The sequence below is a fragment of the Deltaproteobacteria bacterium HGW-Deltaproteobacteria-18 genome, assembly GCA_002841885.1.
Lineage (GTDB): Bacteria > Desulfobacterota > Desulfovibrionia > Desulfovibrionales > Desulfomicrobiaceae > Desulfomicrobium.
Genome location: PHBE01000024.1, coordinates 1 through 43,081 on the forward strand (window position 1 = coordinate 1; position 43,081 = coordinate 43,081).

Consider the following 43,081-nt stretch of genomic DNA (forward strand, 5'->3'; position numbering starts at 1 on the left):
TCTTCGTCATTCTCTGCTCCCTAATCATTTGCGTTTGAAGGGGTCGGGACTAGCAGAGTTCCCACCTAAAGGCTTGTGCAAATTTCTGGGGCCACTTCTATTTAGGCTGGTTCGGTTTTAACTTGTATATCCTTTTTGTCAGTTAAGCGGGTAGTGTGCGGGATCTTCAGCAAAAAGAAAGACCATGGCATATGTGGGTTGTACCACCAAACCACAACTCCCGGAGGAGTATGCCATGGTCAGGAAGAATTCTACCGTATCGGCGTCCGAACTAAAAGGGCTTCTTGAAGGCGATCAGGATGTTTTGAAGGAGCTTGTCCGCACGGTCGTCCAACAAACGCTGGAAGCCGAGATGGATGCCGCCCTTGGAGCGACCAAGGGAGAGCGCACAGATGGCCGTCTGGGCTATCGCAGCGGATATTATGGCCGCACGCTGATCACCCGCGTCGGCAAACTCGAACTCCGAGTTCCGCAGGACCGACAGGGGCAGTTTTCTACCCAGATATTTGAACGCTATCAGCGCAGCGAGAAGGCGTTGGTCTCAGCACTGGCGGAGATGTACATCCAGGGCGTGTCCACCCGGAAGGTCAAACAAATCACTGAAGAACTCTGTGGACACTCCTTCTCGGCCAGCTCCATCAGCGCCATCGTGGAGCGTCTGGACGATCAGCTAGCCCAGTTCGCCAGCCGGACTCTGGAGGAAGCCTATCCCTATCTGATTCTCGATGCACGCTACGAAAAAGTACGTGATTGCGGCGCAATACGCAGCAGGGCTGTGATGATCGCCATTGGCATCGACTGGGAAGGACGCCGACAAGTTTTGGCAGTGGAACTGGCCAACCGTGAAAGCGCAAGTTCATGGAAGGATTTCATTCTGGGCCTGAAGCAGCGCGGGCTCAAAGGGGTGGAAATGGCGGTCAGCGACGATCATGCCGGGCTGAAGAAGGCGCTGAGAGAAGCATTGCCCGAGGCGGTTTGGCAACGCTGCTACGTCCACTTCCTGCGCAATGCCCTCGATCATTTGCCGCGCAAGGCAGATGATGACTGTCTGCGAGAGCTGCGGTGGATCTACGACCGGCGGGACCTGGCCGAAGCCCGCAAGGACATGGCCGCTTGGCTTCTAAGGTGGCAGGAGAAATATCCCAAGCTGTGCTCATGGGTGGAAGACAATATCGAGGAAACCTTGTCCTTCTACAAGTTGCCCTTCGGACACCATAAGCATTTGAAGTCGACCAACATGCTGGAACGGCTCAATGAAGAGATCAAACGCCGAACCTTGGTCGTCAGGATATTTCCCAATGAAGAAAGCTGTCTACGTTTGATCAGAGCCCTTGCGGTCGAGACTCATGAGAACTGGATCGAGGCAAACAGATATCTGGATATGAGCCTGCTGACCGAGATGAAAAAGAAGGCTTTGATGGCGCTGGTTGCTTAATGGAAAACGCATCTGGCGACCTCCGACGAGCTCTGAGTAGGCCCATTCTCGGTCGCCAGCTGCTTGAACTTACCCGTTTGCCGTGGAAGAACTTGCAGAACTTGACGCACACAACTGTTAAGCGCCGCAGAACGCCTTCTATTCCTTGTTCCCGACAGGAAAAGCCCTGCGAAGCGTTTGTGCTACATCTTCAATGATCCAGGCGGGTGTCGATGCTCCTGCCGTCAAACCGATACGTTCAAACGCGGCAAGGTCATGCAGGGGAAGTTCTTTCGCCGTTTCGACATGGACTGAGAATATTCCTGATTCCTGCGCTATTTGAGCCAATCTTCTGGTGTTTCCACTGTTTTTTCCTCCAACGATGACCATTGCCTGAACCTTGCTGGACAGTTCGCGCACTTCTTCCTGCCTGTCCTTGGTTGCCATGCAGATCGTGTCGAGAATGGTCATGTTGGCATCGACAAACCTAGTCAAATATTCGCGCACGGCGTTGAAGGATTCCCTGTCCTGCGTGGTCTGCGCTGCCAGAAAATAGGTCTGTGCGGAGTCAATTCGGTGCGCCTGCAATTCTTCAAGACTCTCAAATACGCTGTGTCTTGCGGCATAGCTCACAAGCCCTTGCACTTCGGGGTGATCTCGTTCCCCGAAGAGAAGCAGATGCTTGTTCTGGTCGGCTTGTCGTTGGATGAGGATCTGTGCTTTTTTGACTTTGGGACAGGTTGCGTCAACGACAGTGACGTTATGGGTTTCCAGTTTAGCCTGAACGTGCCTTGGGATACCGTGAGCTCGAATGACCACGACATCTCCAGCGTTCAAGGGCTTTGAACCATCTGTCTGCAGAACCCCCATGTCTTTGTATCTGGCGAGTACCTGCGGATTGTGGATGATGGGCCCCAGCGTGTAGATGCTTGCATCTTGGGGCGGGAGGGCAACGGCATTGTCCAGTTTGTGCAATGCCATATCGACTCCCATGCAAAAGCCCGCCGTTTCCGCGATGATAAGTTTCATTTCAAATCTCTCCGGATTCAGTTTTGCCAGCCCCTAAAATCGTGAACACATCGTCCCACGACTTGCAGAACACGATGTCGCGACGAATTGCGCGCGCTCCGGGCAAGCCTTTCAGGAATCTGGGTACCAGGGTGCGCATTTTGAGGAGTCCGAGCTTTTCCATGCCGTGTTGCGGATAGAGTTCGCTGAGTCTTCTGACCATGGCCACCATATGCTGCCATGAATTTGCACCCGGTTCCTCTTTGCATCGCAACTGCAAATATTGTTTGAAAATTGATGGATCGTTAAGCGCCCCGCGCGCAAACATGATACTGTCCACTCCGGTTTGTTCGACGCATTGCAAGGCGTCTTTCGCCAGAAAGAGATCCCCACTGGCGATGACTGGCAGGCTCACGTTTTCTTTCAGCGTTTTTAGCTGGGACCAGTCTGCATGTCCGGTAAAGCCTTGTGCGCCGAAGCGCGGATGCATGGTCACCCAACCAGCGCCCAATTCTTCGAGTTTGGCAGCCACCTTCAGGAAGACGGGTTGCCCGACATACCACCCCAGACGAATCTTAAAACCCATACACCCAGGCTCCACCGCGTCGATCATTGATTTGGCAAGGCAAAGGAGTTTATCTGGTTCTTTGAGCAGAGCTGCTCCGCTGCCTGTTTTTACGACTTTGCGAACCGGACACCCGCAGTTCAGGTCAAAATAACGAAATCCCGCTTCCCGCAGGCGTTCGATGGACTGGACAAGAAACGGTTCTTCCGAACCGAAAAGCTGTACCACAAGAGGAGTATCCTCCTCGCAGGTTTGCAGAAGCTCCTTGGTGCCCGGGCTGTTGTAGATCAGGCCCTTGGCGCTGACCATTTCTGTCACGGCTGCGCTGCATCCATATTCATGACACAGGAGGCGAAAGGGGAGGTCGGAATATCCGGCAAGGGGTGCGAGCCAAGGTTTGTCGGGAGTTATGGGGAACAGATCGTTTTTCATGTGGTAAATATGCTCGGATTTTAGCGACTGGGCCAGCAGCCTAAAAGCTATGAATGGAAACGGGCCTGCTCACGCACCGCATCGAAATGGGCGGAAAGACATCAAATTGCGCGAAGGCGGTCCATGAGGCAGGCAAGGCTATCTGGCTTCAAATTTTGGGTTGGTCAAGGATGAGCTCCACTTCATCCACGCTCAGTCCCGTGGCCTGCGCCAGAGCTTCGGCCGACTGCCCACGTTTGAAACCACTCAAAATTGTCTGGCGTAGGAACTGGGGAGATTTTGTGAAATTTTCGGCCTGTTCGAGCAGGCGTCTCATTTCAAGGGCGCGGTAGTGCAGCTTCTCTTCAAGGGCGGTCAGTTCTTCCTGACGCTTGGTGAATGTGCCTATGATTTCGTTCTCGAGGCGGGCGTTCATGTCCAGTTTTTGCAGGAATTCCTCTTGTCTGTCCTGCAGCGAGCGCACAAGAAGTTCGGATTTCTTGAGCTTGCCATAGAAAAAAAAGGCGAGAACGATGAGCAGAATCTCCATCAAGGTTGATGCGGTGAGGATCCAGTTCGAAATATGAGGATTCATCTATACCTGCGTGTCTATCAGGTGCCCCTGATCTGATTCGAATTCGGGTTCACGGCGATGCGCTTTCCGTTCGCTTGTGTACTGTTCTGGAGCCGGCTCGTTGTGTCCCTCGGGATCGACCTCTGTTTCGGTGGAGCTGGCCTCGCCTTTGGCCACTTGGTCCTTTTCCCGACGCTGGCGTCGCTGAACCAATTCTTTTGCCAACGCCTGCTGAGCCTCCGGGTGCGCGATCTGCGTATGATGGATTTTTTGCGCCTCGGGTATTTGACTGATGAGTGTTGAAAGATTGAGGTTGTCCACCATTTATTTCACCACATATTCTTCCAGAAGAATTTCGGAGACTTGGCCGCTTTTCAAAATGTGATTGATGACTGTTGCCAGATCCGTCTTCAATTTTTCGGACTCTTGCGAAGTATCCAGCAATAAAAGGGGCGAGTTTTTGAGATACCTGTATATTCCATCGCGGATGAACAGCTTTTTGGCCTGGATTTCAGCCCGCATGATTTCGTTCGTGTCCGGTATTGAAAAGCGGCACGTCAGGAAACGGATCTTGCCGTCCTGATTGTATTCGATTTGAAATTGTTCGAGGGAGTAGGCTTCGATTTGTTCCGGTGGCGGGGTCTTGGCGCTTTCGGGAGAAGACCCTTCAACCGGAGCCGAACCTTGGTCCGCTTGCTGCTCAGGGGCGCTTTCGTGGCCCGTTGCAGTCTGATCTTCGAGAGCTGGTGGGCCGGATTTCATGAAATAGTAGGAGCCGCCGGCGCCAAGCAGCAGGCACAGACCTGCGGCAATTCCGAGGATCCATATTTTTTTTCGTTTTTTCTTGGCTGGTGCTTCGATCTGTTCCGAAGGCGGGACCGCCTCTTCGGGTTCGGGCAGGGATTCGAGAGGGGTGGCTTCGGCTTCTTCCTCCTTTTCCTCGAATTCAAGGAAAAGGGCGTCATCCAGATCGAGCTCAACTTTCTGCAGTCCCTTGGGAACGCTGTCCTGCAGGCGTTCATCATCCAGGGCGACGTTTTTGTCGCCTTCAGGGGAAATCTGGGCGAGAAGGATGAGCAGGATCATGGGACCTGAGCTGGCCGGCAACACGAGTGTACCGGCCAGAGTGGTTGTTATTCGAAGATCTTATTGATTTTTTGCCCCAGGGTCTCCGCGGTGAAGGGCTTGACGATATAGTTGGAAACTTTGGCCTGCACTGCCTCGATGATGTTTTCCTGCTGGGCTTCCGCCATGACCATGAGGAAGGGCAGGTCGCCAAATTCTTCACTGGCGCGGACTTTCCGCAGGAGTTCAATTCCGGTCATCTGCGGCATGTTCCAGTCGGAGATTATGAAATCAATCTGGTCCTTGGTCAGGACTTCCCAGGCCGCTGTACCGTCGTCAGCCTCGACGATGTTGTTGAAGCCGAGCTGACGAAGAATATTCTTGATGATCCGTCGCATGGTCGAAAAATCATCAACAATGAGCACCCGCATGTTCGTATTGACCGCCATGTATCCCTCCACATGAGCTTTTCGAGAAATTAATCAAAAATGTGTGATCAGTTGATATCGCCGTATTCGCGCACAAACATTTTCTTGAGCTTTCCAAGCGCCTGGGAGTGCAGCTGAGAGACCCGCCCTTCGGTAATGTCGAGGGCCAGAGCCACCTCTTTCATATTGAGTTCTTCAGTGTAATACAAACTTAAGACCAGCCTTTCCCGTTCATTGAGTCTATCGATGAGATGTCCGAGCTTGTCAATGATATCGTGGAAGGCCACAGCGGCAAAGGGCTCGCGGTGATTGCATCCATCCCCGGGCTGGTTCCATTGGTCCTGGATCGCATCGAGGCTGAGGATGATCTGGGAGTTGACCGCCTCCAGCGTCGCCTCCAGTTCATGGCGGTCCTGCCCGGTGAGTTCCAAAAGTTCGCTGCGTGAAGGGGAGTGCCCATTTTCCTGTTCAAAGCCTCTGATGACCTGTTCGAGCTTTTTGATGCGCTGGCGAAGCCCCCTGGAATACCAGTCCATGCGCCGCAACTCATCCAGCATGGCTCCGCGAATGCGACTGTCGGCGAATGTTTCGAAGCGGATGTTCAGCTCCGGCTGGAATTTGCCCAGCGCCTCCATGAGGCCCAGCGTGCCTGCGCTGATGAGGTCGGAAAGTTCGATATGGGCGGGGAGCTTGGCTTTGAGATGCAGGGCAATGATCTTGATGCGGGGGGCGAAGCCGCGAGCTATGCAATCCTTGTCCGCAGGACTCAAGGACGCGAAGGTGATCCCAGTCTGTTCCAGAACGGCCCAGACAGGTTCTGCGGGTTTATTCCGCAAAGAGGAGCTTCTTCCAGAAGAACTTGATGTTCCCATCGAGATGATCCTGCGGTGTCCATTGCAACAAGTTGCGGGCGATGCGCTGCACCGCCAGGGAGGCTTCGGCGTCGGGGCTCAGGCTGCAGAAGGGCTGTTGCTCGATGACGGCCTGGCGCACGGCCTTGTCCTGCGGGATGGCTCCGACGAAATTCAGGGAGACGCCGGTCAGGAAATGGTCGCAAGCATTGTACAGCTTGGCGAAGATGTCCTTGGCCGATTTTTCATTCTTGGCCATGTTTACCGCGATATGGAACTTGTCCACGCCATGCCTGAGTTTCAAGACCTTGATGAGGGCGTACGCGTCGGTGAGGGAGGTCGGCTCCGGGGTGACGACCACCAGGCGTTCCTGGGCCGCAAGGTTGAAATAGAGCACATTGTCGTTGATGCCCGCGCCGGTGTCCACAATCAGGAAGTCGATGCTGTCCTCCAGCACATCCATGGCTTCAAGGAGTTCGAGTTTTTGCCCCGTGGACAGGGACAGCATTTCGCTGACTCCGCTGGCCGCCGGCAGGATTGAGAATCCGTATTCAGTTGGACAGAGGATGTCGCCCAGGGACACTCCCTCGTGGAACACGTGGAAGAGGTTTCGCTCCGGAGTCAGGCCCAGCACGACATCCACGTTGGCCAGCCCGAGGTCCGCGTCAAGGATGACGCATCGTTTGCCAAGTTTGCTCAGGCACAGGGCGAGATTGACGGAAACGTTCGTTTTGCCGACGCCTCCCTTGCCGGAGGTGACCGAGAGTACAATGGGGAGAGAGGAGCTCATGCTGTGTCCGGGATAAAAAAAGTTTAGTTGGTTGCTTGAGGCAGTTCGTGCCGCAGCAGAAGTTTCCAGACATCCTGATCCTTGGGCTGGGCCAGGGAGTTTTTCAGATCCGGCCCCATGGAAAAAAGGGAAATCGGTAGGCCGGTATTGTTGGCCTGATTAATTATTTCTCCATAATTACAGGCTTCATCAAGCTTCGTCCAGATAATGCTGGCAGCGGAGGCTGAGTGGAACCTGGATACGAACGCATCCATCTGCGGGGGGGCGAAAAGTGGGCTGAGAACAAGGTGCACATGGCAGGCCGGAAGCTTCCCTCCGGAGACCTCATGCAGCCAGGAGTCAAGTTGCTGATGGGCGGGCAGTCCCGGCAGGTCGAGCAGGACCAGGTCATGAGATCTGGCGTCACGTTCCAGGCTTTCCCAATGGGAGGAGTTGTCAAGCTCCCTGTAGGACAGGCCCGAGAGTTCCGTGTAATGGCGCAGGTAGAGCCTTCCCTTGCCCTGGGAGCGATCGGCGTTGACCACCAGGATGCGCGCCTTGGGGCGCATTTTTTTCAGGGACAGGGCCAGACGCAGCGTGGTGCTGGTCTTGCCGCTGCCGAAGGGGCCGGTCAGCAGGTGGAACTTGTGCGCCCAGTCCGTGTCGAACCATGGACTGAGACTGACCAGTCCATTCATGACGGACAATGTGGGTGCATCGGGGGCGTGGCGGAATTTTTCCCACAGGTCGATCAGCACATCCTCCTTCACTCCTTCGCGCTCCAGATACTCGAAAACCAGTTGCTGGCGTGGAGTCAAGAGCTGCATGTCCATCTGCGGCTTTAAAACGGCCATGAGCTGTTTACGCAGCCTGGACCATTCCTCGCGCAGGCAGCTGGCGTCGTTCTGGGCCAGGGGCATGGCGGGCTCTGCCGATGCAGCCAGCTCCTGCGGCATGTCAAGGGCCGCCATGATCTCGTAGCAGGTGACACCTTTGCGGGTCTGCTTCTGGTTGCTCAGGATGATGGCATCGGGACCAAGTTCGCTCTTGATCCGGGCCATGATTTCCGAGGTGCTTCTTCCGCTGAATGTTTTGACCTGCATCTTAGATTTCCACCATGGCTACGGATTCGAGTCTGATGTCCGCCGGTATTTCCGCCTGCGAGATGACAGGCATGGTTGGCAAAAAACGGGCCAGAAGCTGGGAGAGGTGCTGGCGGATGAGCGGGGAGGTCAACAGCACGGGCTGTCCCTCGGCCACAATGCCTTTTTCCGCCGCCTTGTTGATGGCCTGGATGATCTTGTGCGCAAGTCCCGGTTCCATGGCCAGATAGGAGCCGTTGTCCGTGCGTTTGATGCTGTCCTGGAACGTGTTCTCGATTGTCGGTGACAGGGAGATGATAGGCAGCAGGTTGCCCGTCCCCAGGTACGGCTTGATGATGGTGCGGGACAGGCGCTGGCGTACGAACTCCGTCAACTGGTCGGCATCCTTCACGGAGTGGCCGTAGTCGGCCAGGCATTCCACGATGGACAGGAGGTCGCGGATGGAGACATTCTCGCGGACCAGGTTCTGCAAGACCTTCTGCAGAACGCCCAGTGACAGGACGCCCGGCACCAGCTCTTCCACAACCTTGGGCGCACGCTGGGACAGGTTGTCCAGCAGGGCCTGGACTTCCTGGCGGCCCAGGAATTCGTGCAGGTTCTGCTTGAAGACCTCGGTCAGGTGCGTGGCGATGACCGTGGACGGATCCACCACCGTGTACCCGGCCATGACGGCCTCGTCCTTTTTGGCGTCGGGAATCCACAGCGCCGGGAGGTTGAAGGCCGGCTCCAGGGTCTCGATGCCCTTGATGGCGTGCCGCGCATCGCCGGGATCCATGGCCAGGAAATGGTCTATCATGATTTCCGCCGAAGCCACCCGGTTGCCCTTGATCTGGACCACGTATTCGCCGGGCTTGAGCTGCAGGTTGTCGCGCAGATGCAGGGACGGTACGATGACGCCCATGTCGAGAGCGAACTGGCGGCGAATGGAGCGAATGCGGGCCAGAAGATTGCCGTTCTGGTCTTCGTCCACCAGCGGGATAAGGCCGTAGCCCACCTCCAGTTCCATGATGTCGAGCGGCAGCAGGGCCTGCACTTCTTCCGGACTGTCTGGCGTGCCGCCTTTTTTCTTTTTATCGGTCTCCGGCAGCTTGTTTTCGGCCTTGATGCGGTCGGCGAACAGGGCCACCATGAAGAGGACCAGGGAGAGGGTCATAAAGGCCACAGTAGGCATGCCCGGGACAATGGCGAAGAGCAGGAGTACGCCGGAGACCAGCCTGAGAGCTTTGGGATGGTTGGTCAGCTGACCGATGAATTCTTCGCCCATGCGCGCTTCGGCCGCAGCCCGGCTGACAATGAGGCCGGCCGCGGTGGAGGTGATCAGCGAAGGGATGGTGGAGACCAGGCCGTCGCCGATAGTCAACAGGGAAAAGGTCTGGGCCGCATCCATCCAGCTCATGTCTTTTTGCAGCACGCCGATGAAGATGCCGCCCACGATATTGATGAAGGTGATGAACATGCCCGCGTTGACGTCTCCGGAGACGAACTTGCCTGCGCCGTCCATGGCTCCGTAGAAGTCCGCTTCCCGGCGCAGGTTTTCGCGCTGCTTGATGGCCTGCTGCTCGTCGATGAGTCCGGCGTTCAGGTCGGCCTCGATGGCCATCTGCTTGCCGGGCATAGCGTCCAGGGTGAAGCGGGCCGCGACCTCGGCGATGCGGGTTGTACCGGCGACGATGACGGTCTTGTTCAGGATGAAGAGGATCAGGAAGATGACTGCGCCGATGGCAAAATTGCCTCCGACCACGAATTGTCCAAAAGCTTCGATGACCTTGCCTGCCGCCGAGGTGCCAGTGTCTCCATGGAGCAGGATGAGCCTGGTCGAGGCCACATTGAGGGCAAGGCGCAGGAGCGTGGTCACGAGCAGAACCGACGGAAATATCGAGAATTCCAGAGGCGAGGTCATGAACATCGAGGTGATGAGGATGACCAGGGAGAAGGAAATGGAAAAAGCCAGCAATATGTCAAGGATGATGGTCGGCAATGGCACCAGCATGACAAAGAGGGTCATGACAACGCCGCCGGCCAGCAGGATGTCCCCCTGGCGGGTAAAGCGTTTGTAATTGATGGTCATGGCCTCGGTGCGTGTAGCCATTATTTTGACGTCCTTGCCGCTGAGGTTCAGCGCGGGTGAAGTTTGGTTTTGTAAATCTGGGCCAGGATGGCGGCCACTGCCTGGTAGAATTCTTCTGGAATCGTGTCTCCGACTTCGATAACCTTATACAAGGCGCGTGCCAGGGGCTTGTTTTCGCGGATGGGCACATTGTTCTCCCGGGCAATGTCCTTGATGCGCTGGGCAACGGCCCCGGCGCCTTTGGCCAGGACCATGGGTGCCGGGGCTTCCATGGCGTTGTAGCGGATGGCGATGGCCAGATGGGTGGGGTTGGTGATGACAACGTCGGCCTTGGGCACGTCCTGCATCATGCGTCGCATCATCACCGCCATCATCTTCTGACGCTGCTTGCTCTTGATGGCCGGGTCGCCCTCGGCCTGCTTGCGTTCGTCCTTGACCTCGCTCTTGGTCATTTTCAGGTTTTCCTCGTAGTCCCAGCGGGTGTAGAGGAGATCCGCGATGCCGATTATGATCATGGGAGCGAGCGCGTAATAGAACATGGTCTGCCCGGCGTTGAGCACATATGCGGCGATGTTTTCTGCCGGCTGGTAAAAGAGCGGGATGACTTCCCCGAAAGCCTGCTTGAGAACGATGTAAGGTCCAATGGCCACAGCTGCCGCCATGAAAATACTTTTGGCCAGGCGCACGAAGGTCTGCTTGCTGATGAGGAGCTTCTTCAGGCCGGACAGTACGTTGAACATCTTAAACTTGGGTTTGAAAACCTTTGGAGCCCAGAGTTTTCCGACCTGCAGCCGGACAGTGATGAAGGCGGCGACCGCAATTACGATCATGATCGGCAGGACCATCACCGAGATGCTGTATAGGCAGGTTTGAAAAAGGGTATGGATCGATCCGGGGTTCAATTCGAAGGCGAACCCTTCCGTGAAGAACCATTTCATCAGATTTTCGATTTCAGTGCGGATGGTGCCGAGGTAGAGTTGCAGCATGAGCAGACCGAAGAGCAGGGTCAGGGGCTTGGGCAGCTCCTGGCTTTTTGGTACATTGCCCTCGCCTCGCGCCTTGTTGCGTCGTTTGGGGGTGGCGTTTTCGGTGCGACTCGGATCGTGCTGTGCCATGGTTGCCTAGCGCATCGCGCCGATGATTTGGGTGAAGAGCATCGGCATGCGGGACACAAAGCCCTCCATGTGCAGGCTGATGATCTCGAAGATGATGCTCATGAACAGGAATCCGACGCTGATCTTGATCGGGAATCCGATAATGAGCACGTTCATCTGTGGAGACGCGCGTGAAATCAGGGCCAGGGCCAAATCCACAAGGAGGATGGCGGCGATGACCGGCGCTCCGATCTGGATGGCCAGGACAAAAATCTGACCCGACAGGGCGAATATCTGATCCGTCAGCCGGGAGGTGATGAGAATGGAGCCTGGCGGGAGCAGCTCGAAACTTTTCATCAATCCGCTCAGCAAATACAGGTGCCCGTTGATGGACAGGAACGTCAGCAAACTGACCATGTACATGAAGTGGGCCGTGACCGCCTCGGAAACTCCGGAATCAGGGTCCACCACATTGACCATGGCAAAGCCCATCTGGAAGCCGATGAGCTGTCCGCCGGTCTGGATGGCTGCGAAGACGAAGCGGATGACCATCCCCAGGATGAGCCCCAGCAGGAGTTCCGCGCCCAGCATGACCGCCAGCGCAAAGGGGTGGCCCGGCATCTGGGCGCCCACCAGGGGAAGCTTTGGCCACAGGGCCAGGGTGAGGGTCAGGCAGAGCGCGGCCTTGACCGTGGCGGGCAGGACTGCGCCGCCGAAAAAAGGCATCAGGAAAAGAATGAGGCTTATGCGCATCAGCGCAAAGATGAAGGTCAGAACGACGGTGGGGTCGAGGGAGAAGAGATCCATGGAGAGGCCGAAGCAAAACGCGGACCAGAAAAAGTCCGCGCTCGGGTTCTGTCTGGGGCGATGCCTCCCGGCGCAAGGCCCGGAATATTTCAGATCATGCCGGGCCAGGACTCCATCTGCCAGCGGCGCAGAGCGTTGAACATGTTGGTGCGGATGCGCTTGTCGCCTTCGCACAGCGCCAGGGCCTGATTGAGGGTCTTGCTGCGGGAGGTCTTGTCCTTGGAGGGGCAGTCGTTTTCCCAGACCGGGAGCTTCCACTGCCTGCACGCCTGGGTGATGGTGGCCTTGTCCAGCAGGAGCAGGGGGCGGATGAGGGTCAGCCTGCCTCCGAAATAGCTCTCCTTGGGGACCAGTCCGTACACCTTGCCTGTTCTCAGCATGTTCATGAAGAAGGTGGAGACCAGATCGTCGGTGTTGTGGCCGAGAGCGAGGTGGGTCAGGTTGTATTGCCTGCAGATGTCAAAGAGGCGTTTGCGCCTGTGCCATGCGCAGAAGAAGCATGGTGATTTCTTGCGGTTCTCGGAAGAGTGCGCCCTGGGGCCGAAGTCCGTGGTCTCCAGATGTCCCGCCACGCCGTTTGCGCGCATCCATTCCGCCAGGGGGGCGTGGGTCATTCCGTCAAAGCCGGGGTTGAGGTGGATGACGAACAGTTCGACGGGAAAGGGAATGATGCGCTGACGCATGGTCATGACCTGAAGCATCACCCAGCTGTCAATGCCGCCGGAAACGGCCAGCCCGATGCGTGCCCCGGGCCATGCCATGCCCGCCTGCTGCATGATCTTGCCTGTCTGTCCGAGACAGAACTGCTGCGCGTATTTGAGTCTTCCCCACTGGGCCATGTTGTTTTTCCTCAAAGGTAGGAGTGTCGTGGGGGCAGGTCCGCACATAAGGATTTGACAGATCCGCTGCGGGTATTATGACCCCTTTGAAGCGCAGGTCAGTACAGAGCGCGGAGGGCCGTGTAAAGGGCCCCGGGAGCTTGCTTGCGAATTGCGTGTTGACAGGGCCCTGGGGTTATGCGTAGCGTGAAATGTTATTCCCGACTCGACTTTTTGGAGGCCGGGACTTTTTGTCGTTTATTCACACATTCATATACATTTTTTCGGAGGTGCGATGGCCAGAATTACCGTTGAAGATTGCTTGGAGAAGGTCAACAACAGATTTCTGATCGTGCAGATGGCCATTAAGCGGGTCAAGCAATATCATGAAGGATACGAGCCTCTTGTTGCCAGTAAGAACAAGGAGATCGTGACCGCCCTCAGGGAAATTGCCGAAGGAAAGGTTCTGCCCGACGTGGAGCGCGTCGAGGACTTGAGTTTTGAAGCTGACGATCAGGATGAATAATGGCTGACAAGCGTGATTATTACGAAGTGCTCGGTGTAGGCCGCGACGCCTCGGCGGACGTAATCAAGAGTGCCTACCGCAAGATGGCGTTGCAATTCCATCCGGACCGCAACCCCGACAATCCGGAGGCGGAAGACAAGTTCAAGGAAGCCGCGGAAGCATACGAAGTCTTGGGTGACGCGGGCAAGCGCGCCCAGTACGATCGTTTCGGGCATGCCGGCATGAATGGTCAGGGATTCGGGGATCATTTCCATTCTTCCGAAGACGTGTTCAGCGCTTTCGGTGACATCTTTGGTGATTTCTTCGGCTTCGGCGCTGCCGCCGGCGGCCGCAGGCGTCCGCGTGCCGGGGCTGATCTGCGCTACAACCTGACCGTTTCATTCCGTGATGCGGCCAAGGGTACGGAGGTTGACCTCAACATCCCCAAGAAGGAAGTCTGTTCCGATTGTTCCGGGTCGGGCTCCGCTCCCGGGCACACGGCCGAAACCTGCCAGCATTGTCGCGGCCAGGGTCAGGTGACCCAAAGCCAGGGCTTTTTCCGCATTTCCGTGCCGTGTCCGGTCTGTCGGGGCGAAGGCAAGGTCGTCACCCATCCCTGCGCCAAATGTCGCGGTCAGGGCATCGTGCAGGTCAACAAGAACCTCAAGGTGCGCATCCCCGGAGGCGTGGACAACGGCAGCCGCCTGCGTCTGCGCGGTGAGGGCGAGCCGGGTGATTTCGGCGGTCCGCACGGCGATCTGTATGTGGTCATCTATGTCGAGGAAGACAAAATCTTCACCCGCCGTGGCCAGGATCTGGTCATCGTGGCGGATATCACCATCGTGCAGGCCATACTTGGCGCCAAGATCGAGGTCCCGACTCTTGACGAACCCGTGACTCTGGAAATTCCCAAGGGCACGCAATCCGGCAAGATTCTGCGCATCAAGGGCATGGGCCTGCCGCATCTGGGCAGCACCCAGAAGGGCGATCTGTTGGTGGAGGTCTCTGTGCGCATCCCGACCAAGGTAACCAAGAAGCAGGAAGAATTGCTGCGCGAGTTCGACAAGCTCGAAGAGGGCCGTCCCCTGAACAAGGTCAAGGATTTCTTCAAGAAAGCCATGGGCGACTGATCTGCATACATGAACCGAGCAGGCCGGAAGCGCATGTTTCCGGCCTTTTCTTTTGGGGAGGGGAGCATGGACGAGAGGTTGACGCATATCGACGAGGCCGGAAACGTGGTCATGGTGGACGTGGGCGACAAGGCGGATACAAGACGCCGTGCGGTTGTGCGGACAAGGGTTCTGCTCAACGCGCGCACTTTCGACCTCTTGACCAGAAACGCCCTGCCCAAGGGTGACGTGCTGACCACGGCCAAGGTGGCCGGGATAATGGCCGCCAAGCGTACCTGGGAGCTTATCCCCATGTGCCATCCGATTCTGCTCTCCAAGGTCGACGTGAAGCTTACGCCAGTAGCTTCCGAGTTGGCCATAGAGATCGAAGCCGAGGCGCGGACCACCGGACCCACGGGCGTGGAGATGGAGGCGCTGATGGCCGCCCAGGTTGCGGCCATGACCATCTATGACATGTGCAAGGCCGTACAGCGTGACATTCTGATCACGGATTGCCGGCTTACGCACAAGAGCGGCGGGAAGAGCGGCGAGTTCAACGCCGACTGATAGACCAGAGTCAGGAAACGTAATTACGGCGCACCACGGTTCATCCCCGGTGCGCCTTTTCGCGGTTGGGGCGCAATGTGGCGACTGGGCCACGCAACATTTTGAAATAACGATTCAAGGATATACTCGTGACAACGGAAACCATCATCAAGGACACGTCCGCAAACCCGGCTCCCCTGGGCCTCATCGGGTTCGGCCTGACCACCATCCTGCTGAACATCCACAATGCGGGCGTTTATCCCGTCAATTCGATGATCATGGGCATGGGCATTTTTGTCGGCGGCATCGCCCAGATCTTCGCGGGCCTTCTCGAATCCAAAAAGAACAACACCTTCGGCCTGACAGCGTTCACGGCCTACGGTTCCTTCTGGCTGTCCCTGGTGGCCATCTGGATCCTGCCGGCCCTGGGACTGGCAGAGAAGAGCGACGAGACGGCCATGGGCCTCTATCTGGCCCTCTGGGGGCTCTTCACCTTCTGCATGTTCCTTGGCACCTTCCGCCTGAGCCGGGCCCTGCAGGTGGTCTTTGGCACCCTGGTGGCCCTGTTCTGGCTGCTGGCCATCGGCGACCTGACCCACATTGCCGCCTACAAGACCATCGGCGGATACGTAGGTATCCTGTGCGGTTTTTCGGCCTTCTACACGGCCATCGCGCAGATCCTGAACGAGGTTTACGGCCGCACTGTGCTGCCGCTGGGGCCGGTAGTACGTTCCTAGGTTCCGGGCGATGTTCGCGAAAAAAGGCTGAACGCAAGGTGTTCAGCCTTTTTTTGCGCCCCCGTCACGGGCGAGAGGCGGCTACAGGACCACGAGCGCCGGCCCGGTTCAAGGCGGAAGCTTGAGGGGCGTCTTGCCAGAGCATGAACTCTTGTCATACACGCCCTTCATGAATCCCGATCTTCCCAGCACGTTGCGAGAACAGTGTCATGCGCCCTGCGCCGGGATGAACGTCAATCCCCTTGCCTTGGCCGGACATGCTTGCCCGTCGTGCAGGAGTGAGGGGTCAGCATGAAAATTTTCAGCGCCGGCATTTCCCTTCGAACCGCGATCCCTGTGCTCCTGGGTTGCGTCATTCTTTTTTCCACCGCCTTTGTCAGCTGGATTTCATTCACCGGGAGTCGCGAAGCGGTCGGGGATGTGGCCTTGCAACTTCGCAAGGAGGTTTCCCATCGGATTACCTTGCATCTGCGGGACTTTCTTCGCCGGCCCCACGAAATAAATCGCAGTAACGCGCTGGCCTTGCAAAACGGCCTCGTACCCGCCGACGATCCCGGGCTGTTGATTGCGCGGTTTGCCGATCAGCTGGAGCTTTTTCCTTCCGTGTCGAGCATCTATTTCGGCAATGAGCAGGGCGGACTGGCCAACAGCGGCCGGGATCCGGAGCATGGCTCCAAGTATTCCATCCGCACGGACGATTTCAAGGCTGGGGTTTTTCGCAAATTTCCCCTGGATTCACGGGGGAACAAGGGCGAGGAGATGGCCCGCGTTACCAGCTTCGATTCACGGACTCGTCCATGGTATGCCAAGGCCTTGCTGGCGCAGGGGCCGATCTGGAGTGATATCTACGTACTTTTTACAGGCCAGGACATGGCCCTCGCTGCCAGCCGTCCGGTGTTCGACGATCGGGGCCGGATTCTTGGAGTGGTGTCCGTGGACGTTTTTTTGTCCCAGATCACCGCTTTTTTGCAGCGACTCCGTATCGGCAATGCCGGAAAGGCGTTCATTGTGGAGCGTTCGGGTCTGCTGGTCGCCGGTTTGGGCACGGAACCGCTCTTCATACCGGGCCGGGGCGGAAATCCGGGCCGACGCCTCATGGGGGCGCACAGTCGGGATCCTCTGGTGCAGGGCGCGATGCAAGCACTGACCTCAAAATTTGGCTCGCTTGACCGGATCAACGCGGAGCACCATCTCGATTTTACTGACCAGGGCCGGAAAATCCTGTTGACGGTATCTGCGCTGCACGATCCTCTAGGCATTGACTGGCTTATCGTCGTCGTGGTGCCGGAAGAGGACTTCATGGCAAAGGTCGGGGAAAACGCCCGCTTCAGCATGGTCCTGATTCCGGGCGTTCTCGTATTGGCGCTGCTGACCGGAGCGTTGCTGGCCCGCCGGATCGTCAAGCCCATCTCGCGGCTCGGTGCCGCCGCCGAAAGATTGGCCGGAGGAGAGGAGCTGGAAAGGATCAATGAGATCTCCCGGTTTTCCGAGGTTCAAAGTCTGACCCGTTCTTTCAATCAGATGGCCTTGCAACTGTCCGACACCATGTGGGCAATGCAACTGGAACTCGGCGAACGGCAGCGTGCCGAGGAGGCTCTCGGCGAGAGCGAAGCCCGGTACCGGACTCTGGTCGAGCTGGCCGTGGACGGGATTCTTCTCGGATCTCATGAAGGCGTGATCATCGGCGCCAACGAATGCATGTGCGATCTTCTTGGCCTGAAGCGTGAGGATATGCTCGGCAAGCATGTCCGCGATCTTCCGTTCAAGCCGGAGAGCCTGGCGAAATCGCCGCTGAGCTTCAATCTGCTGGAAAAGGGAGAGATAGTGCAAAAGGAACGCACTCTCCTGCGTGTGGACGGATCCGAACTTCATGTCGAGATGCGCAGCAAGATGATGCCGGATGGGACCTACCAGTCCATCTATCGCGATATCACAGCGCGCAAGCAGGCCGAAGAGGCCTTGCGGGAAAGCGAGGAGAGACTTCGTACGCTTAGTGACAATCTGCCCGGCGGACTCGTATACCAGATGGAGACCGATCTGGGCGGCGGGCGACGGCGATTCTCCTACGTCAGCGCAGGCGTTGAGCTTCTGCATGAGGTGAGCGTGCGGGAGGTGCTGGATGACGCTTCGCTCATCTACGCGCAGATCGAGCCCGATGATCGGGCGCTCTTGTTCGAGCGCGAGGCCAAGGCCGAATCGACCCGGTCGCTATTTCAGGCCGAAGTCCGGTTTCGCCTGCCGTCGGGAACGGTGCGCTGGAGCCATCTGGCCTCTGCTCCGCGCATGCTGTCCGCGGATCGGGTGGTCTGGGACGGGGTCGAAATTGACATCACCGAACGCAAACTGGCCGAGGCGGCCTTGCTGGAAGCCAAGGAGGCCGCCGAGGCCGCCAACAGGGTCAAGACCGAGTTTCTGGCCAACATGAGCCATGAAGTCCGCACGCCGCTCAACGGGATTCAAGGCATGATGCAGCTTTTGCGGCAGACCAGACTGGACGAGGAACAGGAACGGTATGTGGAGCTTTCCATCACGTCAGCCATGCGGCTGACGCGCCTGCTTGCCGACATTCTGGACATCTCCAGGATCGAGGCCGGCAAGATGAGCATCCTTGAGACTCTGTTCAGTGTAGCCGAACTGGTCGATTCGGTCGTGGAGCTGTTTACGATCCCCGCGCGTGAAAAGGGGCTTGCGCTCGACTGCGTCATTCATCCCGACCTGTCTGCGCACCTCGTCGGCGATGAGGCGCGGGTGCGTCAGATCCTCTTCAATCTGGTCGGCAATGCCTTGAAATATACGGATCAGGGCGGCGTGACCGTTGAATTGTCTCCATTGCATCCTGATCCATGCCTGTCGGAGGGAATCTGCATGCGCGTTGTCGATACGGGCGTAGGCATTCCCGAGCACATGCTTTCCGGTGTGTTTGAGCCCTTCATGCAGGTGGAGGGTTCCCATACCCGCAAATATGAAGGTGCCGGGCTTGGCCTGACCATTGTTCGCCGCTTGGTGGAACTCATGCATGGAACAATAGGGGTCGAGAGCGCCGCCGGAGCGGGAACGTCCGTGCGCGTAACGCTGCCCCTGCGTGCAGCCAGTGAATATTGCGCTCTTACAAAGACTGCTCCGGAAGTTCCGGACGAGGATGTCGGAAGGGCATTGCGCATTCTGCTGGCCGAGGACGAGGCCATCAACCAGCTTGCCATGCGCACTCTTCTGGAGCGGGCCGGGCATGTGGTCGCGCTTGCGCGCAATGGCCAGGAAGTTCTGGATTTGCTGCTGGCTGAAGATTTTGACTGCATTCTCATGGATGTGCAGATGCCGGTCATGAGCGGCATCGAAGCGACCAGGAATATTCGCGCCTGGTCCGGGCCCAAGAAAGACATTCCCATCATCGCCCTGACCGCCCACGCCATGAGCGGGGATCGCGAGTCCTTTCTGCAGGCGGGGATGGACGACTACCTGCCCAAGCCGGTCGGAATGGCCGATCTGGTTGAGGTCATCGCCAAGCGTGTGCGCGCTTCAACCGCAGAAAATGGATAGATATGCTTCCGGCGGATGCCAGAAGCACATGAGCACAACAAAAAAGCCCCCGCTTGAAAGGCGGGGGCTTTTTTGTTGTGGAGCACTCTTCCGGGTTACCAGATCCGGCGCACCTTGACCCCTTTTTCGGCCATGTAGTTCTTGAGGTCGGTGACGGTGTATTCGCCGTAATGCACGATGGAGGCGATGAGTGCGGCCGAAGCGCGGCCTTCGGTCACTGCGTCGACCATGTGCTGCGGATTGCCCGCCCCCCCCGAGGCGATGACCGGGATGCGCACGTTGTCCGTGATAAGTCTAGTCAGGGTCAGCTCGTAGCCGTCCTTGGTGCCGTCGGCGTCGATGGAGTTGATGCACAGTTCTCCCGCGCCCAGACGCTCGACCTCCTTGGCCCACCACAGGGCGTCGATGCCCATGTGCTTGCGGCCGCCGTGGATGACGATCTCGTAGCCCGAGGGGATGGCTTCGCTTTTCGGCACGCGCAGCACGTCCATGCCCACGACGATGCACTGGGACCCGAAGGCTGCCGCACCCTCGGAGATGATGTGGGGCGTCTTGACCGCCGCCGAGTTGACGGAGATCTTCTCCGCCCCGGCCAGGAGGACCTCGCGCATGTCGGCCACGGTGGAGATGCCGCCGCCCACGGAGAAGGGGATGAAGATCTGGGAGGCTACGTCCTCCACGACCTTGAGCATGATGCCCCGGCCCTCGTGGGAGGCGGTGATGTCGTAGAAGACGATCTCGTCCGCGCCTTCCTCGTAGTAGCGCCGGGCTGTCTCAACGGGGTCGCCGATGTCGATGTTGCCCTCGAATTTTATGCCCTTGGTCAGCTTGCCGTTCCGGACGTCGAGGCAGGGGATGATGCGTTTACTGAGCATTGGCCGCCTCCCTGCAATAGTCGAAAAAGTTCGAAAGCATCTTAAGGCCCGGGCGTCCGCTTTTTTCCGGGTGGAACTGGGCCGACCACAAACCGTCGCGGCCGTGCACGGAGCAGAACTCCCTGCCGTAGTAGGTCGTGGCGATGACGAATTCCGGAGCCGGGCTCGGGTAGTAGCTATGCACGAAATAGAACTCGCTCTCAGGGGAGATGCCGTTGAAGAGCGGACAGGGCTTTTTGGTGTTCACGGTGTTCCAGCCCATGTGCGGAATGTTGATGGGCGCGCCATCCTCTTCGGTCAGGTCCGGGGTGAAGATTTCGCAGCGTCCTGGGATGAGGCCAAGGGTCTGGGTGTCGTTTTCCGGGCTGTATTCGAGCAGGATCTGGCAGCCGAGGCAAATGCCCAGCAGCGGTTTGCCGGCCGCGATTTCCCGGGCCATGACGTTGCGCAGGCCGGACTGGTGCAGATTGGCCATGGCCGAACCGGCCGCGCCGACACCGGGGAAGATGAGCCCCTGGCAGCCTGCAATGGTTTGAGCATCGGCAGTGATGGTGCACGGGATGGAGAGATAATCGAGTGCGCGCTTGACACTGGTCAGATTGCCGGCCTTGTAGTCAAGGATGGCTAGCATGGGGAGCTCCTGTAGCATGGGGTGAAAAGAAGGCACTCTAGCCAAAGACCTCGCAAAAACCAAGGCCCGGTTGCCCGGCTTTTTTTGCACCGGCCGGGTCGTGGGCACCGTGAATTCCCGGTGTCTTGGTGCCGGGCATCTTGCCCCGGCAGGGGTTTCGGGCTAGGTGCGGGTGAAGAAGATTTGAAGGGGGATTTATGATCATCATTACCGGAGGCGCGGGCTTCATCGGCAGCGCCATGGTCTGGGAATTGAACCGGCAGGGATACAGGGACATCGTCGTGGTCGACAATCTTGCTTCCACGAACAAATGGCGCAATCTGGTCGGGCTGGCCTATCATCGGTATATCCAGAAAGACAAATTCCTGGAATTGCTCAACACCAGATACATGGAAGGCCGGATCGAGGCCGTGATTCACATGGGGGCTTGCTCCGCGACCACTGAAGCAGATTGCGATTATCTCATCCGCAACAATCTGGAATATTCCAAGGCCATGTGCCGTTTCGCCCAGGAGCGCAATGCGCGCTTCATTTACGCCAGTTCCGCCGCAACCTACGGCGACGGCAGCAGGGGCTTCGATGACTCGGATGATGCCATGGAGGGTCTGCATCCGCTCAACATGTACGGCTATTCCAAGCACCTCTTCGATCTCTGGCTCAAGGGAGACGGGCTGCTGGACAAAATGGCCGGGCTCAAGTTCTTCAATGTCTTCGGCCCCAACGAATACCACAAGGACGACATGCGCTCCGTGGTCTGCAAGGCTTTCACCCAGATCCGCCAGACCGGGAAACTCAAACTCTTCAAATCCTATCGCGAGGAATACGCAGACGGCGAGCAACGCCGGGATTTCGTCTACATCAAGGATTGCGTGAAGGTCATTGACTGGCTCATCAAGAATCCGGACGTGGGTGGCGTCTTCAATGTGGGTACAGGCCAGGCCCGGACCTGGAATGACCTCGCGAGAGGGGTGTTCACGGCCATGGGTCGGGAGCCGCAGATCGAATACGCGGACATGCCGGACAACCTGCGCGGCAAATACCAGTATTACACCTGCGCCGACCTGACCAAGCTCTCCAGTCGTGGCTGTGACGTGAACTTCAGATCCCTGGAGGACGGGGTGACCGATTATGTGCAGAATTATCTGATGCAGGCCTACGCTCACCTTACTTCGAGATACTGATTTTTTCAGGATGAAAAAAACAGAACGGGCGGCCGGGGATTTCCCTGGCCGCCCGTTCTGTTTCCGGGGCGATGTGTTCCGAGTCTGCAGCGCCCCTATTGAGGGGCGGCCTTGTTCCGGATTGGTCCAAGGCCTGTACCTGTTGCGGCCGGGCTTACAATTCCAGAAAAGGCCCCGTGACCGATCCGGGATTGTTCTTCAAGTCCTCTGGAGTGCCTTCGGCCACGATGAGGCCTCCGTTTTCACCTCCGCCGGGTCCAAGATCGATGACGTGGTCCGAAGCCGCGACCACATCGAGGTTGTGCTCGATGACAATGACCGAGGCTCCCTTGTCGACCAGGGTGTGCAACACGGCGATGAGCTTGCCGACTTCGTGCATGTGCAGGCCGGTGGTGGGTTCATCCAGGATGTACAGGGTTCCGGGCAGACTGCGTTTGCCCAGCTCGCGCGAGATCTTGATGCGCTGGGCCTCGCCTCCGGACAGGGTCGTGGCGGGCTGGCCCAGGCGGATGTATTCAAGGCCCACTTCCTCCAGCACGCCAAGCTTGCGTTCCAGGGCCGGATGGTTGGCGAAGAATTGCCGGGCCTGCCTGACGGTCATGTCCAGCACGTCGGCGATGGACTTGTCGCGGTACAGAATATCAAGGGTCTCGCGGTTGTAGCGCTTGCCCCCGCAGACCTCGCAGGTCACGAAGACATCGGGCAAAAAATGCATCTCGACCCGGATCTGGCCGTCGCCCTGGCAGGCCTCGCAACGGCCGCCGCGCACGTTGAAGCTGAATCTTCCGACGTTGTAGCCGCGCTTCTTGGCGTCCTTGCTGCCGGCGAAGATGGCCCGGATTTCGTCGAAGATCTTGGTGTAGGTGGCTGGGTTGGAGCGCGGCGTCCGGCCGATGGGGCTTTGATCGATGGAGATGATTTTTTCCACGGCCCCGGCACCCTCGATGCCTCCGATGGTGCCGGGGCTGTCGACCTTGAGGCCCTGGGCCAGGGCCAGGTGCTTGTACAGCGAGTCCATGACCAGCGAGCTCTTGCCCGAGCCGGAGACCCCGGTGATGCAGACCAGGGTGCTCAAGGGGAAACGGGCGTCGATACCGCGCAGGTTGTTGGTGGTCACGCCGCGCAGGATGATGGCCCGGTCCGAGGTTCTGCGCTTTGCGGGCCTTGCGATGCGCAGTTCCCCGCGCATGTATTTTCCGGTCAGACTCTTGGATTTGTTCACCAGATCCTCCGGGGAACCGGAAAAGACCAGCTCTCCGCCCAGGAAGCCCGAGCCGGGGCCAAGCTCCAGCACATGATCGGCCGCGCGGATGGTCGGTTCATCGTGTTCGACCACGAGCACCGTGTTGCCGCGTCCCTGAAGCTGCCGCAGGGTGTTGATCAGTCGCTGGTTGTCGCGCGGGTGCAGGCCGATGCTCGGTTCGTCCAGAACATAGGTCACGCCGACCAGGCCGGAGCCAAGCTGCCCGGCCAGGCGGATGCGCTGGGCTTCGCCGCCGGACAGGGTGGTCATGTTGCGGGCCAGGTTGATGTAGTCGAGCCCGACGTTGACCAGAAATTCAAGCCGGTGGCGGAGTTCCTTCAAAAGCGGGGTGCTGATCTCCACGTTTACGCCGGAGAAGCCCAGTCCTTGCAGCCAGGAGAGGGCCCGGGTGATGGGCAGCGAACAGAAATCGAATATGTTCAGACCTTCGATGCGCACCGCCAGGGATTCGGGCCGCAGGCGTGCGCCATGGCAGGACGGACAGTTCATGGTCTGGCGGTAGCGGGCCAGTTCGTCGCGCCAGATGTGGCCGAGCCCTCCTCCCTGTTCGAGAAAATGGATCACTCCAGGCCACTGGGCGTCGCCGTGGAACAGGGCCTTTCTTGCTTCGGAGCTGAGGTCCTGCAAGGGCGTGTCCAGGGTGAAGCGATGCCGGAGCCCCAATTCCTTCAGGTCATGGGCGTAGCGGTCGAAAGCCCGGCCCTTCCAGGGCAGGATCGCCCCCTGGCGCAGGGACTGTCCCCCATTGGGCGCGAGCAGCATGGGCTCGTAGTACTCGACGGCTCCCAGGCCCGAGCAGTGCGGGCAGGCACCCTGAGGACTGTTGAAGGAAAAAAGTTGGGGGCTCGGTTTGGGCAGGCTCAGGCTGCATTTGGGACAGACGGCGTCGGTGGAGAAGAAGATGTCCTCACCGCCGATGATGGATACGACGATCCGTCCCTCGCCGGACTTCAGGCCCAGTTCCACGGAGTCGGCCAGGCGTTTGCGCATGTCGGGTTTCAAGACCAGGCGGTCCACGACCAGATCGATGCTGTGCTTCAGGTTTTTGGCCAGTTCCGGAACCGGATCCAGGCTCGTCACCTCGCCGTTGATCCTGGCGCGGACAAAACCCTGGGTCTTGAGCTTCTTGAACAGATCCGCATGGGTGCCCTTTTTGTGATCGATCTGGGGCGCCAGAAGCATGAATTTTGTCCCTTCCGGCAGGCCGAGAATGCGTTCCATGATCTCGTCGCTGCTCTGGGCCGCGATGGGCACGCCGCAATCCGGGCAGCAGGGCGTGCCGAGGCGCGCATAGAAGACACGCAGAAAATCGTAGATTTCCGTGACCGTGGCCACGGTGGAACGCGGGTTCTTGGACAGGGTCTGCTGTTCCAGGGAGATGGCCGGAGTGAGGCCCTCGATGAGGTCGATGGCCGGCTTGTCCATTTGCGGCAGGAACTGGCGGGCGTAGGCGGACAGGGATTCAACATAGCGCCGCTGGCCTTCGGCGTAGACGATGTCGAAGGCCAGGGTGGACTTGCCCGAACCGGAAGGGCCGCAGACCACGACCAGCTTGTCCCGGGGGATGTCCAGGGTCAGGTTTTTGAGATTATGCTGACGCGCGCCGGCGATATGTATGACTTTGGTGTCCATGAAGTCTCTGTTGCGAACGGTTGAAGGATGACATTTGACTTGCGGGATGCTTCTTATAACTATATGAGAATGCCTGACAAGTGGCAGGAAAAATGCAAGATGAATACTGTTGTATTGCGGAGACGGTGATGAAAATTTCTCTTGGTGCGAAGACGCTGGCCCAGCCTGCGCCATTGTGGATTGTCGGGTCCTATGATGAAGATGGCAATGCCAACGCCATGGCTGCTGCCTGGGGCGGAATATGCTGTTCCAAGCCGCCTTGTATCACAGTCTCCTTGCGTGAAGATCGCCACAGCTACGCATCCATTATCGCACGTCGTGCGTTCACGATCAGCGTGCCTTCGGTCGCGTTCGCGGCTCAGGCCGATTATTTCGGCATCGCATCCGGAAAGGACGTGGACAAGTTCGCAGCCACGGGGCTGACTCCGGTGCGCTCGGAAGTCGTCGATGCTCCCTATGTGGGAGAGTTTCCTCTGGTGCTGGAGTGTACCTTGCTGCGCACCGTGGAGCTTGGCATGCACATCCAGTTCATTGGAGAGATCGTCGATGTCAAGGCGGAAGAGGATGTCCTCGACGAGAAGGGCTATCCTGACGCAGCCAAGGTCAGGCCGCTCATATTCACCCCCGTGACCAGAGCCTATCACACCGTGGGCGAGTATGTGGGCCAGGCGTTCGAGATCGGACGCTCTTTCGGGGAAAAGAGCTAGCAGTCAACAAAAACGGATCGAGTCATGAGCATGCAGCACGAAAATTTCTTTTGTTCGCACGATGTCGTAAATTCTCTCATCAAAGCGGGAGTGCCTTCCAATTCCAAGTGGGGCGCGCTCATCCTCTACATGCGCTCCATTTCGGAATACGATTTCCTTTCGGCCGACCAGAAACGCCAGATGCAGACCCTGGTCATGAACATCGTGCGGGACGGGGATTTTTCCGAGGCCAAATTCAAGGATGTCGTGCGTAGAAAGGAACAGATCCTCTACCAGCCTTGGAACAAAAAGCTGGAGGAGACTTTTCGCGAGACCGTGGTCCTCATCGAACATGTGCGCTCCCAGAACCTTATGCGGACCAAGGAGGTTCGCGATCTGCGGGAGACGACCATCCATACCGTGACGGAACAGAACGCCCTGGAAGACATTGTCCTTGGTATCAAGGCGGCCTTCGAGAAGGTACTCACGCACATGGAACAGGACACCCGCGACCTGGTCGAGATGAGTTACACGGACTCCCTGACCAAGCTCAGCAACCGCCGCGCCTTCGACCGCTATTACCAGACAACCCTGGTCGAATACATGGTCACGGGCAATCCCATGAGTCTCATTTTTCTCGACATCGATAATTTCAAGGACTTCAACGACTCCTACGGCCACCGCATCGGGGATCAGGCGCTGGTCACCGTAGCCAGCAAGCTGACGGGTTACGCGCAGAAATACGGCACCGTCCCGAACCGCAGCTTTTTTCCCGCCCGCTTCGGGGGAGAGGAGTTCGTGGTCGCCCTGCCCGGAGTCGGGCTTGGCGAGGCGGCGGAAGACGCGGAAAATTTGCGTAGCATCATCGAGGACTACAATTTCATCATCCGCGACCACAACGGCCAGGTGCTGCAGAAGGGAATCAAGATCACCGTGTCCCTTGGCGTGGCCGAACTGAAAAGAGAGTGGGCTGACCAGGCAGGGGCCAGGCTCCTCGACGAGGCGGACAAGGCCATGTACAGGGCCAAGGGACGAGGCAGAAACCGTGTCTGCACCATGAACGAGCGCTGATTGCTTCCACGCTTCTTTGCCGGCAAGCTCTCCGTGGGTGGAGGGCTTTTTTTTGGTTTTCGAGGCGTTTTTGCGTAGGATGGCAGGCCCGGTTTCCTAGGTTTGGGCAACTCTCTGGATGATGGTGCGCAGGCGGGAGACGTAGGAGTGTTCCGTCAGGATGAGCGATTGCCAGGCGCGGCGCAGTTCTTCCTTGCGTTCGGGATCGGCGGCCAGGCCGCGCAGGAGTTCCGTTGCCTTTTGCGGCGAGGAGAAGGTCACGGCCTGGGCCAGTTCCCGGGGGAAAATTTTCATGCCTGGCGTATCGTCCGTGAGCAGGAAGCCGCCGCAGGCCCAGACGTCGAAGTGGCGCTGGGTCAGGCCGTGGGGCAGGAGCAGGCTGGTCAGGTTCAGGGAAAAGGAGGCCTGGCGGTAAATTTCAGCCAGTCCCGCATAATAATCCACGGGGGGCAGGAGCCTTGTGTCCGGCAGCAGGTTGTGCCAGGCATCGTCGCCGACCACGGTCAGCCTGGTCTGTCTGGCCAGCGAGGAAAGGCAGCTCTGCCGCCAGGCCGCCGAGGCTGTCTCCGCGCCCAGGCCGATAAGCCGGACCTCGTTTCCCGGCCAGAGCGCATGATCGGGAAGCCGTTTGCTCCACCAGCCAAAATGGGCCTCCCGGCCGGGCAATCTCCCGGCCTCGTTGGCCAGCTCCTGCGGAATGCGGCAGGCCGCGAAGAAGCGGTCCCGGTCCGGGAAGGCCGAGCGGCCGACAAAGGTCAGATCGTCTCCGGCCGGACAGGGGTCGCCGGGAGCGAAGAAACGCCTGCTTGCGGCCAGGGGCAGGTGCATGGCGGCGGCTCCGAGGGCGCGCAGGGGCTCCACGAACCAGTCGTCGGTGACAAAGGTGGGCTGTTGTTTCCAGAGGTGGTTTTTCTGGCCTGTGAGCAGATGCAGGGGGTTGTCCACGCACCAGACGGCCACGGGAACTCCGGCCGCCTGCAGCCGGGCTTGGTTTTCGCCATACGGGTCCAGACCGTGGAAATTGACGCTCAGCAAGAGGCTTGGCCGCTCCTTGTTCAACATCCTGCCCAGATCCTGCGGCGAGAGGTTTGCGGGCAGACGCCGGGCATCCAGGCCCAGGTTTTGCGCCGCATCGGCCAGTTCCGGGATGACGAGGGCGTTTTGTGGCCCGGGCAGCCACAGGCTTTTGACCGAACCGCCCCTCTGGATCGGGCGGAGTCTGGCCAACAGGGGGGCGAAAATGGATGGAAAGAGACGGGTAGCCGGGGAATAGTGGAGCACGCTCACGCCGGGCAGAAGACCGAGCGCCTGTGCGAGGCTGACGTTTTCCCATGTTGAAGGCATGGCCGCATTCCAGGAGTTTGGCATCTGCCCGTCGATTTCCGGCACGCGCAGCAGAAAGATGCGGGCCGCTTTGCTGGCGTGCCGTGCGCAGAGTTCCGGTTCGGGGCCAGGGCAGGTGATGAGCAGATCCTCGCCTCCGCTGTGGAGATGAAGATATTGCTCTCCTGCGGGGAGCGATGTAGAAATCCCCAGTTCGTTTTTCAACTTTACACGTATGGGTCTGGCTGGCATGAAGGCGCTCGCTTGGGTGGTCGGGATGCTGCCCCGGTCATAAAAGCATGAAACAATACCGCGATTACTATTTCAAAAAGGCCAAGCAGGACAATTATCCTGCCCGCTCCGTATACAAGCTTCAGGAAATGGACAAGGCGAACAAGCTCTTGCGCCAAGGCCAGAAAGTGCTTGATCTCGGAGCCTGCCCCGGTTCCTGGACTCTCTACGCCGCCGAACGTGTCGGCGCGGGAGGACGGGTGCTGGGCATCGACCTGAACATGCCTGACACCCGCTTTCCGGAACAGGTGACCTTCCTGCAGGAAGACATCTTTGCCCGCACTCCTCTATTCCTTGGGCATCTGCAGGCGCTTGCCCCTTTCGACGTAGTCATGAGCGACATGGCCCCCAAGACGACGGGCTCCAAATTCACCGATCAGGCCCGCTCCATCCAGTTGGTGGAAGCGGCCTTCGGCGTAGCCGAGGAGTGGCTGGTTTCCGGAGGCACCTTCATCGCCAAGGTTTTTGAAGGACCGGACGTGCAGCCTTTTGTGCAGTCTCTTAAAGTCCGTTTCGCCAAGGTCGGCATGTTCAAGCCCAAAAGCAGCCGGGCGGAGAGCAAGGAAATATTCATCCTGGGTATGGGTTTTGTTCCCGCGGCCAGCGAGGCCCCGCCCGCATAACTTTTTTCGGAGGATTGTATGGCAGGACATAGTAAATGGAAGAATATCCAGCACCGCAAGGGACGGCAGGATCTCAAACGCGGCAAGATGTTTACCAAGGTCACCAAGGAGATCATTCTGGCGGCCAAGGGCGGCGGCGATCCGGACATGAACGCCCGCCTGCGCGCGGCCATTGATGCCGCCAAGGCCGTGAACCTGCCCAAGGACAAGATCGAGACGGCCATCAAGAAGGGCACGGGCGAACTGGCTTCCGAGGCGCTGGAAGAGATCATGTACGAAGGATACGCCCCGGGCGGCGTGGCCATCCTCATCGAGGCGGTCACGGACAACAAGAACCGCACCGTGGCCGAAGTGCGCCACATCTTGAGCAAGGGCGGCGGCTCCATGGGCGCGGCCGGTTGCGTGGCCTGGATGTTCGACACCAAGGGCGTGTTCGCCTTCGACAAGGAAAAGTACACCGAAGACCAGCTTCTGGAAGCCGGGCTCGAAGGCGGCGTCGAGGATGTGCTCGATGACGACGACTCCTGGCAGGTGCTCTGCGCGGCCGAAGACTTTCACAACGCCAGAAGCGCTTTCGAGGCCGCAGGCATCGAGATCATGAGCGCCGAACTCAATCGCATCCCGCAGAACACCGTGGCAGTGGATGTCGAGACCGGCCGCAAGGTCATGAAGCTCTATGACGCCCTGGACGACAACGATGACGTCCAGAACGTGTACGCCAATTTCGAGCTGCCGGCAGAACTCCTGGCTGAGATGTAGCCCGGCCGCATGGCAGCCGAGCGCATCATCCTGGGCGTGGACCCCGGGTCCCGCTGCATGGGCTACGGCCTTGTGCGGGAGCGGTCCGGGGTTTTGTCCCTGGTGGAGGCGGGCGTGGTGCGTCCCTCCGAAGAGGCCATGAGCACGCGCCTTGGCCTCATGTACACGCGCATCACTGAGTTGCTGGGCGTCCACACTCCCAGTGCCGTGGCCGTGGAGAATGTCTTCTTCGCCCGCAACTCCGCCTCGGCCCTGAAGCTTGGCCAGGCCCGGGGCGCGGTGCTGGCCGCTTGCGGCGTGCATGGGGTGGAGGTCTTCGGATACGAGCCCACCCTGGTCAAGAAGTCTCTGGTCGGCGCGGGGCGGGCGGAAAAAAGTCAGGTTTCCTTCATGGTCGGTCAGCTCCTGGGCGTTCGGCCGGACTGGGCCGAAGATGCGGGAGACGCCCTGGCCCTGGCCATCTGTCACTTGAACCATTTTCGGTTCATGGCCGCCGTCAATGCCGGTCAGGCCACTGGTCAAGACGGGGCAACTCGTCTATAGCTCCCACACATGATAGCCTACCTTGAAGGAACGATCCTGCGTCGCGATGAAGAGTCCTGCGTCCTGCTTACTGCAGGGGGCGTGGGCTATCAGGTCCATCTGACCACGCAGGGGGTGTCCACTCTGGGCCCTGGGGCCGAGGTGGCGCGGCTTTTCATCCACACCCTGGTCCGCGAGGATGCGCTCGTTCTCTATGGATTCACCACCTGGGAGGAGCGGCAGGCCTTTGTGACCCTCCTCGCCGCGCCCAAGCTCGGGCCCCGGACGGCTCTGGCCATGCTTGGCTGTTATGGCCCTGCGGAGCTGGCGGCCTGCATCGCCCGGGAGGATGTGGCGTCTCTGACCCGTGTGCCCGGCATCGGTGCCAAGACGGCCAAACGCCTGCTCCTTGATCTGAAGGACAAGCTCGTGGCCCAGCCGTCCCTGGCTTCAAGCCGTGTCGCACCAGTGGTCTCGGCCGCTTCGGACTGCGCGGCGGCCCTGGTCTCGCTGGGCTATGGGCGGCATGAAGTGGACGACGTGGTCAAGACTGTGTTCGAGAATGAGCCCGATCTGGATGCGGGCAGCGCCATCCGGCAGGCCTTGAAGATTTTTGCCGCCAAGTAGCATGATACAAAATCCCAGCGAAGAGCATATCCGGCCCCGCACCCTGGACGATTTCATCGGCCAGGAGGATGTACGCGGCAACCTGAAGATTTATCTGCAGGCGGCCAAGGAGCGTGGCCAGCATCTGGATCACTGCCTGCTCTATGGCAATCCGGGCCTTGGCAAGACCACCCTGGCCCAGATCATGGCCAGCGAACTGGGCGTGAACATGGTCTCCACCTCCGGTCCGGTGCTGGAGCGCAGCGGCGACCTGGCCGCCATCCTGACCAGCCTGAACCGGCACGACCTGCTTTTCATTGATGAAATCCACCGCATGCCGGCCGTGGTCGAGGAAATACTCTACCCCGGCATGGAGGATTTCAAGCTCGACCTCATCGTCGGCCAGGGCCCTGGGGCGCGCACGGTCAAGATCGAGCTTGAGCCGTTCACCCTGGTCGGGGCCACTACTCGCATCGGGCTTTTGACTTCACCCCTGCGTGACCGGTTCGGGGTCATTTGCCGGCTGGAATTTTACAATCCGCAAGAGCTGTCGCTGATCGTGACGCGCGCCGCGCGCATCCTCGGGCTTGAGATCAGCCCTGACGGAGCGCTTGAAATCGGCAAACGCTCAAGAGGCACGCCGCGCATCGCCAATCGTTTGCTGCGCCGAGTGGCCGATTACGCCCAGGTGGCCGGGAACGTGCTCATCGACGCGGAAGTGGCCGCCAAGGGCCTTGATATCATGGATGTTGATTCGCGGGGTCTGGACATGATGGATCGCAAGATCCTCGAGTGCATCATCGATCATTTCGGCGGCGGCCCCGTGGGCGTGAAAACCATCGCGGCGGCGTGTTCCGAAGAGGTCAGGACCATCGAGGACATCTACGAGCCGTATCTGATTCAGTGCGGTTTCCTGAAGCGTACCCCCCGAGGACGGGTGGTCACACCCAAGGCCTATCAGCACCTCGACGGCGGGCTCAAGCTGCGCGGTCAATAGTCCGGGATGCGTTTTTGCGGCGGCAGGGGAAACGCCCCCGCCGCCCGTCCTGTCCGGCATCTTTTTTCGACCTGTCTTCACCTAAGCCCAGAGAGGAGCCATGAAAGTCATCGATCCGAGTTTTTCATTCATGCACCTGCCCGACGGCGAGTTTGTTCTGAGTCACCTCGAACTGGCCGCGCGGACCTGTTACAAGTCCGAGGACAAGGCCAGTCCGGATTCGGCCCGCAAGCTTCTCTCCCGTATCGTGCGCCTCGGTCATGACAGTGTTCTGGAGCACATCAGCGTGACGGTGCGCATTGTCTGCGACCGTGGAGTAACCCACGAACTGGTCCGCCACCGCCTGTGCGCCTTTTCGCAGGAAAGCACCCGCTACGCCAACTACGCCCAGGACAAGTTCGGCAGCGAGATCACGGTCATCCGCCCGTTTTTCTGGCCCGAGGACGACGTTCGTTACGCTTTGTGGCTGTCCGCCATGCAGGCTTGCGAGGATGCCTATCTGCGCCTTGTCGACGCCGGAGCCACGGCCCAGGAGGCCAGGAGCGTCCTGCCCAACAGCCTCAAGACCGAGATCGTGACCACGGCCAACATCCGGGAGTGGCGGCACATATTCAAGCTGCGCTGTGACAAGGCCTCTCATCCGCAGATGCGTCAGGTCATGCTTCCGCTCATGGGAGCGTTTCAACAGCGTATCCCCCTGCTTTTCGACGATCTTAAGGATCGTTTTGCCGATGCCCTTGCGGAATTTGAATCCGAGGGTGCCGCCGCCCGCCTGTTCTGAAATTTTACACTGCTTGAGATAACTTAAGGGCATGTTCAAGAAACGTGCCCTTTTTTTGTTTTGGGATGTGAGGAAGTGCCTGGAAGATTCGTGTGGTGCCATGGAAACGAGGTCTAGGAACAGCTAATCCCCATTTTACCTTTCTGTTGCAGGAAATTCGGAGCGTTCGCGTCATCTTTTTTTTCCGGATCGAGATATTTTAGGAGACGGGGATAAAATGGCATTGTCGTGTAATTAAGATTTTATACTAATATTTAAGGATAGTATATTTCATAGTTCTCTGTAGACGTCGGAAGCATCGGAACTTCCAAGACTTTAATGTCAGAAAACAAAAAACGAAGAAAATAGCAGAAAATCGTAGATAATTTTATAGGGGATGTGAATAAGTTTTCATCATATGTTTATAATTAAGTGTTGACAACGCGGGAGGCCCGGTCTTTCGGGACAATGACAGCTTCGCGTCAGAGCCACAAAAGCAATGCATAACGAGGAAGTCGAATTATTCTAGCATTTTATCCTGTATAGAAAGAGTTGGGCCAAGTTGGGACTGGCTGGTTATACCGGAGTTGTCGCAGGGCTGTCGCTTGGCTAGGAACCTTTCCCATGATTGACGCATGGCATCACATTTCTCTTTCCCTTGAAAAGAACCTCACTCCGGGCCATTACCAGCTCTGGATCAAACCCCTGCAAGGATGTCTTGATAACGACACCCTGGTCCTCTGCGCGCCCAACTCCTTTGTGAGTACATGGGTCCGGGACCGTATGCTGGACAAGATCAGGGTTGCGGCCGCCGAGACTCTGGGTTTTGCGCCGAGCATCGAAGTCTGCGCCGTCCAGGCCGATGCGCCCGCACCCGTGCGTGTAAAGGCCGGACCAGCCAAAAAGATCGTCTCGCGCCAAATGGGCCTGCCCATGGCTCACGCGCTGCCTACGCAGACCGTGCAGAATTGGCGGCATCAGTTCGATGATTTCATTGTCGGCCCTTGCAACAATCTGGCATATGTCGCATCCCGCAGCTTCTGCCAGGACGCGCAAGGCTCGGATCAGCTTTTTCTGTGCTCCGCGCCGGGTCTGGGCAAGACCCACCTGGCCCAGGCCATCGGCAGCGAGATCGCCCGGCAGACCAACAGGCAGCATCTTCGGGTCTGCTATCTGAGCGGCGAGGAGTTTTCCTCGCAGCTGGTCATGGCCATCAAAGCCAAGGCCGTGGAGCAGTTCAAGGCCCGTTTCAGGTCCAACGTGGACCTGCTCCTGCTCGAAGACGTGCATTTTTTTCAGGGCAAGGAGAAAATGCAGGATGAGCTTCTGAACACCTTGAAATCCCTCCAGAACCAGGGACGCCGGGTGGTAATGACCAGCACATTTTTGCCCCGCGAGCTGTCCGACATCGACGCCAACCTGCTCTCCCGGTTCGCGCAGGGGTTCATGGCCGTCATCGACAAGCCCGACTACCAGACCCGCATGGGCATCATTCAGGCCAAGTCGCAGGCTTCGCAGGTCAGCATGCCGGGCAGCGTGGCCGAGCTTCTGGCCGACAGGATCAAGACCGATGTCCGCCAGCTTGAGAGTTGCCTGAAAAATATCATCCTGAAGGCCAAGCTTCTGAACATGGATATCACCATGGACCTGGCCTGGGAGATCCTGCAGAACTACAACCTCGACAGCGCCTCCATCGATCTCGACAAGATCATCAGCTTCGTCTGCCAGGCCTATGGGTTCGGCTTTGACGATCTGCGCTCCAAGAGCCGCAAGCGCGACCGTGTCATTGCCCGCAATACAGCCTTCTACCTTGCCCGCAAGCACACGGACCTGTCCCTGATGGATATCGGCCGGCGCTTCAACCGCAAGCATTCCACGGTCATCAAGGGCATCGCCTCCGTGGAGCAGGAAGTTACCCGCAAGACGTCTCTGGGCAACCAGCTGGCCCGTACGATCAATCAGCTCCACGCCTGATTTATAAGCAGCGAACACTTCGTCAAAATTCACACAAAAAAGGCCCATGCGTTTGAAGCGCATGGGCCTTTGTCTTTTCCGGCAGGGAGCTATTCGCCCGATTTTTCCAACAGCCTGTTACCGCGTGAGGTCTCAATGGCGGCGGCAAGGGCCTCGACGACGTGCCGATCGTAACTGTGTGCTGCCGAGCGTAGGGTTTCGAGAGCCTGCACGGTGCTCATGGCCGGCCTGTAGGCCCGGGGGCGGATCATGGCGCAGAAACTGTTGGTTACGCTCAGGACCCTGGCCAGGAGGCTGATCTCCTCGCCGTGCAGGCCCTGGGGGTAGCCGCTGCCGTCGAGACGTTCGTTCATTTGATAGACCGCCTCGAATACGGGAAGCTCGAAGTCTATCTGGCGCAGAATGTCCGCCGCATGGTCGACGTGCCTCTGAACCAGCTCTTTTTCCTGTTCAGTGAGTTGCTCGACCTTGGTCAGAATCGCCTTGTCGATGAAGATCTTGCCGATCTGGGACAGGTTGGAGGCGATCTCAATCGTGGATTTGTCCTCGGAGGAAAGACTCAGACTGTCCGCCAGCAGGGAGGAAACATCGCGCATCAGCAGGGAATGTCCGGCCAGATAGGGGTCCGTGAACTCGATGGCCTTGACCAGCGCTTCCACGGTCTGGGAGATGGCCTGACGCTTGCGGTCCTCGGCCTGCACCATGGCGGTGATGTCCCGGAACACGGAGACGATGCCCTGCGGGGTGTTCTGATCACCCTTCAAGGTGACCTTTGTGATCTGGAAATGGTGTTCCCGCGACTTGAGGAAGATGCGTTCGGTGACGGTCACGGGCGTTCCGGTCTGCAAGGTCTTGGCGTCGGACTGTTCCAGGCGTTTGCCGGTGTCGAAGCCGAACAGGGCAATATCGTCCAGGCCGAGGACCTCGTCTTCCGGTCGTCCCACGCTCTCGGCCAAAGCCGGGTTGGCGTAGGTGTAGTTGCCGCTCAGGTTCTTGACGGCGATGAAATCCGGGATCGAGTCGTTGATGGAATCCAGGAAGTTGCGTTGTTGCTCGAGTTCCTGGGCCAGGGTCTGAAACTTGCCGGCGATGCGCTTGTGGCTCTGGCCGATGGTGCGCCACCAGATGGCGCCGAAGAGGAGGCTTGTGACCATGGCGATGAGGCCCGCGATGAGCAGGGAAATTCGGGTGTATTCCTGCAAGCCTGCGGTTGCGCTCTGGGTATCCACTTCCTGGACGATCCACAGGTCAAGATCGGGAAGCTTCACGCCAAGCGAAAATACGGGTGTCTGGCCGCCCAGGCTGTTGCGTTTGGCAAAGCCGAGCCGCTGCCCCGAATCCAGTTCCGGCGGCGTCTGGATGGGGGCGATCCCGCCAGGGGTCCAGGGCACGATCTCCTGAAATCCGGCCTCGGTCATCTGCATGATCCGGGTTCTCTCTCCCCTGGTCGAGAGTGGGGTGTTGGAGAGCAGGGAGGTGATGGTCATGCCCGCGCTCTTGGTCAGCATGGCCACGGCCACGGCCTTTTTCTCACCATTTTCCTCGGCCGTGGAGTAGATCGGCACGCACATGTCGATGACCAGGCCGTTTTCTGTCTGACGCAGAGGCGAGAAGTGGGCCATGGGATAGGCGAAGGTCTTTTTGATCAGGGCAGTCTGACTCGGGGAGAGCGGGGTCACCCGCGAGTCGGAGCCGATGTAGGACTGCCCGCTGCGGTGTACGATACGCCCTGACAGAAAGCCCGCAAAGACGGTGAAATCGGCGAAAGTCTGGTGCATGAGGGGAAATTGGTCGGTCAGCTGGGCCATCTGATTATAGGCCTCCCCTTCGGGGATGATGCCCGTGATGAGAAAGCTGGGATCAGCGTCGATTAGGTCCATGTCCGTGGCATAAAGCCGAAACAGGTCCGAGGAAATGAGCTTGTCGGTCTGCTCGACCAGGCCCGAAAGCCACGCCGAGAGGACTTCGGTGCGGCTGGTGCCCAGCAATTCGAGCCGACTGCTGATCTGGTCTTGCAGTTCTCCCTGCTTGGCACGGACGCTCCAGCCTACCCACGCCAAAAGAGCCACGATGATCAGGGAGATGATGGCCACCCCCATGACCAGCTCCGACCTGTTCCTGCCCATGGCGGGTAGAGCTGCTTTGCTGCTTGATGCTGTCATATTCCCCTCTCCGTTAAGTTTAGTTCGCTACAGGGATGTGTGACCACCGATGCTCCTCGTTCAAGGAGTATTGCGGGAGGTAATGTCTGTATTTGCCGTGCGTGAAAATTGCGTCGGAGATGTTGTTCAGGATGTAGGCATCCCCGTGCGTGAATACTGCCAGAACAGCGTGCCCGATGCCCCTTATGCGATCCTTGAGGACGACGATGCGCAACTCGTCCTGCGAAAAGCCCAACTCCCGCAGGGCAAAGTATTTGATGATGGCGTAGTCCTCGCAATCTCCGGATATCTTGAGGAATTCCTGCGGCGTGGCCCACCAGTCCGAGACTCCGTAGGCGTCCTGGTCCAGGCGATAGGGCCATTTGTTGAAAAAGGCATTGATCATCCGCAGCTGTTCCATGCGTTCTTTGCCCCTGGCCTGCTTGATGATGCGCTGCCAACTGGTTGCACCGGGCGGGCAGGCCTTGGCCGAGGTGCAGCTGTTCAGCGTCTGGATCTGTCCCTTGACTTTGGAAAGAACCCGCTTCCATTTGGGCAGGGCATTGAAATTGCCGCGAAAGGCCGCGCTCTGAAAAAGCCGCACCGGCTGGTTGCCGGAATCTGTCTGCGCGCCCGGAGCCGGCTCCGAAGGAGTGGGGGCTGGCGTCCGGGTGTCCTGGCGCCATATGGGCAGGGGCGCTGTCGTTGTGGACGGATTGCGATCCTGCTCTGCCTTGGCAACCGTCTGCACGTTTGACTCCCGGTCCTGCGCCGTAGCCTCCGCAGCCTGCTTCAAGGGCTCCTCTGTCAGCGTTCCGGGGTCCTCGGTCTGTTTCTGCGGGACCACCGCAGCGGTTTCCATTTCCCGATTCGTGTTCGGCCGGGCACCTTCTTGTGTTTTCAGCGGGCTGTCCGGCAAAGGAGACTCGATCTCCTGCCGCAGCTCCGTCCGGGCGGGTTCTCCCGTTGCGGCATCCGCGTTTTCCTGTCTTTGCTCCGTCTGCTCCGACTGGTTGTGAATCGGTGCGTCTCCAGTCCCCATTGCCGCAAAATCGCTGGGAAAGCACAGGGCCGCCGCCAGCAGCAAAAGGTAAGTGGAGATGTGCCATCTCAACAGGTCAACGCTCCCTCAAGGCGTTCTCCTTGGCCTTGAGAATGGGTTTCAAAAGGTAGTCGAGCACGCTCTTCTTGCCCGTCAGAATGTCCACGCTGGCAGTCATGCCCGGGATGATCGGGAGCTTTTCTCCACGATAGACGATGGCCGATGCCTGGGTGCGCAGCTTGACCTTGTAAAAGCTCTCGCCCTTCTGGTCTTCGATGGTGTCGCCGCTGATCTGCTCGACGGAACCTTCAAGCCCTCCGTAGATGGAGAAGTCGTAGGCAGTGATCTTGATCATGGCCTTTTGGCCCGGATGCAGAAACGCGATGTCGGCAGGCTTGATGTTGGCTTCGATGAGCAGGGTGTCGTCCAGGGGGATGATTTCAAGAATCGGTTCGCCTGGTTTGACCACGCCGCCCACGGTGTTCAGGATGACCTGCTTGACGGTGCCGCGCACAGGGCTGCGCACGTCGGTGCGCGTGACCCGGTCCTGTCCGGCGGACAGGGCATGCAGCTTGGAGTTCAGCTCAACCTGATGCTGGTTCATCTCCTGCAAGGCCGTAGCCTTGAACTCGGCCATGCGTTGGGCCTGGCGATCCTTGATTTCCTGCGCCGCCTGCTGCGTGCGCGGGATGGCCACGCTCAGGCTCTGCAGATCACCGCTCAGGGAACTGACGGCGCGCTCCAGGGAGAGGTAGTCGACCCTCGGGTAGACGTTTTTTTCCATGAGGGGTTTGGCGATATTCCGTTGCTCCTGGGCCAGCTTCAGGTCCTGGGCTGTCTGGTTGCGCCGGATGGTCATCTCGCGGGCTTCCTGCAGACGCTGCGTGTACTGGCTGCGCAGAATGTTCATCTCCTGGTTCAGTTGGTCCATGCGCGCCCGATAAATGGCCATCTGGTCATTTACCGCCTTGGAGGCCTTGGTTTTAAGGTCTTCGGAAAAAACCGGCTCCGTGCCCGACGATTCGGCCTTGAGGCGGGCGATGGCGGCCTGATGCTCCAGGGCCTGGCTGGCCGTGTCCTTCAGGGTGCTCTGCGCCAGTTCGTTGCTGATGCGGACCAGGATGTCGCCTTTCTCCACGAGCTGGTTTTCCCGCACCAGGGTTTCTTCAAGAATGCCGCCTTCCAGGTTCTGGATGATCTGTACCCGCTGGGACGGGATGACTTGGCCCATGCCGCGCGTGACTTCGTCCAGAATGGCGAAATGGGTCCAGACCAGCAGGGAGCCCAGGAGCAGGCAGATGGTCGCGGAGAGCGCGTAGGCCCAGCGGTGGCCCCGGCGGTACATGGCCGCGTCGACCACGCTCATGTATTCGAGATCGGATTCGGAGTAGACGGGATTACGCATTTTTGGCTCCGTTGCCGCGTTTTTGCAGTTCGGCCAGAACTTCGTTGCGCGGTCCGTCGGCTATGATTGATCCGCCTTCGATGGCGATGACCCGTGTGGCCAGGGACAACAGGCTCGGCCGGTGAGTGATGAGAACGAGGGTTTTGCCTTTCAGGGCCGAGGAGAGACGAAGCTTGAGCACGGCCTCCACCCCCACGTCCATGGAGCTGCTGGGTTCGTCCAGGATGACGATGTCCGGGTCCAGGAGCAGGGTGCGGGCGATGGTGATGGCCTGCCGCTGTCCTCCGGAGAGGGCCAGCCCACGTTCCCCTACCTGCAGGTTGAAGCCGGCGGGGTTGTTTTTGATGAAGTCCGTGACTCCGGCGATGGTCGCGGCCCGCAGCAGCGCCTGGTCGCTGACGTGGGGCGCACCGAGAGTGATGTTTTCGCGCACGGTGCCATGGAACAGGAAATTGTCCTGGGCCATGTAGCCGATTTTGGCCCGCAATTCGGCCGGGTCGATCTGGCGGATGTCGAGCCCCCCGATTTTCACCGCCCCTTTTTGCGGTTCGTAGAGGCCATTGATGAGCTTGCCAAGCGTGGTCTTGCCCGAGCCCATCTTGCCGATGATCGCCACGCGTTCGCCCTGCGCGATGTGCAGGTCGACGTGGGACAGGGCGTTGGTCAAGGCGTTCGGGTATTTGAAGCTGACGTCCTCGAAGGTGATGCTGGCGCGCAGGTCCTGATGTTCGGGATGCTGGACGTCATCGGGGCGCTCGCTCGGGATCTGCATGAGGAGATCCAGATTCTTGAGAGCCATGCGGCTCTGCTGCAGGCGGGTCAGCATGGCCGCCACCGCGCCCAGCGGAGCCATGGCCCGGCCGACAAGGATGGAGCAGGCGATGAGTCCGCCCATGGTCATCAGGCCTTCGGAGATGCGGTACACGCCCCAGATGATGACGCCGCAGTAAACGATTTGAGAAGCGAACTGGGTGAAGCTCAGTGAAAAGGTGCTGAGCGACTTGGAGCGGATGGCCGATTTCGCGCCCATGCCGACGATGTTCTCCCAGCGACCGAGCATGGAGCCTTCGGCCCGGCTGGTCTTGATGGTCTCAAGGCCGCTCACGGTCTCCACCAGCAGCGCGTTTTTCTGGGTGGACTCCTTGTAGCCGCCTTCGATGGCGCGTTTCAAGGGCCCCTGCAGGATGATGCCGACCAGGATGACTATTGGCGCGATCACGGCCGGAACAACGGCGACGGGGCCGCCAATGTAGAAGATGATGGTAATGAACAGGATCAAAAAGGGCAGATCCACCAGGGCGAGCAACGTGGTGGAACTGAAGAACTCACGCAGGGAATCGAACTCGCGCATGTTGTTGACGAGCGCCCCTGTGGATTCGGGCTTGTGGTCGAGGCGGATGGACAGAATGTGGCTCATGAGCTTGCTGGCCACCAGAATGTCGGAGTTGCGGCCGGCCACGTCCACGAAATAGCCGCGCAGATTTCTGAGCGCGAAGTCGAAGAAGAAGGCGATGCCGACACCCACGGCCAGCACCCACAAGGTCTCGAGGGCGTTGTTGGGCACGACCCGGTCGTACACGTTCATGGTGAACAGCGGCGAGGCGATGGCCAGCAGATTGATGAAGATCGTGGCCAGGATGACATGTCGGTAAATGGGCAGAAAGTGGAAAATGGTGCCCCAGAACCATTTTTTGGTGTTGAAGATCTTGAGGCCTTCGGTCCTGCCGTCCAGGCTGGCCTTAGGGCGGGCGAAGACGGCGTGCCCGGAGTAGGTCTCCTTGAGCTTCTCGACAGGGGTGTCGAAGGGCGCGTCGGGGGTCTCGGGCATGATGACGCGGGCCGTGCCGGACGCCACGCTGACCAGCACGCAGGCCGATCCGTCCTGCATGAGCAGGATGCAGGGCAGGTTCAAGGGGGAGATTTTGTCGATGACGGGCTTGTGCGTGATCTGGGCGTCTATCCCTTCACGCCTTGCGGCGCGGATCACCGCGTAGGGCGTCATGCCCTCCTGGGTGCGCGGCAGGCCCGCTTCCAGGGCCGTGGAACTGACGGGCCGGCCCTGCAGGCGGGATATCACGGCCAAACATCCTACCAGCGGCGGGGTAAAATAGACCTGTGAAGGGTTGAGCTGGGCGGTGACTGCTGGCCGCGTTTTGGCGGCGGCCTGTGGAGCCGGTATGGGGATGGCAACCTTGGGATCATTCATGCGTGCTTGGCCTCGATGATATTGATATGTTGCCGGAAACTAAGTCCTGCCCCGTCATCTTGCAAGGGAAATTCGGTTTTTTCCTCTCACCCTTAAGTATGAGAAAAACTGCTCCAGTCTTCTCCCCGCCGCTCATACTTTTCCTGCGTATGACATTTTGTCCCACATATTTCAGCCCATTGTCGTTCCCCTCAAAGCGCTGGAAAAATCATACCTGACTTAATTTTCTTTCATGCTTGACCCTGCAAACATAGATTCCCATTAGAAGTATAAGAAAAATTATAAAAGCATACAGAATGTATTTTTATTTTATGTGCGAGTATTGATAAAAATTTTGTAGCGCATAATTTGTGAAACTATAAAAATGGCGAGGTGGGATGGTGGTTTTTAAATGGGCCAAACTATCTAGCAAAAATGAATATAATGCGTGTGAAACATAATGGAGGTTATCATGGCTGAAACAACACAAGGAACCAAACTGTCAGTCAGGGCTCCCGAAGCCGGGCAGTCCGTAATCGTCAGTGCGATCCCGGGACAGGATATCGTGCTTGACTCCGCCTTTGACCAGGCAGAGCCGAAAATGTCTGACAACAACGTTGTCTTCGAGTTCGCAGATGGCGGGCAGGTGGTCATCGAGTTCAGTGATATACCGGATGGCCAAGTCCCGAACATCATCTTGGCGGACGGCACGGTCCTCAATTTGCAGGAATTTCTAGCCTCTCTTGGCGAGGGAGACGTGGAGCCCGCAGCAGGCCCTGAAGGCGGCGCCACCGGAAGCGGCGGTGTTGGCGAGTACAGGGACGACGCGGGCAATCTCATTGATGGCGTGGACAAGCTGGGCGGTTTGGATCCGCGTGATTTCACCGCCATCACGGTGGAGGCCCTTGAAGCCACGGACGAACTCAATCCGTTGCCTTCGGCAGGGCTGGCTTTTGGAGCCGCCGACGAAGACGGGCTCCGTATCAGCGAGCTGACCATGACTCCTTTTGACGGCAACGACGACGGGGCCGACGGGGATCATCCCGCTCAGTTTGCGTATGCCGAAGGGGGGCTCAATTATGACTTCGGCGGAGACGGACCTTCCGCAACGACTCCGTTCGTTTGGAGTCTGGCGGGTCTTGTGACCCTGGGAGTGGAATCCCGTGGGAATGCGCTTCAGTATGAAGTCGTGGACGGTGGAACAACCTTGAACGCGTTCTATATTACTGAATATCCAAACGGGGAATACGATTACAGAACAGAGTCCCAGGGACCCGTCAGAGTGGATGTGTTCAGCCTGCAGGTTACGGATCTGGCCGCCGGAACATACAGATTCGAGTTGTATCAGCCCCTCGATCATTCCGTGTCCGGCACGGAAGACGACATCCTCTACAATTTTTCCTTCACCCTGACCGATGGCTCTGGAGATTCCGTCGTTGGCGGGCTGAACATGATAGTTGACGATGATTCGCCAGTTGTTGCGGCGAATGCTTCCGAGCTGCCTGAGTTGATCCTCGACGAATCGCCCGTAGGCGCTGGCGAGGGCTCGGGCATTGTCGAAAGCCCGCAAGATACGGGCAATTACAGCCTTGCAACGGCCATCAGCCTTGATGGACATTTCACGTTGGGTGTCAATCCTGATGTCGCAGATTCAGAAACCGTGCCCTTTGTATCCATCCATGCCGTCGGCAACGGCCAGCCGGA

38 protein-coding genes are annotated in these 43,081 nt (G+C 58.6%); 17 read left to right on the top strand and 21 right to left on the bottom strand.

Translation table 11 applies throughout. From position 1 onward, the window contains the following. The first annotated feature begins 235 nt into the window (after positions 1 to 235). Complete coding sequence (locus CVU60_16970; GenBank protein PKN40202.1) at positions 236 to 1,435, top strand: IS256 family transposase; 1,200 nt, start codon at positions 236 to 238, stop codon at positions 1,433 to 1,435. A gap of 138 nt (positions 1,436 to 1,573) precedes the next feature. Here CVU60_16970 and ispH read toward each other — a convergent pair whose 3' ends face one another. The 13 genes from ispH to CVU60_17035 form a co-directional block, all read right to left on the bottom strand. Further along, positions 1,574 to 2,443, bottom strand: coding sequence for a 4-hydroxy-3-methylbut-2-enyl diphosphate reductase (gene ispH / locus CVU60_16975; protein PKN40167.1), 870 nt, complete (start codon positions 2,441 to 2,443; stop codon positions 1,574 to 1,576). Position 2,444: 1 nt separating this feature from the next. Then, complete coding sequence (locus CVU60_16980; protein ID PKN40168.1) at positions 2,445 to 3,419, bottom strand: dihydrouridine synthase; 975 nt, start codon at positions 3,417 to 3,419, stop codon at positions 2,445 to 2,447. 148 nt (positions 3,420 to 3,567) lie between these two features. Beyond that, positions 3,568 to 3,993 (bottom strand): hypothetical protein, encoded by a 426-nt coding sequence (locus CVU60_16985; protein ID PKN40169.1) that lies wholly within the window; start codon positions 3,991 to 3,993, stop codon positions 3,568 to 3,570. After that, positions 3,994 to 4,296, bottom strand: a complete 303-nt coding sequence (locus CVU60_16990) for a hypothetical protein (protein PKN40170.1) — start codon at positions 4,294 to 4,296, stop codon at positions 3,994 to 3,996. Continuing rightward, positions 4,297 to 5,058 carry a hypothetical protein gene (locus tag CVU60_16995; GenBank protein PKN40171.1) on the bottom strand — a complete coding sequence of 254 codons (762 nt, stop codon included), beginning with the start codon at positions 5,056 to 5,058 and terminating at the stop codon, positions 4,297 to 4,299. Positions 5,059 to 5,105: 47 nt separating this feature from the next. After that, on the bottom strand, positions 5,106 to 5,486 hold the full coding sequence (locus CVU60_17000; protein PKN40172.1) for a response regulator: 381 nt from the start codon (positions 5,484 to 5,486) through the stop codon (positions 5,106 to 5,108). Between the two features lie 47 nt (positions 5,487 to 5,533). Then, complete coding sequence (locus tag CVU60_17005) at positions 5,534 to 6,337, bottom strand: FliA/WhiG family RNA polymerase sigma factor (protein ID PKN40173.1); 804 nt, start codon at positions 6,335 to 6,337, stop codon at positions 5,534 to 5,536. Continuing rightward, on the bottom strand, positions 6,291 to 7,106 hold the full coding sequence (locus CVU60_17010; protein PKN40174.1) for a flagellar synthesis regulator FleN: 816 nt from the start codon (positions 7,104 to 7,106) through the stop codon (positions 6,291 to 6,293). The genes CVU60_17005 and CVU60_17010 overlap by 47 nt, the downstream gene beginning before the upstream one ends. Positions 7,107 to 7,129: 23 nt before the next feature. Further along, the gene (locus tag CVU60_17015) at positions 7,130 to 8,188 is read right to left on the bottom strand and encodes a flagellar biosynthesis protein FlhF (GenBank protein PKN40175.1); all 1,059 of its coding nucleotides are present in this window, start codon (positions 8,186 to 8,188) and stop codon (positions 7,130 to 7,132) included. A 1-nt stretch (position 8,189) separates the two neighbouring features. Beyond that, positions 8,190 to 10,277: a flagellar biosynthesis protein FlhA gene (flhA, locus tag CVU60_17020; protein ID PKN40176.1), complete on the bottom strand. Its 2,088-nt coding sequence runs from the start codon at positions 10,275 to 10,277 to the stop codon at positions 8,190 to 8,192. Positions 10,278 to 10,303: 26 nt separating this feature from the next. Then, positions 10,304 to 11,371 (bottom strand): flagellar biosynthesis protein FlhB, encoded by a 1,068-nt coding sequence (gene flhB, locus CVU60_17025; protein ID PKN40177.1) that lies wholly within the window; start codon positions 11,369 to 11,371, stop codon positions 10,304 to 10,306. 6 nt (positions 11,372 to 11,377) lie between these two features. Then, positions 11,378 to 12,157, bottom strand: coding sequence for a flagellar biosynthetic protein FliR (gene fliR, locus CVU60_17030; GenBank protein PKN40178.1), 780 nt, complete (start codon positions 12,155 to 12,157; stop codon positions 11,378 to 11,380). An 89-nt stretch (positions 12,158 to 12,246) separates the two neighbouring features. Continuing rightward, positions 12,247 to 12,996 carry a tRNA 2-thiocytidine biosynthesis protein TtcA gene (locus CVU60_17035; GenBank protein PKN40179.1) on the bottom strand — a complete coding sequence of 250 codons (750 nt, stop codon included), beginning with the start codon at positions 12,994 to 12,996 and terminating at the stop codon, positions 12,247 to 12,249. 274 nt (positions 12,997 to 13,270) lie between these two features. Here CVU60_17035 and CVU60_17040 point away from each other — a divergent pair, with 274 nt between their 5' ends. The 5 genes from CVU60_17040 to CVU60_17060 all read left to right on the top strand — a co-directional run bounded on the left by CVU60_17040 (position 13,271) and on the right by CVU60_17060 (position 19,409). Then, the gene (locus CVU60_17040; GenBank protein ID PKN40180.1) at positions 13,271 to 13,501 is read left to right on the top strand and encodes a DNA-directed RNA polymerase subunit omega; all 231 of its coding nucleotides are present in this window, start codon (positions 13,271 to 13,273) and stop codon (positions 13,499 to 13,501) included. Then, the gene (dnaJ, locus tag CVU60_17045) at positions 13,501 to 14,610 is read left to right on the top strand and encodes a molecular chaperone DnaJ (GenBank protein ID PKN40181.1); all 1,110 of its coding nucleotides are present in this window, start codon (positions 13,501 to 13,503) and stop codon (positions 14,608 to 14,610) included. Before CVU60_17040 ends, dnaJ begins: the two co-directional genes overlap by 1 nt. Before the next feature lie 66 nt (positions 14,611 to 14,676). After that, complete coding sequence (gene moaC / locus CVU60_17050; protein PKN40203.1) at positions 14,677 to 15,156, top strand: cyclic pyranopterin monophosphate synthase MoaC; 480 nt, start codon at positions 14,677 to 14,679, stop codon at positions 15,154 to 15,156. Positions 15,157 to 15,299: 143 nt separating this feature from the next. After that, a complete protein-coding gene (locus tag CVU60_17055) occupies positions 15,300 to 15,872 on the top strand; it encodes a hypothetical protein (GenBank protein ID PKN40204.1) in 573 nt (190 codons plus the stop codon). A gap of 291 nt (positions 15,873 to 16,163) precedes the next feature. Beyond that, positions 16,164 to 19,409, top strand: a complete 3,246-nt coding sequence (locus CVU60_17060; GenBank protein ID PKN40182.1) for a hypothetical protein — start codon at positions 16,164 to 16,166, stop codon at positions 19,407 to 19,409. 95 nt (positions 19,410 to 19,504) lie between these two features. Here the strand turns inward: CVU60_17060 and CVU60_17065 are convergent, their stop codons facing one another. Together CVU60_17065 and CVU60_17070 are read right to left on the bottom strand one after the other, a co-directional pair. Next, positions 19,505 to 20,284, bottom strand: a complete 780-nt coding sequence (locus tag CVU60_17065) for an imidazole glycerol phosphate synthase subunit HisF (GenBank protein PKN40183.1) — start codon at positions 20,282 to 20,284, stop codon at positions 19,505 to 19,507. Continuing rightward, positions 20,274 to 20,915 carry an imidazole glycerol phosphate synthase subunit HisH gene (locus CVU60_17070; GenBank protein ID PKN40184.1) on the bottom strand — a complete coding sequence of 214 codons (642 nt, stop codon included), beginning with the start codon at positions 20,913 to 20,915 and terminating at the stop codon, positions 20,274 to 20,276. The genes CVU60_17065 and CVU60_17070 overlap by 11 nt, the downstream gene beginning before the upstream one ends. A 197-nt stretch (positions 20,916 to 21,112) precedes the next feature. On the opposite strand from CVU60_17070, the gene rfaD reads away from it, so the two are divergent. Further along, positions 21,113 to 22,096 (top strand): ADP-glyceromanno-heptose 6-epimerase, encoded by a 984-nt coding sequence (gene rfaD, locus CVU60_17075; protein ID PKN40185.1) that lies wholly within the window; start codon positions 21,113 to 21,115, stop codon positions 22,094 to 22,096. Positions 22,097 to 22,250: 154 nt separating this feature from the next. Here rfaD and CVU60_17080 read toward each other — a convergent pair whose 3' ends face one another. Continuing rightward, a complete protein-coding gene (locus CVU60_17080; GenBank protein ID PKN40186.1) occupies positions 22,251 to 24,992 on the bottom strand; it encodes an excinuclease ABC subunit A in 2,742 nt (913 codons plus the stop codon). Positions 24,993 to 25,120: 128 nt separating this feature from the next. Between CVU60_17080 and CVU60_17085 the strand changes: the two genes are divergently transcribed. Both CVU60_17085 and CVU60_17090 read left to right on the top strand, forming a co-directional pair. Next, on the top strand, positions 25,121 to 25,699 hold the full coding sequence (locus CVU60_17085; protein PKN40187.1) for a flavoredoxin: 579 nt from the start codon (positions 25,121 to 25,123) through the stop codon (positions 25,697 to 25,699). A 24-nt stretch (positions 25,700 to 25,723) separates the two neighbouring features. Further along, the gene (locus tag CVU60_17090) at positions 25,724 to 26,749 is read left to right on the top strand and encodes a GGDEF domain-containing protein (GenBank protein ID PKN40188.1); all 1,026 of its coding nucleotides are present in this window, start codon (positions 25,724 to 25,726) and stop codon (positions 26,747 to 26,749) included. A 96-nt stretch (positions 26,750 to 26,845) separates the two neighbouring features. Here the strand turns inward: CVU60_17090 and CVU60_17095 are convergent, their stop codons facing one another. Beyond that, a complete protein-coding gene (locus CVU60_17095) occupies positions 26,846 to 28,324 on the bottom strand; it encodes a glycosyl transferase family 1 (protein ID PKN40189.1) in 1,479 nt (492 codons plus the stop codon). Between the two features lie 47 nt (positions 28,325 to 28,371). Here CVU60_17095 and CVU60_17100 point away from each other — a divergent pair, with 47 nt between their 5' ends. The 7 genes from CVU60_17100 (at position 28,372) to dnaA (ending at position 34,604) form a co-directional block, all read left to right on the top strand. Next, positions 28,372 to 28,986: a 50S rRNA methyltransferase gene (locus CVU60_17100; protein ID PKN40190.1), complete on the top strand. Its 615-nt coding sequence runs from the start codon at positions 28,372 to 28,374 to the stop codon at positions 28,984 to 28,986. Between the two features lie 18 nt (positions 28,987 to 29,004). Next, positions 29,005 to 29,745: a YebC/PmpR family DNA-binding transcriptional regulator gene (locus CVU60_17105; GenBank protein PKN40191.1), complete on the top strand. Its 741-nt coding sequence runs from the start codon at positions 29,005 to 29,007 to the stop codon at positions 29,743 to 29,745. A 9-nt stretch (positions 29,746 to 29,754) separates the two neighbouring features. Then, positions 29,755 to 30,288 carry a crossover junction endodeoxyribonuclease RuvC gene (locus CVU60_17110; protein PKN40192.1) on the top strand — a complete coding sequence of 178 codons (534 nt, stop codon included), beginning with the start codon at positions 29,755 to 29,757 and terminating at the stop codon, positions 30,286 to 30,288. 9 nt (positions 30,289 to 30,297) lie between these two features. After that, the gene (locus CVU60_17115; protein ID PKN40193.1) at positions 30,298 to 30,894 is read left to right on the top strand and encodes a Holliday junction branch migration protein RuvA; all 597 of its coding nucleotides are present in this window, start codon (positions 30,298 to 30,300) and stop codon (positions 30,892 to 30,894) included. 1 nt (position 30,895) lies between these two features. Then, positions 30,896 to 31,870, top strand: a complete 975-nt coding sequence (locus CVU60_17120; GenBank protein ID PKN40194.1) for a Holliday junction branch migration DNA helicase RuvB — start codon at positions 30,896 to 30,898, stop codon at positions 31,868 to 31,870. A 100-nt stretch (positions 31,871 to 31,970) separates the two neighbouring features. After that, positions 31,971 to 32,651: a thymidylate synthase (FAD) gene (gene thyX / locus CVU60_17125; protein PKN40195.1), complete on the top strand. Its 681-nt coding sequence runs from the start codon at positions 31,971 to 31,973 to the stop codon at positions 32,649 to 32,651. A 603-nt stretch (positions 32,652 to 33,254) separates the two neighbouring features. Continuing rightward, a complete protein-coding gene (gene dnaA / locus CVU60_17130) occupies positions 33,255 to 34,604 on the top strand; it encodes a chromosomal replication initiator protein DnaA (protein PKN40196.1) in 1,350 nt (449 codons plus the stop codon). Positions 34,605 to 34,693: 89 nt separating this feature from the next. Here the strand turns inward: dnaA and CVU60_17135 are convergent, their stop codons facing one another. The 4 genes from CVU60_17135 to CVU60_17150 are packed head-to-tail and all read right to left on the bottom strand — an operon-like array spanning position 34,694 to position 41,398. Next, on the bottom strand, positions 34,694 to 36,766 hold the full coding sequence (locus CVU60_17135; GenBank protein ID PKN40197.1) for a histidine kinase: 2,073 nt from the start codon (positions 36,764 to 36,766) through the stop codon (positions 34,694 to 34,696). A gap of 19 nt (positions 36,767 to 36,785) precedes the next feature. Continuing rightward, on the bottom strand, positions 36,786 to 37,859 hold the full coding sequence (locus CVU60_17140; protein PKN40198.1) for a hypothetical protein: 1,074 nt from the start codon (positions 37,857 to 37,859) through the stop codon (positions 36,786 to 36,788). 4 nt (positions 37,860 to 37,863) lie between these two features. Next, positions 37,864 to 39,192, bottom strand: a complete 1,329-nt coding sequence (locus CVU60_17145) for an HlyD family type I secretion periplasmic adaptor subunit (GenBank protein ID PKN40199.1) — start codon at positions 39,190 to 39,192, stop codon at positions 37,864 to 37,866. Then, complete coding sequence (locus CVU60_17150) at positions 39,185 to 41,398, bottom strand: type I secretion system permease/ATPase (GenBank protein PKN40200.1); 2,214 nt, start codon at positions 41,396 to 41,398, stop codon at positions 39,185 to 39,187. Before CVU60_17150 ends, CVU60_17145 begins: the two co-directional genes overlap by 8 nt. A 451-nt stretch (positions 41,399 to 41,849) precedes the next feature. On the opposite strand from CVU60_17150, the gene CVU60_17155 reads away from it, so the two are divergent. Then, positions 41,850 to 43,081: hypothetical protein (locus CVU60_17155; GenBank protein PKN40201.1), on the top strand; the 1,232-nt coding region annotated here is incomplete at its 3' end.

What these genes read in the sequence shown, in the direction of transcription:
- CVU60_16970 (PKN40202.1), top strand. Translation starts at nt 236, where the DNA reads ATGGTCAGGAAGAATTCTACCGTATCGGCGTCCGAACTAAAAGGGCTT.
- ispH (PKN40167.1), bottom strand. Translation starts at nt 2,443, where the DNA reads ATGAAACTTATCATCGCGGAAACGGCGGGCTTTTGCATGGGAGTCGAT.
- CVU60_16980 (PKN40168.1), bottom strand. Translation starts at nt 3,419, where the DNA reads ATGAAAAACGATCTGTTCCCCATAACTCCCGACAAACCTTGGCTCGCA.
- CVU60_16985 (PKN40169.1), bottom strand. Translation starts at nt 3,993, where the DNA reads ATGAATCCTCATATTTCGAACTGGATCCTCACCGCATCAACCTTGATG.
- CVU60_16990 (PKN40170.1), bottom strand. Translation starts at nt 4,296, where the DNA reads ATGGTGGACAACCTCAATCTTTCAACACTCATCAGTCAAATACCCGAG.
- CVU60_16995 (PKN40171.1), bottom strand. Translation starts at nt 5,058, where the DNA reads ATGATCCTGCTCATCCTTCTCGCCCAGATTTCCCCTGAAGGCGACAAA.
- CVU60_17000 (PKN40172.1), bottom strand. Translation starts at nt 5,486, where the DNA reads ATGGCGGTCAATACGAACATGCGGGTGCTCATTGTTGATGATTTTTCG.
- CVU60_17005 (PKN40173.1), bottom strand. Translation starts at nt 6,337, where the DNA reads ATGGGAACATCAAGTTCTTCTGGAAGAAGCTCCTCTTTGCGGAATAAA.
- CVU60_17010 (PKN40174.1), bottom strand. Translation starts at nt 7,106, where the DNA reads ATGAGCTCCTCTCTCCCCATTGTACTCTCGGTCACCTCCGGCAAGGGA.
- CVU60_17015 (PKN40175.1), bottom strand. Translation starts at nt 8,188, where the DNA reads ATGCAGGTCAAAACATTCAGCGGAAGAAGCACCTCGGAAATCATGGCC.
- flhA (PKN40176.1), bottom strand. Translation starts at nt 10,277, where the DNA reads ATGGCTACACGCACCGAGGCCATGACCATCAATTACAAACGCTTTACC.
- flhB (PKN40177.1), bottom strand. Translation starts at nt 11,371, where the DNA reads ATGGCACAGCACGATCCGAGTCGCACCGAAAACGCCACCCCCAAACGA.
- fliR (PKN40178.1), bottom strand. Translation starts at nt 12,157, where the DNA reads ATGGATCTCTTCTCCCTCGACCCCACCGTCGTTCTGACCTTCATCTTT.
- CVU60_17035 (PKN40179.1), bottom strand. Translation starts at nt 12,996, where the DNA reads ATGGCCCAGTGGGGAAGACTCAAATACGCGCAGCAGTTCTGTCTCGGA.
- CVU60_17040 (PKN40180.1), top strand. Translation starts at nt 13,271, where the DNA reads ATGGCCAGAATTACCGTTGAAGATTGCTTGGAGAAGGTCAACAACAGA.
- dnaJ (PKN40181.1), top strand. Translation starts at nt 13,501, where the DNA reads ATGGCTGACAAGCGTGATTATTACGAAGTGCTCGGTGTAGGCCGCGAC.
- moaC (PKN40203.1), top strand. Translation starts at nt 14,677, where the DNA reads ATGGACGAGAGGTTGACGCATATCGACGAGGCCGGAAACGTGGTCATG.
- CVU60_17060 (PKN40182.1), top strand. Translation starts at nt 16,164, where the DNA reads ATGAAAATTTTCAGCGCCGGCATTTCCCTTCGAACCGCGATCCCTGTG.
- CVU60_17065 (PKN40183.1), bottom strand. Translation starts at nt 20,284, where the DNA reads ATGCTCAGTAAACGCATCATCCCCTGCCTCGACGTCCGGAACGGCAAG.
- CVU60_17070 (PKN40184.1), bottom strand. Translation starts at nt 20,915, where the DNA reads ATGCTAGCCATCCTTGACTACAAGGCCGGCAATCTGACCAGTGTCAAG.
- rfaD (PKN40185.1), top strand. Translation starts at nt 21,113, where the DNA reads ATGATCATCATTACCGGAGGCGCGGGCTTCATCGGCAGCGCCATGGTC.
- CVU60_17080 (PKN40186.1), bottom strand. Translation starts at nt 24,992, where the DNA reads ATGGACACCAAAGTCATACATATCGCCGGCGCGCGTCAGCATAATCTC.
- CVU60_17085 (PKN40187.1), top strand. Translation starts at nt 25,121, where the DNA reads ATGAAAATTTCTCTTGGTGCGAAGACGCTGGCCCAGCCTGCGCCATTG.
- CVU60_17090 (PKN40188.1), top strand. Translation starts at nt 25,724, where the DNA reads ATGAGCATGCAGCACGAAAATTTCTTTTGTTCGCACGATGTCGTAAAT.
- CVU60_17095 (PKN40189.1), bottom strand. Translation starts at nt 28,324, where the DNA reads ATGCCAGCCAGACCCATACGTGTAAAGTTGAAAAACGAACTGGGGATT.
- CVU60_17100 (PKN40190.1), top strand. Translation starts at nt 28,372, where the DNA reads ATGAAACAATACCGCGATTACTATTTCAAAAAGGCCAAGCAGGACAAT.
- CVU60_17105 (PKN40191.1), top strand. Translation starts at nt 29,005, where the DNA reads ATGGCAGGACATAGTAAATGGAAGAATATCCAGCACCGCAAGGGACGG.
- CVU60_17110 (PKN40192.1), top strand. Translation starts at nt 29,755, where the DNA reads ATGGCAGCCGAGCGCATCATCCTGGGCGTGGACCCCGGGTCCCGCTGC.
- CVU60_17115 (PKN40193.1), top strand. Translation starts at nt 30,298, where the DNA reads ATGATAGCCTACCTTGAAGGAACGATCCTGCGTCGCGATGAAGAGTCC.
- CVU60_17120 (PKN40194.1), top strand. Translation starts at nt 30,896, where the DNA reads ATGATACAAAATCCCAGCGAAGAGCATATCCGGCCCCGCACCCTGGAC.
- thyX (PKN40195.1), top strand. Translation starts at nt 31,971, where the DNA reads ATGAAAGTCATCGATCCGAGTTTTTCATTCATGCACCTGCCCGACGGC.
- dnaA (PKN40196.1), top strand. Translation starts at nt 33,255, where the DNA reads ATGATTGACGCATGGCATCACATTTCTCTTTCCCTTGAAAAGAACCTC.
- CVU60_17135 (PKN40197.1), bottom strand. Translation starts at nt 36,766, where the DNA reads ATGACAGCATCAAGCAGCAAAGCAGCTCTACCCGCCATGGGCAGGAAC.
- CVU60_17145 (PKN40199.1), bottom strand. Translation starts at nt 39,192, where the DNA reads ATGCGTAATCCCGTCTACTCCGAATCCGATCTCGAATACATGAGCGTG.
- CVU60_17150 (PKN40200.1), bottom strand. Translation starts at nt 41,398, where the DNA reads ATGAATGATCCCAAGGTTGCCATCCCCATACCGGCTCCACAGGCCGCC.